The sequence below is a fragment of the Solilutibacter silvestris genome, from assembly GCF_002895945.1.
GTDB classification, from domain to species: domain Bacteria; phylum Pseudomonadota; class Gammaproteobacteria; order Xanthomonadales; family Xanthomonadaceae; genus Solilutibacter; species Solilutibacter silvestris.
Window position 1 is genome coordinate 1 of record NZ_NPZB01000001.1, and the last position, 57671, is coordinate 57671.

The window sequence follows — 57671 nt, forward strand, 5'->3', positions numbered from 1 at the left end:
CGCGATCGAGCACCTGCTTGACTGCTTCGGCCTTGAACTCATCCGTATATCGCTTGCTGCTCATCAACACCTCTGCCGTTGCCATGAATTATGGCTCCTGGGTGTCTACGAAAGGCTGGGCGGTCCACTTTCCTCTAGAATAACTACACAATTCGTTTCAGGTCAATGCACTTGAATGAAGGCGTACTTCGCTCGCACCATGCGGTGGCTTTTTTAGGATGTCGCGCTCCTCGGTCATGCGCCACAGCTCGGTTTGCAGTTTGCGGTTATCAGCCAGTACTCGGCATCGCCTTGTTGTGCCTGCGGGACCTTCCGCTGCTCGTGTATACACGCATAAAGCGGGTCGGTACTGACTCCTAACCAGCTCGCCACGTCGCGCACAGACCGACTCTGTTCCGCCACTTGCTTGGCCACCACGACCTTGCCTCAATCCGGATACTGCTTGCCACTCATACACGCATCCGTCGTTGTTGTATTGTACGACTTGGAAATGGCTACTCAAGCCCGGGCGATTCAATCACTTCTACAGTCACACACACAAATCGCATCATCAGATGCCGATAAAGCCGGGTTTGACCCGGACTTGTTCTTGGGAATATGCCGCCAAGAAAGCCTCGGCGACATGATTGACTGCCTCTGCGCTCGGATGTCGCTCGTCACTTTGCCAAAGCGAAATTCCCATTGGATTGGTCTGGAAAAACTCATACGCAGGGAAATAGGAGATGTGCGTGTCTTCCTTCGTCTCGTCGAGAAGAATGAACATCGCAGCAAGTAACGTCGATTTTGATCGACTGTTTGCTACTTGCGGATGATAGCCATCGTCGGCGTGTTTGAGAGGCGTTGGCGAGACGCTAAACACGATAGGGGTGTTAGGTGGCTTATGCGCACGGATCAGTCCAACGACCTGCCGCATATCCTCAACACACTCGTCGACCGTCAGGAAACGATTCACAATATGCATGTCAGACGATTTGCCCAAGATCTCTGCACCCAGATAGGGCGCACGATTCAATGTGATTATTTCACCACTGATCTGCGCCTCCCAGATGTCGGAAAGGCCTAGCGTGATAAAGAACGCATCCGCCTTTTCAAAGGCTCGCATAGAGTCCGTGGCTGTTCTCAACTTTGTTTCGACCAACTCTTCGGCGCTCTGGGCATCGACGCAATGGCGCAATGGATCGTCGTAGGCTTGGCTACCATCAGCCTTGCGAACCCGCCAGTCGATACTGGGCGCTGGTAGTCCCACCGCACGACGCAGTTCATAGAGTATGGTGCGACTATTGTAATGGACGCCCCAGGAGACATCTGGAAGATCGAACCCCTGAAACTTTAGCCACAGATTAATATTCACAGCAAAACAACTGCCGATGGAATACGCGCAGGTCGCCCTTGTTAAGAACTTGATCGGGTTGACAGGACGAACCAACGGACTATCCGCTCGGTGCCATTTGTGACCTGCCTGCGGCGTTACCAATTGCCAGTACACAGCACTTTCTCCTGTTCTTTGCCATCTTGGAGCGACAGGTTATGGGCGTGGTTTCACCCAGCATATTTGAACCTACGAAGCCATGCCCTCACTCACGGGCGAACCGTCGGTCCTCGCACAGTTCATGATTGTTTCGCCATCAAACAACGAGCGGATACCGTGGCACAATTCCTTTCCAAGCGAGTGAAGCTCTTTGCAATGCAAGTGCTTGACGAACGAACCACCAGGCGTGCGATTGGCATCGAACAGTACGACTTCATCGTCCTTCAGCACATAGTCGAACTTGCCAAATTCGAAGCCAAGATTCTTCCGTATGGTTCGTAATGCCGGCGGGACGGGCACCTCTTCCAACTTAACTGTATTCGATACTTTGATGATGGGCTGGGTCGACGTAAGCCGATAACTGATCTCCCGATCGCCGCAAAACCAGTAGTACCGAACGGCATAGTTCGTCCCTACTCGTTCAGGCAAAAAGCGTTCCACAACCAAGTTCTTATTACTAAATATGCTTCTGGGGACATTGCCAAGCGATGAGAATACTCGGTATTCGCTGGTCTTAAGTTCCCGTATACATCTCCAAGGCACTTCCCCCGTAATCAGCTTGCTAAGCTTCCCAACGGCGTTGTTGACCCTCTCTCCGAGGATCGCATGTTGCCCAGATCGAAGACGCAATTCGGGCATACCGCCGAAGTTCCGGTCGGTCTTGACGATCACCGGACCGCAATAGGGCGAGTCCCTACTCAAGAGATTCGTACTGATCTTGGATTTTGATATGTCAACTACCGATGCATTGATGGTCCGCGGAAATCTCTGCATGAAGGCAAAGTATTCGCGCGGAACGACAGTCATGTCCAAGTGCGGGATCAACAGATCGGCAGATAGATACCTGTCGACACCTCGAAGGACTTGCACGTCATATCCCATACTTCGCCATTCGGCCATAAGCAGACCGAGCAGGTAGGTCTGCGGGTCGGGCGCGAGCTCATGAATCAGTATGGCGATTCTTTCCATATCCAGATACGTTCTCTTGCTGGGTGACTTGCGCCGGATGGCCCCGCGCATCCGGTTCAATTAATAGCTTCGTGATTCGAATCCGACGCCACCTGTTCGATCGTGACCTCCTCGTATCGCTGGCTCATTTGCCAGGCGACGAACGGCGCAACCGCCCAAGCGCAGATGACTGCAACGATTAGTGGATTCCAACTTGCCGACCAGATGTGCACCCATACTGCAAGCAGTAGTGCAGCAGCTGGGGAGATCCACATGTATCGCACATAGCCCATTACGCCAAGATCATCGGCGTCGTATTCACTAGAGGGCACCCACTCCAGTCCACGACGCTTGGAACCGGCGATGCGATAGATCGCTCTGCAGGCGGCATCTACATTGCGCGCGCCCTCGAATGGGGCAAACGCGACTGTTATGAAGGCGTAGACAGCGCAATCCTTATAAGTGCGGAATGAGGTCTGTGCTCCTTGGACTTTCTTCACGATGACGACCACGACAATCGGAATAAGCACCGACGCCAGCGATACAATAGCGCTGCGATACGTCCGGTCTGTCATTACGCAGAGGAACTGGAGCAGCGCGATGGATGCTGGGAATAGGCTGGCAAGTATGCATTTTAATATCTTCCAGCGGGACAACAAACTGAAAGTGTTTTTTCGCCGTCCGGTAGCAGACGGTACCGATGGAAAGAGCCAGGTCCCGTTCTGCCAGTCGCCCCGCATCCAGCGGTGGTGGCGCCTGGACGCTGCGTGGTAGGTGGGCGGAACAGTTTCGTACAAGATGACATTGCCCGCCCATCCGGCGCGAGCGAAGCATCCCTCGACGACGTCGTGGCTCAGCAGGTGGTTTTCCGGAATCATGCCCCGCAACGACATGTCGAAGGCAGCCACCTCGTAGATGCCTACGCCCGTGAAACATCCCTCTCCGAAGAAGTCCTGAAAGATGTCGAAATGAAGCTTCTTCGGATCGGTCCCGCGCTGTCTAACCCAGAAGCGCTCGAACCAGGATGCGGCACCGGTCGGTATGCTCGCCATCATCCTGGGTTGCAGGATGCCATGACCGGATACAACGCTCGTACCATCCATCCTTGGTTCATTGGCGGGGTGCGCCAAGATAGAAATTAGCTGAAGGGCAGCTCCGGGGGGCAGACGGGTGTCATTATCCAAAGTAATGACGTACTTTGCTCTTCTTAATGCACAGATGTCGCCTTCAACAACAGGGAAGTGCGACGCGTTTCCGCGTAGGATGAAATCGTTAAGGTCCTCTAGCTTTCCACGCTTGCGTTCGTATCCCATCCATACAGAATCATAGGCATTCCATCGCCTCCCACGATGAAGCAGGAAGAAGGGACGGCGATTCGCCGATCCATATGTTTCGTTCAGCTCACTGATCCGATGTTGGATCTGCGACAGTTGCTCGTCATCGGTGGGCAAATGTTCTGTAGGTGCGTCGCCCCAATCAGTCAGCACACCGAAGAAGACGTTTGGATCATCGTTGGCCAAGAAATGGTCACGGATACGATCCGCGAGTGCATCGATCTTCTGACTGTCTAGAATAAGATCAGGAATTACTACCAAGGTCGTATTTTCAGCAGCAACATTGTCTGCATCGATAGCCGACAGGGGCAGCGAGCGAACGAAAAGTCGTATTACGCTATTCGTGACAGAAAATACGGGATGAGCGATAAGCGGCACAAGGCAAACCACCATCAAAGCTACTACTAAAACGCCACTATCATAGGCACCGAAGTACAGGAGCAAGATGACGATTATGGCAGCCACCACCAAACCGACAAAACTTAGATAAAGACGGGTTAATCCCGTCGTCGTAAAGCGATCACTCAGTTTTTTCATTGTGACGTTCCTTCTACCGAATGGATCTCGACTCCACGCATGACGAATCGGAGCACCTCTGGGCCACGACCCGTGACTATACCCGCATCCGTAGTTGGTATACTTACCATGTGATGCATTGAAACGAAAGGTGGCCTACACACATCAATCCCCTCCTTGTCTTGTCGAACTGTCCGTCCTAAAGACCGACCGTATAGAACGAATGGATCAAGGCTTCAATCAAGCAGGGCGTTGTCCAGCTCGCTCACCAACTTTACATAGTCTGGAAACGGATGGATCCGCTTCAAGTCATGTTCCAGAAGAAGTCCAGCCGCGTCCTGAGATACTTCACGAAATCCTGCAAACTTGTATGTCACATACATCTGCCGGTTGCGGTCAGTATGAACAAAAGAGGCACGCAATCGCACGCCTGCATTGGCTGACTTGCGAAGCAGGTGACCGAGCAGCACCGTTCCCACACCCCGAGTCATCACCCGACAAGACATGATCAAGAGCCGTATTGTCCAGATTGTGGCACTGGTCTCGACCAGAGCCAACCCAATGATCCCGCTGCTGCCATAGCGATCCTCGAGTTTCGCAACTAACAACAGATGATCCGGAGAGCGAGCCAGGTCCTCGAGTTCCTCATAGGAATAGGTGAGACCAGTCGTGTTGAGCTGATTGGTCCTCAGTGTGAGCTCCTCCGCACGCTGCAGGTCGCCGTCGGCGGCTGGCAGGATTGACATTCGCATGCCCAGCGTCGACAAGAACGCGCCGCGGGATCCCGTGAAGCTCTTCTCTGCCTCGACCCGAGCTATATCTGTGCGATACATCAAGCGGCGCATGCGAGCCTCATCCGTGACGACATCGAGCCGGAATTCCGCACGATCGAGCAACCCCGGGATTTCCGTGGCATCAATAACGTTTACCTGAGGCAGGTAGAACGCAACCTCGTCCCGCTCGGCGGCCTGATCGTCTATAAAAGCTACTGTATCGAGTCCAATGCCAAGCCTCTCGGCAATTGTACGCACCGCGTCGGCCTTGCCCGCCCATGAGATTTGAGGATGGAGGAAGAATTCCGCCAAACCGAAAGCCTCGACCACAGGCCACGCGGCGGCGTAATCGTTCTTACTCGCCACGGACTGAAGGATGCCTCTTTCATCCAGTTGTCTGACTACTTCGGCGACGCCTTTCTTGAGTTCACGCGCCTCTCCATTCAGGAGCTTGCCTTGCCAGAGGGTATCATCAAGGTCCCAGACTAGACACTTGATCGTCTTTTGGGCGTGCCGATCTTCTGCACCGCCGTTAAGATCAGAAATCGACATGGGGCGACTGGAGTGCATAGGATGCAAGTCCGACCTGATGTATTTCCCGCGTGCCCTCGATAATCTCGAGGACCGTAGCATCACGCAGGTATCGTTCGACAGAGTAGCCGATGCTGTAGCCATTAGCGCCGTGTAACCTCACCGCGTCGTTGGCCACCCGGACAGCGGCCTGCGCCGCATGGTATTTCGCCAGCGTCGTTTCCATGACGGCGCGTGGATCACCTTCCATCCGGAAAAATGCACTGCGACAGCAGAGGGCACGTGCCGTGGTATGAGCCAGCAGCATGTCGGTTAGCTGTCGCCTGACAAGTTGAAACTCTGCGAGGGAGTGCCCCGCCTGTTTCCGATGCACGGCATAGGAAAGACAAGCGTCTAGGCATGCCCAAACGACACCGGCTGCGCCCCATGCGATTGAGAACCGTCCTTGGTCTAGCGCTGCGTTCGCGACGAAGGCTATGCCCGCCCCTACCGGACCTATTCGCTGGGACATGGGTATCTCAACGTCCTCGAAACACAGACGCGCAAGCATGGCGCCCCGTACCCCCAAGACTTCCATCATCGGTTCCGTTGTGAATCCGGGATGGCCGCGTTCAACCACAAGCGCGATAGGCCTGCCGCCATCCTGAGCAAAGATGAGGAAGAGATCTGCTACGAGACCTGCAGTGATCCAGACCTTGGTGCCGTTAACCCGATAGTGCGATCTCTGGTCCTGGGCGTCGGTGGCAATGGAATTCCCCGCGCTACCCACCTCCTCCTCCGTCAGGGCGAAGGCGATGATCTTCCTGCCCGAGCAGATGTCGGGAAGCCATCGCGCTTTCTGTTCGGGGGTACCAAAACGGACCAATGCATGCGCAGCCATGTTATGAGCCGTCATGAAGCTGCGCACGGACGAACACGCCTTACCAATCTCTTCGGTTACCACACCATAGGCCAGCGCATCCATATTGCCCGCCCCCCACTCTGCTGGTAGTGCAGCACTCAACCAGCCGTTGGAGCGCAAAGTGCCTAGTAGCTCAGCAGACATAACTCGCTGACGATCGATGTCGCCCGCGACAGGAACGATATGTTCTGCGGCGAAACGTTTCGCCCTTTCCTTAGCATCCTGCTGGGCGTCGGTAAGGCGCAGGTCCACTATGCCGCGACACTCCCAAGTTTTCGGGTGACGAACGAATCCATTGCATCGACCGACAAGAAGTTGTCAAGATCGAGATCCTCGTTATCCACCGTCACCTTGAACTCGTTCTGGATAAAGTCGACGAGTTGCAGGGCGAAAAGAGAATTCACCAGCCCTGTGCTGAAGATATCTTCGTCGTCGGCCATCGACTGACCGATGTTCCTTTTCAAATATTCCCTTATCCGCAGTCTATGGTCCATGGATAGCTTCGCCCTCTTGGCCGTAGTCGAAAAATCCCACTCCGGATTTCCGCCCGAGTCTGTTGTCGCTCACCATGCGGCGAAGCAGTGGACGGGGCTCGAACTTCGCATCATTGAAACTGTCCCGCAGCACCTCGAGCGTGCGCATGATGGTGTCAAGCCCGATCAGATCGGCGGTTGCCAGAGGACCCATCTTGTGGGCGAAACAATTCACAAAGATTGCATCTACATTGGTGGCACTCGCCGTATCGTCCTCCAGCACGGCGATGGCCTCGTTGATCATGAGCATCATCACACGGTTAGACACGAATCCCGGCTTGTCACGAACCACTATGGCTCGGCTGCCTAGCTGCGCCAGCATATCGTTCGCGGCATCCACCGCGAACTGTGAGGTGACATCACTGACGACCACCTCGACATGGCGCCTGAGCGGCACGGGATTCATGAAATGCATGCCGATAATGTGGGGATGCCTCGTTGCGACCTTCGCGACCCGTGCGATACAAATTGCAGATGTGTTTACGACGAAGACGCACTCTGGATAGCACACCTCATCCAATGAACGGTACACATCTTCCTTGACCCCCCAGTCCTCGGTAGTATTCTCGATGACGAAGCCAATCTCGGCCAATTCGCCATGGTCAGTCGTCCCACGGATCCGTGAGAGGATCTCGCCATGATCGGCCTTACGAAGCGCCGGGCAACTGAATGCGGCAAATCGCAACCCGTCGGCAATAGACTTTCGGGCGCTGTCGAGCGCTGCCCGGTTGGTATCAATGAGCACGACATCATGTCCCGTCTGCGCGAGGGCCTGTGCGACGCTCCTTCCGATGACTCCGGCGCCGACCACGCCGATCTTCTCAAACCTCATAGCTATGCTTGTCCTTTGCGAAAATCGACGATGGCATAGTTGCTGGATTCATCCATAACACTCCTGCACGGCCCTTCAATCTGATCGTCCACCAACCGGCGACCGAAATTCCGATGGAGGCAGGCCAGAGAACACGAATTTCGTAGCGTCAATAGAGACGACCATGTTTCCGACATCTCGATCGATGTTTGATTCTGGCATAATTCATAATTACTCGTGATTGTTGCTTACCTTGGTTGGCAACGCAACCGACATAGGCATTGGAGGGGCGCCGCCCGAGACACTTCCCTTCTCCACCGGATCCCCCCAGACTCTTCCACGACTGCAGACGGCCAACTCCGGCCTTGTTTGGGCGAAGCCGACATGCTAAATCGTCAACACCATTATTGTATTGCCTATCAGTCCATCAGTTAGCTAACCAATAGCCCAATGCATTTCCCAAATTCAATGTGCCCTATGCGTCGGATTTGATTGCTGCTGCTCCCTTGGGAATCCCTGTTGCATGCTTAGATCATTAAAAATAACTTTTCATAGGGCCTTGCCGCCGGCAGTGGCTTTAACATTGTCGGGCTTGATCCTAGGCGGATGCGGACGGAACGTCGGCAGCGCGCAGACTGCAATAGTGGCCGACAAAGCCGCTGTCGCCGACGGAAGTGACGATAAGGTTAAGGAGCCGGTTACCGTCGTAGCTGCGATTCAGGAAAAAGTGCCTATCTACTTAACTGCATTGGGAACGGTCACAGCCTACAGTACGGTCACTGTCAACCCACAGGTTGGTGGGGAGTTGCTCAGCGTAAATTTCCACGAAGGGCAGCAGGTGCGCAAGGGAGACTTATTAGCGGAAATTGATTCGCGTACACTGCGGGCGCAATACGATCAGGTGCTGGCCATTCGGCAGCAGAATCAGTCCCTGCTGTCTACAGCACAATCGAACTACAGAAGAGCTAATTCTCCTGAGTACCGCCAGTATGTGGCGAAAAGCGATCTGACGAACTTACACAATCAAGTGGCGCAATACACCGCCGCCGTTGCAGCAGCACAGGCGAACATAGATCAGGGCAAGGTGCAATTGGGCTATACCCGGATCACCGCACCGATCAACGGCATAACCGGGATTCGAGGCGTAGACGCAGGCAATGTAGTTAGCACATCCAGTCAGATTGTCACGATTACGCAAGTACAACCAATCTACGTGACATTTAGTTTGCCGGAACAATATCTTGATCGAGTACGGACAGCCAAAAAGAAATCACCATTGCCAACAGCTGCATTAGATCGCAATAACGCGCACGTGATCGATCCTAGCGGAGATCTGCAGGTCATTGATAACCAGATCAGCGCAGGTAATGGGACATTCCGCCTACGCGCGCAGTTCCTAAATGCTGATGAGGCGTTGTGGCCTGGGCAGTTCGTCAATGTTCGACTGAAAATCGGTGAATTACCTGATGCTGTGGTAGTACCTTCTACGGCTATTTTCAGAGGTAAAGCTGGGGACTCTGTGTACGTCATGAAGGCGGACAACACGGTTACTCTGCGCGAAGTTACCCAAGGAGAAGAAGTGGATGATAGCCGCGTAGTGATCTCCAGTGGCCTGCGCGTGGGTGAGAAGGTGATAACTGAAGGTCAGTTTCGGCTCTCAGAAGGCACAAAGGTTAATCCTAAATTACTGTACCGTATGCCACCAGCATCCACGTCTGACACGCAACTTAAACCGGGACAACAATAGACATAATGACCTACGCATTTAATTTGTATCCAGTTATGCGGTGAGGGCTACGGGATGGTATCGGGCTCCTGCCAAGTTGGGCGAACGCTGGCCCGGGTCTTGTAGCTATGCACGCTGTGCGGCCGCTGTTCGTTGTAGAACTGCCGCCAACGTTCGATCAGCGCCTTGGCTTCGGCGCGGCTGCGGAACCACTCGCGGTTTGAGCAGCTCATCACGCAGCTTGCCGTTGAAGCTTTCGACGAAGCGGTTCTGCCAGAGACTGCCCGGTGCGATGAACGCAGGGCCGATCGCGACATCGCGCAGCCAGCACATCACCTTGGCTGCGGTGAACGCGAAACCATTGTCCGTGCGCACGAACGCAGGCTTGCCAAGAGGCACATCAACCGCGACAGGCTGCCAGAACGCCGCCGCCGCGGCCAAGACGCGGAATGTTCAGGCCGAGTGCACGCGTAGCCGCATGGGAACCCCGCTCAACGCCAGCCACGCCGCCATGCGTCGATACCCGAAACGCGGCACTGGACCGGCCAGTTTTTCGTAGACATTGAAGGACTGCTTCGGGTCGGTTTCCGCCGGTCGGCACCGATCCGCAATTGATCAAACTGGCCCGCGGTCTAGCCATAGTCGATCGGTCGTGTGATGCATTCGACCCGGCACATGCAACTATCCGCTGACGTCTTTCGCGCTGAGCTTGGGAAGCCTAAAGAACAAAGTAAGGGCAATGGAGAGGATGTCGTTGAAAGAATGTTGGGTTGCAGCAAAGAGGCCTCTCCTAGATTTTTCTGGCCAGATGAAGAAGCTAGTTCCGAACACATAGAATGCCCAAACAGTGCTAAAGAATTGAATTGGTCAGGGTATACGCTAATCCCCACAAAGTGCAGATACGACCGCAGTCGTGCTTGCTTTTAATGCAAAGCAGAGCTGGTCCCGGAAATCTGAACAGTCCGATAAGTAGATTGCCAGCTCAGTGAGGCGATGATATCGCGATTAACTTAGTTGCTAGGTGCACTTCGCCCTCGTGATTTCTTTGGTGGCGATGTCGGGTGTCAGGAACAACAAGCTGGAGGATTTTGGCTCGGCCGTCCAAACTCCGGTCACAGCGTGTTGATAACAGAATTCTCGGACAGAACGTCCGAAATGGCGCTGAATCTTATTCAGAGAATCCTTACCGGGTCTGACTCTACGCCAGTGATCGAAAAAAGGACGTTCGCCGTCCGGATCATACGCTTTGTCTCCGGTCCTGCATGCCTTCAGTAGTGTGAGAATTTGCTCATCTGTAACTGAGCAATTATCGAGCTCATTGCTGGATGCTGCTTGGGCCAGTGCTTGCTTGAGCTGCCTGAAGAATGCTGCATTAGATCGTTCTCCTTCTGGCCCAACCAGTACATCGCCGATGACCCGATAGGCCTCCGAAGGAATTCTTTCAGAAACGCGACCGTTGGATACATCACATTGCCAGCCGACATTCTTTTTTGGGATCCCAACAAGCAGAGTCAAAGGTCGACCGAAAAATATACCGCGGACATCCAGCTTGGAGTAGGTAAAATGGAAAAGAAGAGATGCATTACGTTGCCCATGTGCGCGCTTTTCCAACGCTGGAAGGATATCTTCGATGTTCTCCATAAGGCCCCTCTGTTCCATTGGCGCATTTTGTGATATTGCGTGATACTAAAGCAAAGAAGCTATAAATTCAGGAATGGCAACGGTAGCTTAAGCTTCAAGTAGTGCTAGCGACGACCGCAATCCGCACGAGCTTTTCAGGATGACCCAACTCCCCAAGAACACTACGCAGAGCGCTGATTTGAGCCGATGTCGTTGCTAACCGCATTTATATTCAAGTGATCTTTCAATTCAAAAAAACCGTTGGTAAAAACTTAGCTTCCGGCCTCCTTTAGCAGTCGGGAAGGTGGGATCCCAAGGCCAACTGCAATTTTCTCCAATGTGACCAAAGTCAAATTTCTTCTACCTCGTTCGATGGTGCCGTAATAGGCTCGGTGCATTTCGATATGATCAGCGAAGTCTTCTTGGCTGATCCCCATCGCCTCGCGCCTCGCCCGAATGGCGACCCCAATTCTGGATTGCAAAGTGTCGGTGCCCATGACGTGAAGCGTCACCGACCCCTACCTTTATGGCTACTACCATAAACATAGGCTATATTTATATCTCTTTTCGATCGGTCGAGCCATGTCCCTGTATTTGGTAATGCCAGGGGTGGAAATGTCTCTTGAGGTCTTCGTTCCTCTTCAGGTCGAGGAAGCTTTCGCGATCCAGTGGGAGAGACTCAAAACCTCCAAGGAAAGAGAGAAATTCGCCAACCGCGTGGCACAACAACTCCAATTGGTCCTTCCACAATGCGTTGACTGGGACATCCGAGAGCCCACCCAAGCACAACTGACCTATGCACAGCTCATTGCGCAGCAACTGGGGATTCCATTGCCCTCGGAGGCCAGAAAATTTCGATACCACACGGCGATGTTCTTAGAGACCTACTCGGAACAGGTCAAGCCAAAGCGGAGTCAGGATCCATCAGCGGAGAAGGTAGCAACAGGCGGTCAGCGATCAGCACTCGAATTTGTCCTCCGGACACGGCGACAGAATGATCCATCTCAGGACGCGCCTCCAACTCTTACTGAGCAACCAAAACCCACTGAGTAAAAGACAAAAAATGGACGAAGCATCCCTAGAAGCATTAATGGAAGAAGCAAGGATTTCACACGATGCTGAGGCGAGATTCTTCCAGGTGCTTCTCAATTCTGTTGTCTATGTTCACGCGCCTCTCTCCGATGACCATCCTCGGTTACGCCTGCTCACCTTTCCTCACCCGAATGGCTTCATGGCATTGCCGTTTTTCACATCTCTAAGAAAAGCTCAAGTTGCTGCTGGAACTGCCGCGCGTATCCTCGCCACGACTGGCCGGGAACTATTTGCTGGCTCGAACGGTGCGACCTTCATGGTGAACCCCAACGATGGGGGTGCTGTCATTTATCCGGAAGAGATTCAGTCACTTTTAGATACCGGATTTGTGTCGCGTGTGGAAAAGTCCTGCGTTGAATCCGAGCGGCAGGTATACGTCTCTTCACCAGCTGATGTTCCCGAGTGGTTCATCGATGCCCTTCGTGCCACATGCACTGCGCTTGAAATGATCAAATCTGGCTTTCTCTTGGAAGTCGGAGAAACCCCAAATGAAACATCCAGAGGCTTGGTCATCATACTAGGTGTCTCTCCTGATAACGCTGAGCGCGCAGCACGAGCGATTGCGCTTTGCCTTCAACGTGGAGGCAAACTGGATTCGTTCAATCGCCCTTTAGACATTACAACGTTCGATCCTGCGGGTAACCCGCCAGAATGGATGGGGGCTGATGGACTCAGGTTCTATCCAACACTAAGCTGATATTCCTACTCTCAAAATGCAGAGCCATGTACAAAGGTTCAGCCGACGAAGTTTGGCCAAGACCATCACCGAAGCTATTTCTTCGGAGCGCTCGTCACCTCCTCCAACATCTCTGCCAATAGTTCAGCTGACACGGTTTTATTGAAGATCACAGAATCCGCGCTCCCGTGTTGCCTTTTCCCCACCACCGAAAGATCTCCTACGCCTCGTGTCCGCATGTCAAGTTCCGCAAGTCGCAGTCCGTCATTGGTTGATGCAATTGCTTGAAGTCGAGTCATCGCCGTTTCACCAATAGGTCGTGGAAGATAAAGGAAGCACCACCCGTCTCCACCGTGACGACTTAACCGGCCACGAAGCTGATGCGTCTGTGCTACACCAAATCGCTCTGCATGCAGCAATACAAGCACGCGCAAACCTCTTATGTTTACTCCGGTTTCAACAATGGTAGTGCTTATGATTATTTGGGCACGCCCCGCATCCACATCCGCCAAGGCACGTCGGTTTTCCTCTTGGTCTGCCCCGCTGTGCGCGACGCGCACTTTCCCCGGGAATAGTGCTTCCCACTTTTCAGCTACCTCTTGCACGGAGGGAAGCGGGTAAATGTCCTCTTGCTCCTCCTCTGACGGTTCCTTTCGTGGACAGACAATGAGAAGGCGACAATCCGGATCACGAAGAAGATCTTTCACTTCTTGAACCATGACCCTTGCCTCGTCCCTCTGCACGATTCGGGTTCTTATATTTCGTGGAGAATGATATTTCGTCAGACGAATCACATTGACAGATCCGTACATCAACATGGCTTGGGTCCGTGGAATAGGCGTTGCGCTTACTTCGATAATGTGTGTGCGTTGATCGACCAACGCTCTGCGCTGCTCAACAGAGAATCGATGCTGTTCGTCCGTGACAAACAAATCGATGGGCCCGATCTCGCGGAACAACAGTGCCGTTGTTCCCACCAAGACACGTTCCCCGGAAATGTCACGGTCAAGATTCTTATTGACCCAGACCGGACTCAAATCTGGCCAGAGATCGCGAATCTCTTTGAATGCTTGCTCGGCTAGACGCTCGTGCGGGAGTAACACCGCGCATCGCCCGCCCGCTCGCGCCACATAGGCCACAGCCGACTGATAGACAATGCTCTTGCCCACCCCGACATCCGCATTAATCAGGCTCACCGATGTTCTAGGGGTTTGCAGCATACTCACAAGGTGATGAATGCCGGCTTCTTGCTCGTCCGTCAGCACGAAAGGTATCGATTCCAATAGCGCTTCCCAGCCCTCACACAGCAATGGGGGACGGGAAACCTCGGGTAGTGCGCAAGTCTCCTTGAGGTCTTGCACCGAGATAAGTGCCGCCACTCGCGCGAGGATTGCGTGTGCCTCCTCGGCCTCCTCCAGATCAGCTGGACTGTGCACCCGCTCGAGTACTTGTTCTAGCGTCCATTCAGTGCACCGCACGAGTTGACGCAAGCGCGCCCCTTGCACGATTGATCCAACTCGTTCTCTCAGGAATGTCGCTGCTATCGGGATTGATTGCTCAAGCCGTTCTGCAATCAGTCTGCGCACAGCGTCTGATCCCAGCACACCGGTACGACCCGGATACGTCGGTAGTAGCCGACCCACTTCGCTAGCTTCGAGCAAGGTTGGCCCATTCAGGAATGGCTTCCCTCCAACGATTACGACAGTTCCCGCCAGACACAGCTCGTCGTGCGTCCGGGCCTTCGCCTCGAATCCTCGGGGATCACCGAAGAAACTGAATTTGAATCGTTGCCCACGCTCATCGAGGAGCGAAGCACGAGACAACGGTGATCTTTTCGCGCCGCGACGTGAACTCTTCCATTCGGTAAACAGGTCGTTGCCAAATCGTCCAACCACGACAATCCGTTGGCCCTCAACAAACCGTTCAGAAAAGTCCCTAACGACTGTTCGGCAGTCCAAATAACCCGTAGGAAGGTACAGAGGGACTTGCCAAGGCTCGCTCAACCCTAACGACTTGAGTTTGCCTAAACTCAGCATGGGATGGCCCTTGACGTGGTCAGGGCCTTGTGTCGACCGCGACGCGCATGACAAACTAACTCATTAACCTCAAAATCCGAAGGGAATCTCCGATTTTGACAAGATTTGCGGCGAGGGCAAGTTTCTAGGGAAACGATCACGGTGGTGGCGACCAGCAGGTCGGTCTTGCCGGCCTTGAAATCGAGCATCGCGGCCTGTTTGTCGCGCGCGTTCATGCGCCCGTGTACCAGCCCGACCCGCAATTTCGGAAGTTGCGCGACCAACGCCTCGTAGGTGCCCTGCGCGGCCTGCGCGATCACTTCGTCGGAGTCGTCGATCAAGGTGCAGACCCAATAGGCCTGGCGACCTTCGGCACAGGCGGCGCGGATGCGTTCGACCAGATCGGGACGGCGTTCCGAGGTCAGCACGATGGTCTGCACCGGCGTGCGCCCGGGCGGCAGTTCGTCGATCACCGAGACATCGAGGTCGGCGTAGGCCGCCATCGCCAAGGTGCGCGGAATCGGCGTCGCGGTCATCACCAACTGGTGCGGTACACGCTTATGAGAAGCCGGCGACGACGCATCATCCACGCCTGCCCGTCCTTTGTCGCGTAATGCCAGGCGTTGCTGCACGCCGAAGCGATGCTGTTCGTCGACGATGGCCAGCGCGAGATCGTGGAAGGCGATGCCTTCCTGCATCAAGGCGTGCGTGCCGACCACCAGCTGCGCCGCGCCGTTGGCGATGGTGTCCAGCGTCGCTGCGCGCGCCTTGCCGCCGACTTTTCCCGCCAGCCAAGCAACGCGGATGTCGAGTGGTTCCAGCCAGCCACGCAAGGTGTCGTAGTGCTGTTCGGCGAGCAATTCTGTCGGCGCCATCAGCGCGGCCTGGCGCCCCGCTTCGATCGCCAGCAATGCCGCCAACGCCGCCACCACGGTCTTGCCGCTGCCGACATCGCCCTGTACCAGTCGCAGCATCGGATGCGGATGGGCGAGATCGTCGCGCACTTCGTCGAAGACGCGTTCCTGCGCCGCGGTCAGCGCGAACGGCAACGCTGCGCGCAGGCGTTCGGCCAATCGCGACGATTTCCCCAGTGGAATCGCGCCATGTTTTTGCATGGCGATGCGTTGGCGGCGCAGGCTGAGGTGGTGCGCCAGCATTTCCTCCAGCGCCAGCCGTCGTTGCGCGGGATGATGGCCGGATTGCAGGGCATCGAGATCGGCATCGGCGGGCGGACGATGCAAGGTCAACAAGGCATCGCGCAATCCCGGCAGATGCAGCGCCCGCGCCAATTCCGCCGGCAGCAGTTCGAGTTCGGCATCATCAGGCAGGCGCTTCAACGCTTCGCCGATCAATCGTCGCAACGCCGCCGGCGTGACGCCTTCGAGTTGCGGATAGACCGGGTCGAGGCGATCACTCAATGTCGCGTCTTCATCGCCAAGGATGCGGTAACTGGGATGCACCATCTCCAGTCCGAGCTGGCCCGGGCGTGGTGTGCCGAAGACGCGCACACGCGTGCCCGGCAGGAACTGGTTGGCCTGTTGCGAACGAAAGTGGAAGAAGCGCATCACCAGCGTGCCGCGCGAGTCGTCGGTCAGCGCGACCTTCAGTTGCGGGCGATAACGGAACCCGCGTTCGACGGCTTGCACGGTTCCTTCCACTTGCGCGGCGACGCCCGGTTGCAGCGCGCGGATCGGCGTTAGTCGCGTGCGGTCCTCATAGCCACGCGGCAGCCAGAACCACAGGTCCTGCAGCGTTTCCAGCCCGCGTTCGGCCAGTTTCGCCGACATCTGCGGGCCGACGCCAGGCAACGTGGCGATGGCGGCATTGCCGGCCGCCGCCAATGCCGGCGCGGGTTTGCCTGCTCGCGCCATTGGTCCTTATTCGAGCACGAGGATGGCGTCGACCTCGAACTGCGCGCCTTTCGGCAAGCCGGAGACTTCGATGGTGGAACGCGCCGGATACGGTGCGTCGAAGAATTCCGCCATCACCGCGTTGACCGTGGCGAAGTTGGAGAGGTCGACGAGGTAGAGGCCGAGCCGCGCGATCTGGCGCAGTTCGCCGCCGCTGGCCTCGCACACTGCCTTGAGGTTGTCGAAGGCGCGACGCACCTGCGCGGCGAAATCGCCGTCGACGATGTCGCCCGTTGCCGGGTCGAGCGGGATCTGGCCGGAGAGGAACACGGTGCCGCCGCAGCGCATCGCCTGCGAATACGGGCCGATGGCGGCGGGCGCACGATCGGTATGGATTTGGACGCGACTCATGGCGGCTCCGGGCTTGGTGGATGCACCTAGTGTAACGAGCGACCGGTGCGGGCTCGCCTCAGATCCGTTCGACGTTGTGCACGGCGGCGACGCGGCGCAGGCGGCGGCGGACTTCCTCGAGGTGGTCCATGGTGTGCACCTCGATGTAGAAGCGCACGGTGGCGACGCTGTTGTCGCGGTCGAGGTAATCGACGCGGTCGATGTTGGATGCCGCTTCGGCGATCGCCGAGGCCATCTGCGCCAATACACCGGGGCGGTTGTCCGCTTCGACGCGGATGCCGACGAGATAGTCGCCGGTCACGTTGGGATCCCAGCCCATCTCGACGCAACGCTCGGGCGAGCGCCGGTATTCGCTGACGTTGCGGCAATCCGAACGATGCACCGCGATGCCCTTGCCGGTGGTGTGGTAGCCCATGATCGAGTCGTACGGGATCGGCATGCAGCACTGCGCGAAACTGATCACGCCACCTTCGTTGCCGGAGACCAGGATGCGATCGCGCGCACGCACGGCGTGGGTATCGTGGCCGTCGCGATCGGGCGTGGTGGAAAGGTGCTGCGCCACCTGGCTGGGAATGCGGTTGCCGAGCGCAATGTCTTCCAGCAACGATTCCAGGCGCGGATAGCGGTGGTCGGAGAGATAGCGCTTGAGCTGCGCGGCGGGCAGGCGTTCGATCGAACTGTCGAGTCTTTCCAGCGCGGCTTCCAGCATGCGATGGCCGAGCTGCACCGCCTCCTCGTGCCCGACCTGTTTCAGCCGCTGGCGGATCGCCGCACGCGCCTTGCCGGTGGTGACGTAGTCCAGCCACTGCGGTTGCGGCGCCGCCGATTTCGCGGTGACGATCTCCACCGTCTGGCCGCTGGTGAGGCGCGTGCGCAACGGCACCAGCCGTCCGTCCACGCGCGCGGTCACCGCGTTGTTGCCGACGTCGGTATGCACGGCGTAGGCGAAATCGAGCGCGGTCGCGCTGCGCGGCAGGGCGAGGATGCGACCCTTCGGCGTGAACACGTAGACCTCGTCCGGGTACAGCTCGACCTTGACGTTCTCGAGGAATTCCAGCGAATTGCCGGTGGCCTTCTGCGATTCCACCACGCCGGCGATCCACGCATTGGCGCGATTGAGCGCGCTGCTGGAATCGCCACCCTGCTTGTAGGTCCAGTGCGCGGCGATGCCGCGTTCCGCCACCAGATCCATGTCCTGGGTGCGGATCTGCACTTCGATCGGCGCGCCGTATGGCCCGAACAACACCGTGTGCAGCGACTGGTAGCCGTTGGCCTTGGGGATGGCGATGAAATCGCGGAAGCGCCCGTCGAGCGGCTTGAAGGTGGCGTGCGCCACGCCCAGCGCGTGGTAGCAATCGGGCACGGTATCGACGATGACGCGGAAGCCGAACACGTCCATCACCTGTTCCAGCGATTTCCGTTCGGCGCGCATCTTGGTGTAGATGCTCCACGGCGATTTCACCCGGCTCACCAGGCGATGCTTCAATCCTTCCTTGGTCAGTCGTTGCGCCAGTTGCGCCTCGACCTGTATCACCGCCTCGCGGCGCACCGCCGGCTGCTGGCGGATGCGTTTTTCCAGCGCGGCATAACGCCACGGGTGCAGCGCCTTGAAGGCAAGATCCTGCAATTCGGCCTTGACCAGGTTCATGCCCAGGCGCTGCGCGATCGGTGCGTAGACCTCGAGCGTTTCGCGGGCGATGCGTTCGCGCGCCTCGCGCGATTGCGAACCGAGCGTGCGCATGTTGTGCAGGCGATCGGCCAGCTTGATCAGGATGACGCGCAGGTCGCGCGACATCGCCAGCATCATCTTGCGGAAACTCTCGGCCGCGGCTTCCTGTCGATCGCGGAACTTGAGCTTGTCCAGCTTGGTGACGCCTTCCACCAGTTCGGCCACGGTTTCGCCGAACTGCGCGGCGAGATCATCGCGATCGAGCGGGGTGTCCTCGATGGTGTCGTGGAGGATCGCCGCGATCAGCGTTTCCGCGTCCAGCCCGAGTTCGGCCAGCACCCGCGCCACCGCCACCGGATGGGTGATGTAGGGTTCGCCGGATTTGCGCGTCTGCCCGGCATGCGCGGCCGCGCCGATCCGCCATGCCTTGTGCAACTGGCTGCGGTCGTGGTCATCGAGATAGCTCGCGGCGGCATCGAGCGCACGCATGTCTTCCGGCAGATCGGACGGTTGCGGAGCGGGCGATTGCAGCGATTGCGGCGCCATGGCCCGAGCCTACACTGCCGCGACGCGGGCGAAAATGCCTGCCAGCGCACCGATCCGGCATCTGCAAACGCGCGCTCCAATGCAAAAGGCCCCGCGTTGCGGGGCCTTCGAGGCGTGACTGGATGCCGGGCGGATCAGTCGTCGCCCTTGGACATGTCGTCGTCGCCAACCACTTCGGCGGCGGCCCATTCCATCGCTTCGCGCTCGGCGCGCGCCTTCTCGGACTTCTCGACGGTGTCGATGAAGGCGGAGTCGACCTTGCGGGCGGCGATTTCACGCAGGGCCAGCACGGTCGGCTTGTCGTCCAGCTCGCGATTGTCGAGCTTGGGTTCGACGCCCTTGGCCAACTGGCGGGCGCGCTTGGCGGCCATCACGACCAGTTCGAAACGGTTGTCGACCACATCCATGCAGTCTTCGACAGTGATACGCGCCATGGCTTTGCGGCGGCAGACGCCGCCCTCCGGAATCGGGGTAGACCGGGAAGTATGGCTGGTCAGCCGTTATCGGTCAATAACTGGGTGATCAGGCGGGCGTGGCGGGCGATCTGGGCCTCGCGGCGCAGGCGGCTGGCGGTGATGATGCTGGCGAGGTCCTCGGTCGCGACCGCGAAATCCTCGTTGACGATCACGTAGTCGAACTCGCCGTAATGGCTCATCTCTTCGCGCGCGGCGGCGAGGCGGCGGGCGATGGTTTCCTCGCTGTCCTGGGCGCGGCGGCGCATGCGATCCTCCAGCGCCTGGCGCGAGGGCGGCAGGATGAAGATGCTCACCGCGTCCGGCACCTTCTCGCGCACCTGGCGCGCGCCCTGCCAGTCGATCTCCAGCAGCACGTCGCGGCCCAAGGCCAGCTGCGGTTCCACCGACTGCCGCGCGGTGCCCTTCCAGTCGCCGTGGACGCGCGCGTATTCGAAGAAGTCGCCGGCACCGATCATGCGCTGGAATTCGCCGTCATCGACGAAGTGGTAGTGCTCGGCATGGCGCTCGCCGGGACGCGGCCCGCGCGAGGTGAACGAGATCGACAGGCTGATGGTCGGATCGCGTGCCAGCACGGCGTTCACCAGGCTGGATTTCCCTGCGCCGGAGGGCGCCGCGACCATGTAGAGGGTTCCGCGCATGTGGGATCGACGGGTGGATGGACAGGGATCGTACCGCGTTTGCGGTGGTGGCCTATTCGATGTTCTGGACCTGCTCCCGCACCTGGTCGATCAGCACCTTGAGTTCGATGGCGGCATTGGTGCTGCGCAGGTCCACCGATTTCGAGCCGAGTGTGTTGGCTTCGCGGTTGAATTCCTGCATCAGGAAATCGAGGCGACGGCCCATCGGCTCGTGCTGGCCGAGCGCACGACGCAATTCCTGCAGGTGGGCGTCGAGGCGATCGAGCTCCTCGTCGACATCGATCTTCTGCAGGGCCAGCACCAGTTCCTGCTCGATCCGGCCCGGCTCCAGCGTCGTGCCCGGCACACTGAATTCGGCCATGCGCTTCTGCAGCTTGTCGCGCTGGGCATGGCGCAACGTCGGCAGCAACGCGCGTACCTCCGCCACCTGCACGGCGATGGCATCGGCGCGATCGCGGATCACCTCGGCCAGTTTCGCGCCTTCGCGTTCGCGCGCGGCGACGAATTCGTCCACCACCGCGGACAGCAATTTCAGCGCCTGTTGGTGCAGGTGTTCGGCATCGACATCGCGACGCCGCACCACGCCTGGCCACGCCAGCACGTCGGTGATGTCGGTGGATGCATTGGGGAAGCGTGTCGACAAGCTTTGTGCGAGCTCCGACAGGCGCGCGACCACGCCATCATCGATCGCCAGGGCGTCGCCACCTTCGTTGCTGCGCAGGCGAAACGAGAGTTCGAGCTTGCCGCGCGAGACTTTCGCCGCGACGCGTTCGCGCAACTGAGGCTCCAGCACGCGCAGCTCGTCGGGCAGGCGCACGCCGAGTTCGAGGAAACGATGGTTGACCGCGCGCAATTCGCAGGCGAGCGTACCGATCTCGGTCGGCGCTTCGGCGGAAGCGAATGCGGTCATGCTGCGAATCGGCATCGAGAATCCTATATCAGCTGGGAAATATGGGGTGAATGGTAAACTCGCGCGCCGTTCCGCAGGAAATCCCGGAAAATGAGCGTCCTTGAGCGCCCCAGCGGCCGCGCCGCCGACCAACTGCGCACGGTCAGCCTGACTCGCCATTACACGCGCCACGCCGAAGGTTCGGTACTGGTGGCCTTCGGCGATACACAAGTGCTGTGCACCGCCAGCGTCGAAGCCAAGGCACCGGCATTCCTGCGCGGCAAGGGCGAAGGCTGGGTCACGGCGGAATACGGCATGCTGCCGCGCGCCACCCACACCCGCAGCGATCGCGAAGCCTCGCGTGGCAAGCAAGGCGGCCGCACCCTGGAAATCCAGCGCCTGATCGGCCGTGCGCTGCGCGCCTGCGTCGATCGCAAGGCGCTCGGCGAACACACCATCACCCTCGACTGCGACGTATTGCAGGCCGATGGCGGCACCCGCACCGCTGCGATCACCGGTGCCTACGTGGCGCTGGCCGATGCGGTGAACGGCATGCTGGCCAAGCGCATGATCGCGCGCAATCCGCTGCATGGCGCGGTCGCGGCGATCTCGGTCGGCATCTGGCGCGGCGTTCCGGTGCTCGATCTCGACTACGCCGAAGACAGCACCTGCGACACTGACATGAACCTGGTGATGAACGACGGCGGCGGTTTCATCGAACTGCAAGGCACCGCCGAGGGCCACGCCTTCCGTCGCGATGAACTCGATGCCTTGCTGGCCTTGGGCGAAGCCGGCTGCAGGCAGTTGTTCGCAGCGCAACAGGCGGCGCTGGCGCAGTCGTGAAACTGGTGCTGGCCAGCGGCAACGCCGGCAAGCTGGCGGAATTCCGCGAGTTGTTCGCGGGCACGGGATTCGATTTCCATCCGCAATCGGAATTCGCCATCGATGATGTCGAGGAAACCGGACTCACCTTCGTCGAAAACGCATTGATCAAGGCGCGTCATGCCGCGCGCATCAGCGGATTGCCGGCGCTCGGCGACGACTCCGGACTGTGCGTGGATGCACTGGACGGTGCGCCCGGACTGTATTCGGCACGCTACGCCGGCAGCCACGGCGACAGTGCCGCGAACATCGAGAAGTTGCTGCGCGAGATCCACGGAGTCCCCGACGATCAACGCACGGCGCGCTTCGTCTGCGTGCTGGCATTGCTGCGCCATGCCGACGATCCGCAACCGATCATCGCGCAGGGCACCTGGGAAGGCCGCATCCTCGACGCACCGCGCGGCGACAACGGTTTCGGTTACGACCCGGTGTTCGTGGTCCCGGGACTCGGATTGAGTGCGGCGGAACTGGATTCCGCCGCCAAACATCGCCTGAGCCATCGCGGACAGGCAATGGCGCGATTGCACGAGCTGTTGCAACCACAATGAACGCGCAAGAGCTGACGCTCACGCCACCGCCGTTGTCGCTTTACGTCCACCTGCCGTGGTGCGTGCGCAAATGCCCGTACTGCGATTTCAATTCGCATGGCTTGCGCGGCGACGCCCCCTACGATGACTACATCGACGCACTGATCCGCGACCTCGAACACGACCTGCCGCTGGTGTGGGGGCGCGTGGTGCATTCGGTGTTTTTCGGCGGCGGCACGCCCAGCCTGTTTTCGCCGGAACGGATCGATCGCTTCCTGCAACAGGCCAGCGCGCGCCTGACCATCGCGCCCGGCGCCGAGATCACCCTGGAAACCAATCCGGGCACGGTCGAACACGGGCCGTTCGCGGGCTATCGTGCGGCCGGCATCAATCGCCTCAGCTTCGGCGTGCAGAGTTTCGACGATGGCTGCCTGCAGCGACTCGGACGCATCCATTCCAGTGGCGATGCCGAGCGCGCGGTGAAGGCGGCGCAGGACGCCGGCCTCGACAACCTCAACCTCGACTTGATGTATGCGCTGCCGCAACAGACACTGGCGATGGCCGAACACGACGTCGAACGCGCCATCGCACTGTCGCCCGCGCATCTCAGCCATTACCAGCTGACGCTGGAACCGAACACCTTGTTCGCGGCGAAACCGCCGCAGTGCATTCCCGACGACGATCTCGCCTGGGACATGCAGGAGCGTTGCCAGGCGTTGATGGCGGACGGCGGATTCGCGCAATACGAAGTCAGCGCCTACGCCAGGCCGGATCGCCAGTGCGCGCACAACCTCAACTACTGGACCTTCGGCGACTACCTCGGCATCGGCGCGGGCGCGCACGGCAAGCTCACGCTGGGCGCCGAACAACGCATCCTGCGGCGCTGGAAGCTGAAGCATCCCGATGCCTACCTGCGCGATGCCGGCGACGCGGCAGCCATCGGTGGCGACGAGGACATCGTGTCGGCGCGGCGTCCATTCGACTTCATGCTCAATGCGCTGCGGCTCAACGCCGGTTTCAGCCTGAAACTGTATGAGCAACGCACCGGCCTGGAGGCTGCGACGATCGGCCGCGAATTGGCGATCGCAGCAGAGCGCGGCTGGTTGGATGTCCGGGATGCCCATGTCATCCCGACAGAGTTGGGACGGCGGTTCACAAATGACGTGATTGCGCTGTTTTTGTGAAGCCCGGCACTGATTTCCGTGAAATAACCGCTAACATCACCGCAAGTAATATCCAGGTGCAGGATCGCGCCAAGGGAAGAACTATGGATGGTCTCGGATTCGGGCAACCTCGTGCGTTGCCGCCCCGCGTGCAGAACGCGATCTCGAAAGTCATGGCCGCATGTGCCGATGGGCTCGCCCATCCGGTGCGACAGGCGCTGGCCAGCCTGCGCGATGAAATGCCATTGATGATCGGCAACCCGTCGTTAGCGACGCAGGACATCATCCTGTTCTCGCACTGCAAGCACCTGTCGATCAAATCAGGCGAAGTGCTGCCGGCGCTGCTGGAGCAGATCGAACACGAACTGGCGACCATCCGCGACCGCGAGCAAGGGCCGCAGCAGGTGGACTTGTGGTCTTCCTCCGCACACTGGACTCTGGCGGACGCCGGGGAGAACGTCGCGCCGCCGCAGGCCGAAGGCATCGGCCAGGTGACGAACCAGTGCAAGTTGCCGCTGTACCTGCTTGGCCAACGCTTCGGCGTACTGGCTGGCACGCCCGCCTTCGATGCCGACAGCATCCCGGTCGGTCCACGCCGGATGATCCAGGCCATCGATCGCGCATCGCACCATGTCTTCGGCGAGGGTTTCCCGCACCGCCTGCTGACGGAAGCGCTGGCGAACGCGCTGTTCCATGACTATCCGGCGCTGGTGGGCCGCATCAACAAGGAACTGGAAAGCGCCAGCATCCTGCCCGGGCTCACCTTCATTCCATCGCTGAAGCGCGCAACATCGTCGCGTGCGCCGACCGAAGCACATGGCGAAGCCGAACAGGCCGGATACGCGTCGGGCCAGTCGGCGACACCGGCCGTGCCTCATCGACAGGTCGCTGCCAACGCCGATGTTGGCTGGTTCGATCAACCCGAGGCACGCAGCGCGGACGCCCGCGAGCGTTTCGTCGGCGCAGTCTCGTCTCCCGGTTTCGCACATGCGCGCACCCTGCTGGCGAAGGCGAAAGGGCGCGGTCCGCAGCAGGCAAACGCTGGCGCATCGAACGCGGTGGCGCTGCCGCCGCACATCGTCGCCGAACTGCTCGACTCGCTGTCTTCGCGTGATGGCAATGGCCGCCAACTCGGCATCCGCCACCTGCACGACGAGCTGAAGGCGCGCGCGAAATCGCTGCCCGGCGGCTCGGCGCAGCTGTCGCAGCAGCAGACCGATTCGATCGAACTGCTGGGCATGCTGTATGAAACCCTGTTCCGCGAGATGCGCACGCAATCCGGCGCGCTCGACCTGCTCAAGCGCCTGCAGATCCCGTTGATGCGGATGGCGTTGTCGGGACAGGAATTCTTCGAGTTGCCGACGCATCCCGGTCGCCAGATCATGAGCCGCGTGGCGGAATCGGGCGCCGCGATCGCCGGCGAGGCCGACAACGATCCGCAGTTCGACGCGGCGCTGACCCATGCGGTCAAGCGTGTGGAGGAGGAATACCGCGGCGATGGCACGGTGCTCGAACACATCCACGAGGAGCTCGCCGGCGCCCATCAGGCGCACGCGCAACGCAGCGAAGCCGCGGAGCGCCACCAGATCGAGGCGGCGCGCGGCCACGAACGCATCGCCGTCGCGCGCGAAGCGGCGAAGTCGCTGATCGACCAGAAGCTGGCCGGCATCACGCTGCGCCCGCAGATCGAACTGCTGATCCGCACCGCTTGGCAGGACGCACTCGCCTTCATCCGCATGCGCCACGATGAACATTCCGATCTCTGGAAACGCCACGAACGCCTGAGCGGACGCATGCTCGAAATCGTCACCGCGGCGGACGCGGTACAGGACGTCGACCTGCAGGAATCGATCGGCGAAATCCTCAAGCGCACCGGGTATCACGCCGAAGAAGCGGGTGAAGTCGCGCATGTATTGAGTCGCAGCGCGGCCATGCCACGCACCGGGTCGCGGATGTCGATGACGGAACTGGTGACGATGATGCGGGCGCGACCGCGCTTCGGCGAATCGTCACAAGCGCAACAGTTGGCGGCGGAACTGCCACAACCACGCAACACGCGCGAAGAGGAATGCTATCGCCACGTCTGCACCCTGCCATTCGGCTGCTGGCTGGATTTCACCATCAACCAGCAGGGCGACGTGCGCAGGCGCCGCCTGTCCTGGTACAGCCGGATCACCGGACATGCCTTGCTGGTGAATCGTCGCGGCGTACGCGTCGCCGACATGCAGCTGGATCAACTGGCGCGATTGCTGGCATCGGGACAGATGCACGTCGCCCGCAAACACGAGATGAGCCTGCTCGACCGCGCCTGGACCACCACGCTCGGCACGCTTGAAAGCCTTGGCCGGCTCTTCTCCGGACAAATGCAGGCCGTGGCATGAGCGTGGAAAACCGCTACACCGCGCGCCGCGACGTGCACGCGACGATCCCCGTGGTCGACGCCCTGACCGGCGCCATCGTCGGCCGCGTCGGCAACCTGTGCGCGACCGGCCTCCAGATCGTGCGCGGTGGCGGCACCGCCGCAGGCGGACTGCACACCGGCGCCCTCTACCAGTGGACGTTCGCCCTGCCCGGCGAGCTCGGCGGTGGCCAGATCGAATGCGGCGTCGAAGTGATGTGGAGCGGTCGCGATACCGCACAGGGCCGCGATCTGGTCGGCGCGCGCTTCATCCTGATCGATCCCGCCACCATGGAGCAGATCGCGGCCTGGTGCGGCGCGGGAGAACATGCTCCGGCGAGCGCCAACCACGCGACGAACGCACACGCCCGCTGAACACGCCCGCCGAATCTGCGTTGGGCGACAATGGGGCCGTCTCCGCCAGGATCCGACCATGTCCGAGCCGTCCCTTGCTGGCCTCTACGCCGACCATCTCGACACCGTCAAACGCCACGCCGACGCTGCGTTGCAGCGCGGTGGCCACGACCAGTTGGTGGTCCCCAGCGGCACCCTGCACTACCAAGTATTCGATGATCGCGACTATCCCTACGCGGTGAATCCGCAGTTCAAGCATTGGCTGCCGGTCACGCGCGCGCCGGGCAGCTGGCTGGTCTATACGCCGGGACAGAAGCCAAAACTGATCTTCCTGCAACCGCGCGATTACTGGCACGTGGTGCCGCAGGCGCCAAGCGGCTACTGGGTCGATCATTTCGACATCATCACCATCCGCACGCCGGACGAAGCGAAACAGCATCTGTCGGCGACCGCACGTGCGGCCATCCTCGGCGAAGCGCAGAGCGCGCTCGGCAACACCTTCGTCCCCAACAATCCCGCGGACGTGGTGCAGTACCTGGAGTACCACCGCGGCTACAAGACCGCATATGAAATCGCGATGATGTGCGAGGCCACCCGCCGCGGCGTGCGCGGCCATCGTGCGGCGGAACGCGCCTTCCGCGCCGGCGCCAGCGAATTCGGCATCCACCTTTCCTATTGCCAGGCCGCCGGCCAGGATGCGCTCGAACTGCCGTACCAGAACATCGTGGCGTTGAACGAGCACGGCGCGGTGCTGCACTACACCGGGCTCGATCGCGTGCCGCCCAAGCCGTATCGCAGTTTGTTGATCGATGCCGGTGCCAGCCACGCCGGTTACGCCTGCGACATCACCCGCACGTATTCGGCGCAGCACGACGATTTCGCGGCGATGATCGAACGCGTCGATGCCGCCCAGCAAGCGATGTGCGCGCAGGTGCGCCCGGGCGTCGATTACCGCCAGATCCACCTCGATGCGCATCTTGCGTTGTCGGGCGTGCTCAAGGACTTCGGCGTGATCACGGTGTCGCCCGAGGAAGCGGTGGCGAGCGGCGTCAGCAACGCCTTCTTCCCGCACGGCATCGGCCACGGCATCGGCCTGCAGGTGCATGATGTCGCCGGTTTCGCCGAAAGCGACCGCGGTGGCACCCTGCCCAAGCCAGACGGTCATCCCTATCTGCGCCTGACGCGCCCGCTGGCGGCGGGCATGGTGGTGACGATCGAGCCCGGCCTCTATTTCATCGACATGCTGCTGGACGAACTGAAAGCGAAGGGCCTGGAACGCAGCGTCGACTGGAACGCGGTGGAACGCTTCAAGCCGTATGGCGGCATCCGCATCGAGGACGACGTCGCCTGCACCAATGATGCCCCGATCAATCTGACCCGCGAGGTCTGGAAGGAGATCGCATGAACAAGATTCCATTGATGATGATGGCGCTGTCGGCGCTGGCGCTGTCCGCCTGCAAGCAACAGCCGGCCCCGGTCGACCCGGTCGCGAACGATGGCTGCCTGCACTATTCGCCGGCGCAGAGCGTCCTGGTCGGCAAGGCCTATACCAAGGACGTCACCGCGCCCGGCAAGATGACGCGCAAGGCGCTGCTGTTGAAGCTGGATGCGCCGACCTGCGTGTCACCGCTGGCGAGCAGCCACGCCGACTTCAAGCGCGTCGACAGCATCCAGGACATCGAACTGGTGGCACAAAGCGACATCGTCGACGTGTTCAAGCTCGACGGTTATCGCGTGCGCGCCAAGGGGGCACTCGCCACCGAACAGGGCGATGGTGCGGCGGCGCCGGTCGGCCTGACGTTGCTGACGATCGGGCCAGCGGATCCGAACCAGTAGGGACGAGCCCGATCAATCCGGCTGCGTGACTTTGTTCGCGGCCGCGGCGCTCGTGCGCAGCAAACCTTCTCCTGCAAAGAGCGCCAGCGCGACCCAGATCAGTACGAACCCGATCAGGCGAGCGCTGTCGAAGGCTTCGTGGAAGACGAACACACCGAGCAGGAACTGCAGGGTCGGGGCGATGTACTGCATCAAACCGATGCTGGTCAACGACACCCGCCGCACCGCATAGGCGAAGCCGACCAGCGGCAGCGCAGTGACGATGCCGGACACCACCAACAGACCGCAGATCCAGGCGCCCTGGTCGAAGCCACTGCCGCCATGGCCGGTCTGCCAGGCCAGCATGAACAGCGCCGGCAGCAACAGATAGGCGCCTTCCACGCCCAGGCCGGTCACCGAATCCACCGCTGCCAGCTTGCGGATCAACCCGTACAACGCGAATGAAACAGCCAGTGCCAGCGCGATCCAAGGCAGGCGCCCGTAATCGAACGTCAGCCACAGCACGCCCGCGCCGGCAATCGCCACCGACAGCCATTGCAGCGGGCGCAGTCGCTCGCGCAGGAAGACGACGCCGATCAACACGTTGAGCAACGGGTTGATGAAATAGCCCAACGCGGTTTCCACCACGTGGCCGGCGTTCACCGCCCAGATGTACAGACCCCAGTTGAACGCGATCAACGCGCCACTGGTGGCCAGCATCACCCGCAGTCGCGGCTGCACCAGCACGTTGCGCAGCCAGCCACGGCCATCGCGCCAGATCAGGAATGCACCGACGAACAATGCGCTCCAGACGATGCGCTGGAGGACGATGGCCAGCGATGGCACCGACTTCAACGCATGCCAGTACAGCGGCATCACGCCCCACAGCACGAAGCTGGCAGCGGCCATCCACGTGCCGCGCGATACTTCGCGATCAGCGTTGTCGTTCATCGCTTCGCCTGTGTGGACTTGCTACGAGCGGCTTTGCCCAGCGTCATCGCCAGCACGGCCAGCACGATGATCGCCATCGGGATCAGGTCGCCGGCACTGAAGCGCTCGTGCACCAGCAGCGCGCCCAGCACCACCGCGATGACCGGATTGACATAGGCATAACTGCCCGCCAATGCCGGACGTACGTGGTGCAGCAACCAGACATAGGCGCTGAAGCCGATCAGCGATCCCATCACCACCAGATACGCCGCGGCGGCGATCGCATGGTGCGTCGGCATCGGCATGCGCTCGCCGCGCACGAGCGCGACCACGCTCATCGCCACGCCTGCACACAGCATTTGCGCGGCCGAGGTCATGAACGGCGACGGCAGGTCGCGGCCGCGACTCCAGATCGATCCGAACGACCACGCCAGTGGCGCGATCAGCAACGCGATCAATCCCGCCGGCGACGCGCGCAGGCTGCTGCCGGCGTTCAACCAGATCACGCCGATGAAACCGATCATCACCCCGATCCATTCCAGCCGCGTCGCACGATCGCCCTTCATCCATGCGAACAACGCGATCCAGATCGGCGCCGACGCCACCGCGACCGCCGCAAGGCCCGACGACACGCTCTGTTCCGCATAGTTGACGAAGCCGTTGCCGAACAACAGCAACAGCAGGCCCATCACCGCCGAATTCGCCCACTGTTTGCGCGTCGGCGTCGCTTCGCCGCGCCAGCGCAGGAAGACGAACATGATGCTGCCGGCGATCAGGAAGCGGATGGCGCCGAGCCAGAACGGCGTGAAGCCACCCTCCAGCGCCAGCTTGATCGCCAGATACGTCGAACCCCAGATGACGTAGACCGCCGCCAACGCGAGAACGACCGCAGTTCGGCTGGGTGGATGTGCAGTTGGATGGGTACTCATGACTGCACAAGGCTAACGTGGCGACCCGAAGGTCGCCAGAATTTTCTTGCGGTCGAATCGATCAGCGCACCCAGGTCACCGCATTGCCCGATTGCGGCAACACTTGGCTGGCGAGGCGCGAATCGTGCGCGAGCAGGCCCATCGCGTCGGTAAGAATCGCGGCCGATTCGCGCAACAGCGGATCGGGACGATTCTCGGCCAGCTTCTCGCGCGCGGCTTCCTTGGCGATGTCGCGTTCGCTGCCCGCCAAACCGTCGTCGGTGGCGTCATCGGCCAGCGGATCGAGCGGCAAGCCAAGACGCTTGCGTTCGGCCTGGCGTGTTTTCAGCTTGGTCTCGTTCTTCTCGCGTTCGGCGCGGCGCTCGCCCTCGTTCATCGAGAGATAGTGCTTGGCCTTCAGCGCCTTGAACTCGGCGAGATCTTCCAGCAACCACTGGTATTCGCGATCGCTCTTGATGCGCGCCTCGTGGCTGGCATCGAGCTGCGGCAGGATCGATCCGAACACGCCGTATTGCTGGTGCGGCGCAGCCGGGATGCTTGACCACGGCAGCGCGTTGTCGTACATGCTTTCGCCGAAGTTGCTGGCATCCACCGTCACCGGGAAATGGATGTCCGGTTCGACACCCTTGTTCTGCGTGCTCGAACCCGACGGCCGGAAGAACTGCGCGATCGTCATCTTGACCTGGCCGAACTGGGTCTTTCGCGTGCTGGGGAAGCGATCGAGATCGACCAGGTTCTGCACCGTGCCCTTGCCGAAGGTGGTTTCGCCGATGATCAAGCCACGACCGTAATCCTGGATCGCGCCGGCCACGATCTCCGATGCCGACGCGGTGCCGCGATTGACCAGCACCGCGAGCGGGCCCGCCCAGGTGACGCCGGCATCATCATCGCCATCCACTTCGACGCGGCCACCCGACTGGCGGATCTGCACCACCGGGCCGGTATCGACGAACAGGCCGGTGATGCGCACCGCCTCGCCCAGCGAACCACCACCGTTGTTGCGCATGTCCAGCACCACGCCATCGACGTTCTGCGCCTTGAAGCCGGTGAGCAGGCGGGCGACGTCGCGCGATGCCGAAGCGTAGTCATTGCCGCTGCGACGCGCGCTGAAATCCTCGTAGAAACTCGGCAGCTTGATCACGCCGACCTTGCGCGCCGGCATGCCATTGGCGGCCGGCAGGTTGATGACTTCGCCCTTGGCGGCATCTTCGGTGAGCTTGACGATATCGCGCGTCAGCGCGATCACCCGCGGCTTGCTGTCGACCGGCGCGTTCGGCGGCACGATGCCGAGGCGCACGCGCGTGCCCTTGGCGCCACGGATCTTCTCGACCACATCGTCGATGCGCCAGCCGATCACGTCTTCCATCGCGCCGGAAGCGCCCTGCCCGACCGCGACGACGCGATCACCGGGCCGCAGCAGTTTGCTGATCGCCGCCGGGCCGCCCGGCACCAGTTCGCGCACGATGACGACATCATCCTGCTTCTGCAGTTGCGCACCGATGCCCTGCAACGACAGCGACATCTGCTGGTTGAAGCGTTCGGCCGCGCGCGGGTTGAAATAATCTGTATGCGGATCGGTGGCGTTGGTGTAGGCGTTCATCGTCAACTGGAACACGTCTTCCGAGTCCAGCTCGTCGACATTCTTGATCGCGTTGGCGTAGCGCTTGTCGAGGGTCTTGCGGATGTCGTCGGGCTGCTTGCCCGCCAGCTTCAGGCGCAGCCAGTCGTTGCGCACCGATTGCTTCCACAGCTGGTCGAGCGTGGCCTTGTCGGCCCACGCCGCTTTCTCGCGATCGTATTCGAAGCGATCGTTGCCGGTGAACGTGAAGATGTCCTGGTTGAGCAGCGCGCGCTGCGCCGCGATGCGTTCACGCGCATGCTTGCGATAGGTCTCGAAGATCGCGAACGGCACCTTCATGTCGCCATTGCTGAACGCCGCATCGAAGCCGGCGCGTTGCGCTTCGAATCCCGCCACTTCGTCAGCGGTGAAATACATCTTGTTGCCGTCGAGCGCGTCGAAATACTTCTTGAAGATTTCCTTCGAGAGGGCATCGTTGAGCGGCTGCGCACGATAGGCGTAGCGGCTGTTCGACAACAGGCCGTAGACCAGTCGCGCGGTGACCGTCTGGTCGGCGTTCTGGGCCAGCGGGCCGTGTGCCGCCGCTGCGGTTGGCGGATGCCGGGTGACCACCGCCGCGCCCAGCGCGAGCGGAATCGCCAAAGCCAGGGCCAGCACTGCACTGCGTCGCTTCATGGAATCCTCGAGAATCTGTATTGATGCTTGGACACGCCGGATGCGTGAACGTTCACTCTGCCATATTCAGGGTGCCGGGCGCGCGACGCCAGCGCCATAAGTACTGGCCGGAAACGCCCGTTCAGCCAGCGTGGCGGCCGGCTTCGGCGGCCTGGCGATCGGCGTGGTAGCTGGAGCGCACCATCGGCCCGGAGGCGACGTGCTCGAAGCCCAGCGCCATGCCGTAGTCCTCGAATGCCTTGAACTCCTCGGGCGTCCAGTAGCGCAGTACCGGATGATGCGCCGGTGACGGCTGCAGGTACTGGCCGATGGTGATCATGTCGACGTCGTGCGCACGCAGATCGCGCAGGGTGGCTTCGACCTGTTCCTGCGTCTCGCCGAGGCCGAGCATGATTCCCGACTTGGTGGCGACCTCCGGATGCTGCGCCTTGAAGCGCTTGAGCAATTCCAGCGACCACGCGTAGTCGGCGCCCGGACGCACGTTGCGATAGAGATCGGGCACGGTTTCGATGTTGTGGTTGAACACGTCCGGCGGATCCTGCGCCAGAATCTCGAGCGCGCGCTCCATGCGGCCCTTGCCGCGGAAATCGGGCGTCAGGATTTCGATGCGGATACCCGGCGCCGCCGCACGCGTTTCGCGGATGCAGTCGACGAAGTGCTGGGCGCCGCCATCGCGGAGATCGTCGCGATCGACACTGGTGATGACGACGTACTTCAAGCCCATGTCCGCGACCGTGGTGGCGAGGCGACGCGGCTCATCGAGATCGAGCGGCTTGGGGCGGCCATGCGCGACATCGCAGAAACTGCAACGGCGCGTGCACACCTCGCCCATGATCATGAAGGTCGCGGTGCCGTGGCTGAAACATTCGTGGATGTTCGGGCAGCTGGCGTCCTCGCACACGGTGACGAGGCGGTTCTCGCGCAGTTTCGACTTGAGTTGCTGCACGGCGTTGCCGGCCGGCAAGCGCACGCGGATCCATGCCGGCTTGCGCAACACCGGGGCATCCTGGAACTGCACCGGGGAACGGCCGATCTTGTGGCCGGCAAGCTGCTTGGCGCCCGGCTCCAAAACCCCATGGCCGAGCGTGCCGCCTTCGACGACGGCCAGCGGGATGCTGCGGGATTCGGTACTGCGCGGTTCGCTCATGTCGCCATTATCGCGCAGCCAGCTGCGGCGGCGCATCCGGCTGCATCCGCAGCCCGAATTGGCGGGCGAGTTCCGCCACCAGCACCGGCTTGACCGCGGCCATGCCGCCTGGTCCGCCAAGATCGTCCAGCGCCACCACCTGCAGACCGGCATAACCGCAGGGATTGATGCGCGCGAACGGCGGCGTGCTCTCCCCGGTGATGTTGAAGGCCAGTCCGTGGAAGGTGCAGCCACGACGCACGCGGATGCCGAGCGCAGCGATCTTGGCGTCATTGACGTAGACGCCGGGCGCGCCATCGCGGCGCAGGCCAAGGATGTTCCATTCGCCCAAGGTGTCGATGATCGCTTGTTCAATGCGATGCACGTACTCGCGCACGCCGATGCCGAGGCGCTTCAGGTCGAGCAGCGGATAGGCGACGATCTGGCCGGGACCGTGATAGGTCACCTGGCCGCCACGATCGACCGGAATCACCGGAATGTCGCCGGGCGCCAGCACGTGTTCGGGCTTGCCGGCCTGGCCGAGGGTGAACACCGGATCGTGTTCGACCAGCCACAACTCATCAGTCGTGTCGGCATCGCGCGCATCGGTGAATGCCTGCATCGCGTGCCACACCGGCTCATACGTCTGGCGACCGAGATCACGGACGATGCAATCCCGACTGTTCATTGCGCAGTGTTCATCGCGAAACGGACGTCAGATGGTCCACTTCACTTCCGGATGACCACGCAGCGCCGCATGCGCGGCATCGTACTGTTCGCGTGACGCCGCCTTGAAGCTGAGCTTGATCGACACGTACTTGCCGCCGGAGGAATCGCGGGTGGCGACGGTTTCGCGCAACACTTCGATGCCGGCGTCTTCCAGCAAGCCGGGAATCACCGCTTCGAGTCCGGCAGCGGCCGGCCCCATCGCGGTGATTTCGAACACGCCGGGAAACTGGAAGCCGTGTTCGGGATTGTCGGATTTGATTTCCATCAGCGCGACTTCCACCACAGCATCAGACTATCCCACAGGCGGCGGAAGAAGCCGCCCTGATCGACCGCATCGATCGCGACCAGCGGTGCCTCGGCGATCGGCTTGCCATCCAGCGACAACTTGATGGTGCCCACGCGCTGGCCCTTGGCGATCGGCGCGATCAGGTTCTGCGGCACCTCCATCGACGACTTCAGCGCTTCGAAACGACCGCGCGGCACCGTCACCAGCAGTGGTTCGGCGACGCCCAGACGCACTTGCGGGCTGGCACCCTTCCACACCTTCTGCACGCTCACCTGTGCGTTGGCGTCATACAACTTGTGGGTTTCGTAGAAGCGGAAGCCCCAGTTGAGCAGGGCCTGCACGTCGTCGGCGCGTTGCTTCTCGCTGGTATCGCCCAGCACGACGGCGATCAGGCGCTGGTCGCCGCGCTGCGCCGACGCCATCAGGCAGTAACCGGCATTGGAGGTATGGCCGGTCTTGATGCCGTCGACCGAGGAATCGCGCCACAGCAGCAGGTTGCGGTTGGGCTGGGTGATCGGACCGACGGTGAACTCGCGGATCTTGTTCAGCGCATAGGCCTGCGGATAGTCGTGGATCAGCGCGCGGCCGAGCAGCGCCAGATCGTGCGCGGTGGACAGATGTCCCTGCGCGGAAAGACCGGTGGGATCGACGAAGTGGCTGTTCTTCATGCCGATCTTGGCGGCATAACTGTTCATCAACTGGGCGAAGGCTTCCTCGCTGCCGGCGACGTGTTCGGCCAGCGCGATCGCGGCGTCGTTGCCGGATTGCACCACCATGCCCGTTTCCATCTGCTCCAGCGGCGCCGACTTGTTGACTTCGAAGCCGCTGTAGCTGCCATCGGTACCGGCGCCACCGGTCTTCCAGGCGTGCTCGGTCATCATCACCTGGTCGCTGGCCTTGACCTTGCCCTTGGCGATTTCGGCGGCGATGACGTAACTGGTCATCACCTTGGTGATGCTGGCCGGTTCCAGCTGGGTATCGATGTTCTGGCCCGCCAGCACCTGGCCGGTGGCGTAGTCCATCACCACCCAGGCCTTGGACACCGCGGGCGCGGGCGCGGACGGGATCGGCAGCTCGCCGGTGGCAACGGCGGCCGGGGCCGTGGCCGCCGGTGCAGGCGCGGGGGTCTGCGCGAAGGCCAGCCCGAAGGCGGCGGTGAGGACGGCAACGGAAAGAACGGCAACGGGTCTGGAGGTCATGTGCTGGGATCTGGGGAAGCGGGAGAATGCGGCCGCGATTGGCGGCAGCGCAGGCGACAAGTTTAGTCGCGGACGGGATTCGGTGTCCCGAATCCGAGGCCGGAGATGCGCGCGGACAGCGTCGGGACTTCGGCGCTGTTCATCGCCACCACGCGCAGGCGCCAGAAACGCCGGCCATTGGCCCAGCCCTCGACGATGCGGGCATTGCTGACGCCAGCGTGCTGGACGATGTCCAACGCATGTTCGGCGTTCTGCTGGCTGGAGAATGCGGCGACCTGCAGGGTGAGTCCGGCGGCAGTCGTGGTGGATGTGCTGGGGCTGGAAGTCACGATTGGCGGAGCCGGTGCGCGTGCCACGGACATCGTGGCGGTGGCTGCGGAAGCGACCGGCTTGGGTGATGGTGGAGCCGTCGCGGGCGACGATGCGGACGTGGTCGCGACCTGGGTCACCGGCGATGGCGTCACCGCAGGCAACACCGTCAGCGCCGCGTCGGGCTTGCCGGGTTTTCCGGTGGCGACGTGCAGGCCGCGCGCTTTCATCCACGCATCGAACTCGGTGGAGGTCATCACCTTGCCGTTCTGCATCATGTCGAAGCGATAGTCCTCCGCCACCGCTGGCGAACTGGCCAGCGCGACGCCTGCGGGCACCTTGCCATCGGCAACCTGCTGCGCCAGTTGCGACTTGGCCGCAGGATCGGTTTTCGCCGCGGCGGCGAGTTCGATCGCGTCATTGGTCTCGCGGCTTTCCTCGGGCGTCAGCGCGTCGACGCGCACGTGGGCCGTGCCCTTCTCGCGATAGCCGAGCTTCACCGCCGCGGCGTAGCTGAGATCGATCAGCCGGTTGGAATGGAACGGCCCGCGATCGTTGATGCGCACCACCACCGACTTGCCGTTGTCGAGATTGGTGACGCGCGCAAAGCTGGGGAGCGGCAAGGTGCGATGCGCCGCAGTGAAGGCGTACATGTCGTACACCTCTTCGTTGGAGGTGCGGCGGCCATGGAACTTGTTGCCGTAATACGACGCGGTCCCGGTTTCGGAATAACCGCGCGAATCGTCGAGCACGCTGTAGTTCTTGCCGAGCACCGCATAGGACTTGTTGCCGCGTTTCGACCGCGGTTCCGCCTTGACGGTCGGCTCCGGGATGCGGTTCACGTCGGGAATCTCGCCGGGCACGCTGTCGCGGATGTCGGGACGATAGATGTCGCCAACCATCTGCCCGCGCTTGCTGGCGTCTTCCTGCGCCGGCGCATAGGGCGATGCCGAGGGATTCGTGGCGGTTGCGGTTGTTGCGCGCGGTGTGGCTTTCGGAATGGTGGTCGCGCGTGTTGTCGCGGGTTGCGATTTCGGCGGCGCGGAACTGCACGCGGCCAGCGCCACCGGCAACGCGATGGCGAGCGCGACGCGCTTCATGCGCCAGGCACCGGATGGCCAGCGATCATTTGCGACAACTGGTACACGGCGGTCGAATACAGCGGCGACTTGTTGTACTTGGTGATCGCCACGAAGTTGGGAAACACCATCCAGTATTCGGGACCGTTGGCGCCATCCAGCGTGATGATGTTGGCCGGCAACTCCGCCGCGACCTGTTGCAACGGCCGATAGCCCATCTTCGCAAGGTCAGCCTGCGGCAACATCGCTTCGCTGCGGTTGTCGGGATTGATCGCCTGCGCACCGGCATCGCGCGTCGCGCGCACCATCACCGGCTGGCCGCGTTGCCACTGGCCGCGACCGACGAAATAGTTGGCGATCGACGGCAACACGTCGGCGAGATCGCCGAACAGATCGCGCTTGCCATCGCCATCGCCATCGACCGCGTATTGGCGATAGCTCGACGGCATGAACTGGCCCCAGCCCATCGCGCCGGCGTAACTGCCGCGCAACTGGCTGATGTCGAGGCGCGCTTCCTTCTCCATCGCGAATGCCTGCGCCAGCTCGTCGCGGAAGAAGGCCTCGCGCATGTTCTCGCGCTCGATCTTGTCCGGCGCATTGGTGCGCGGATAGCGGAAACCGAGCGTGTACAGCGCATCCACCACCGGATACTTGCCCATGTTGGCGCCGTAGCCGGTTTCGACGCCAATGATCGCGACGATGATCTCCGCCGGCACGCCGTACTTCGTTTCGACCGCCTGAAGTTCATTGCGATGTTTGGCGATGAAGGCCTTGCCGCCATCGATGCGCGCGCCATTGAGGAAGAGCGGGCGATATTCGCTCCACGCCTTGCCTTCGGCCGGGCGCGACATCGCGGCGATGATCGGCGCGCGGATCTGCGCGCTGGCGAGAATCGACTCGACGCGCTGCGGATCGACGCCGTATTTGGCGGCAGCGTCGCGGGCGAAATCGTGGCGCGCGGTGACGAGATCAGGGACCGGGCCGGTCGGACGCGCGGGCGTCGCCATTGGCGGCACGGGTGTCGGTGCGGGAGCGGGAGATGGCGGAACCGGCACGGGCCGGGGCGGCGGCGGCGACTGCGTGGCGCAAGCGGCCAACAGCAGCGATACCGCAGCGAGAGTCAGGTGGCGTCGGGTCATCGTCGCGGAGGGTAGCACGCACCCCGTGGATGATCCTGACTGCAGCACTCAGGTTCGCCGTGGCGAATGCGCGCGCACCGACATCACCAGGCCCATGCCCGCCAGCAGCACCACTGCCGACGTGCCGCCATACGACAGCAGCGGCATCGGCACGCCGACCACCGGCAACATGCCCGAGATCATTCCGCCGTTGACCATCACGTAGACGAACAGTGCCAGGCCCAGCGTGCCGGCCAGCAGGCGCGAATAGGAATCGCGCGCTTCCATCGCGATCCACAGGCAGCGTCCGATCACGAACAGGTAGGCGGCGAACATCAGCGCCACGCCGAGCCAGCCGAATTCCTCGCTCAATACCGAGAACAGGAAGTCGGTGGTGTGTTCCGGCAAATAGTTGAGATGCGATTGCGTGCCCTGTTGCCAGCCCTGCCCGGACCAGCCGCCGGAGCCGATCGCGATCTTCGACTGTGTGATGTTCCAGCCCGCGCCGAGCTTGTCCGAATCGGGATTGACGAAAATCAGGATGCGGTCCTTCTGGTATGGCTTCAGGAACCAGAACCATGCCGCCGGCGCCGCCACCGCCACCGACGTGAACGCGCCGATGAACCACCACCATGACAGTCCGGCGAGGAACATGGTGAACACCGCGCCGCAGGTGATCAGCATCGAGGTGCCGAAATCCGGTTGCTTGAGGATCAGCAGGATTGGTACTGCGGCGATCGCGCCGCAGATCGCGATTGTCCGCACATTGGGTGGCAATACGGAATTGTGCAGATACCATGCCAGCATCATCGGCAGGCTGAGCTTGATCAATTCCGATGGCTGGAAATAGAAGATGCCGAGATTGATCCACAGGTTTCCGTGGTGACCACGGCCGAGCACCAGCACCGCCAGCAGCGGCACGATCGTCAGCAGGTAGACATAGGGCGAAGCCGCGCGCAATCGCGGCGGCGCGACGCGCGACAGCAACCACATCAGGCCGAGGCCGATCACGAAGCGCGAGCCCTGCCCCATCACCATGTGCAGGCTGCCGTTGCTGGCGCTGTAAAGCGTCACCAGTCCACTGGCCATCAGCAGCAGCAATGCGCACAACAGCGGCAAGTCGATGGTGCGCAACAGGCGCTCGACCCAGTTGGTGATGAGCCTCAGCAACGGATTCATGGCGTCTGCCCCGGCGTATCAGTCGGCGTGTTGTCATCGCCGGCACCGGGATCCTCGGACGGCAGCATGTCGGTGCTGCGATCCTGCAGCGCATCGATGGTGCCCGGCACCAGGAACGACTCGGTGCCGATCGCGCCGCTTTCGGCATCGGCGAACATCGGATCGCGGCCATCGGCGAGCATGTCCTTGCCGTCCTTGCCCGCACTCGGCATCTTGCCGGTGATCCACGCATCCATGATCTTGCGCGCAATCGGCGCCGCGGTATCGGCACCATAGCCACCACCTTCGACGGCCACCGCCACGGCGATCGTCGGATTGTCGGCGGGCGCGTAGGCTTCGAACAGCGCGCGATGGCGCAGGTTCATCGGCAGGTTGCGCGGATTGACCGCCGCGGCGCTGCGTCGGCTTGCCACCTGCGCGGTACCAGTCTTGCTGGCGATGATGTAGGTCAAGCCAGCGCGAATGTTGGTCGCGGTGCCGGCGCCATGCACGGTGCCGATCATGCCTTCGCGGATCACTTGCAGATGCGCGGGACTGTCGCTGATGCGCCTCGGCTCGGACTGCGGCAACTCGCCCCACGATCCGCCAAAGCCGGTGCGCGCCGCTTCAACCAGGTGCGGTCGCCGCAACAGCCCGCCATTGCCCAGTGCGGCGACGCCCTGCGCCAATTGCAACGGCGTGACTTTCCAGAAGCCCTGGCCGATGCCGCTGATCACCGTGTCACCGATATACCAGCGCGATTCGCTGGCGCCTTTGATGTGCGTGCGCTTCCACTCCGGCGAGGGCAGGATGCCGCCGATCTCGCCGTACATGTCGATGCCGGTGGGCGAGCCGAAGCCGTATTTGCCGAGATATTGGTCGAAGCGCGCCATGCCCAGATCAAGCGCGAGCTTGTAGTAATAGGTGTTGACCGAGGCATAGATCGACTTGCGCATGTCGGTCCAGCCGTGGCCGCCGCGATGCGAATCGCCGTAGCCGCGCTTCTGCCCGGGGATGTAGAACATGCCTGTCGACAGCACCTTGTCCTCCGGCGTGCGCAGGCCACTCTCGAGACCGGCGAGGGCGAGGAACGGCTTCACCGTCGAACCTGGCGCGACGCCACCCAGCACGATGCGGTTGAACTGCGGGCGCGAGGGATTCTCGTTCAACGCGGCGTAGTCATCGTGCGAGATGCCGTTGACGAACAAGTTGGCGTCGTACGACGGCAGGCTGACCATCGCGAGGATGCCGCCGGTGCGCGGATCGATGGCCACCGCCGTGCCTTCGAGGTTGCCGAATGCCTCCACCATCGCCCGCTGCAGATCGAGGTCGATGGTCAGACGCAGGTCGTCGCCCGGTTTTGCCGGCACCACGCCGAGCGTGCGCAGCGCGCGTCCGTTGACGTTGGTCTCGATGCGTTCATAGCCGACCTTGCCGCGCAGTACCTCTTCGTAATAACGCTCCAGCCCGGTCTTGCCGACGTGGCTGAAGGCGGCATCGAGCGACACCATCTTCTCCTTGTCGCGCGCATCGACGCGGCCGACGTAACCGATGATGTGGGTGAACAGATCCTTGTACGGATAGACGCGACCGAAGTACGGGACGATCTCCACACCCGGGAACTGCCAGCGGTCCACCGAGAAACGCGCGATTTCCTCGTCGGTCAATTTCGCCTTCAACGTCACCGGCGCATGCGGGCGACTGGCATCACGCGCACGATCGAAGGCTTCGATGTCTTCCGGCTTCAGCTCGATCCGCGTCGACAACTGCTGGACCAGCGTCGCCATGTCGTCGACCTGGTCGGGTGTCACGTCGAGGCGGAACTGCGGGACGTTGTCAGCAAGGATGCGACCCTTGCGATCGTAGATCAGGCCACGCCCGGGCACGATCGGCCGCGGCTTGATCTGGTTGGATTCGGCGAGCGCCGAGTACATGCGGTGCTGTAGCACCTGCATGTGGAAATACCAGCCAGCCAGCACCAGCAAGCCCGCCACCACCGCCGCGAACGCGATGAACGCACGCCGCCGGAACTGCTCGACCTCGAGCGCCTGGTTCTTGATTGCGCTGCGTCGCAACGCCATCAGCGCCGTCCGCGGTCCAGCGTCGCCAGCAGTGCGTACACCGGCCCCCACAGCACCGCGCCGACCGCAGCCGCGCCCAGCGTGGCGATCGGCAATTGCGGCTGGCCGAGGAAGGCATGGACGATCGCGGTGACGATCCAGTCATTCACCAGCAGTGCGGCGATCGCCAGCACCTGTTGCCAGATCGGATAGAAGCGCAGGCGCGAACGGAAGCGATCCAGCAGGAACGCGATCACCACCAGTCGCAACGCGTATTCGCCCAGCAAGGTGCCTTGCACCACGTCCAGCAAGAGGCCGATGAGGAAGGCGACGCCGAGGCCGCTGTCATCGCCATGTTCCAGCACCCAATAGGCGAGCACCAGCGCCATCCAGAACGGCCGGAACGGCACGATCGCATCCGGCAACGGCAGCAATGCCAGCAACATCGCGACGACGATGCTGGCGACCTGCAGCAGACGCGTGCGCCGCCGCATCATGGCTTTTCCTCCACGGGTTCCATGTTGCTATGCCTGGCCTTGACCTTGTCGTGCGCAGGCTTGGCATCGCGTCCCGGCAATTCCACCGGCTTGAACACCGGAGCGGTGGGCAGCGTGCGCAGCAGCAGCACTTCATGGCCGCGATCGGGTTGCGCGGCGGGCGTGAGCTCGGCTTCGAGGAATGCGCGACTGTCGTCCAGCTTCAATTTGGCAATGGTGCCGACCGGGAAGCCGGCGGGGAATCGCCCACCCAGTCCCGAGGTCTGCACGCGATCGCCGACCTTGATGTCGGCGGAACGCGGGATGTAACCCAGCACCAGGCGATTGCCGCGCCCGTAGACGATCAGGCGGATGCCGGTCCGCACCACTTCCACCGGGATGGCGTGGTCGGGGTCGGTGATCAGCAGCACCGTCGAGGTGATCGGCTGCACCGAGGTGACCTGGCCAAGGATGCCGCCGCCATCAATCACCACCTGCCCGACATGCACGCCCTGGTTGGAGCCGGCATCCAGCATCAGCCGCTGGTGGGTGGGGTCGAGGTCGATATCGAGGATCGGCGCCAGTTGCACGTCGAGCCGTCCACGTTGCGCCGCGCCGAGCAGGCCGCGCAGGCGCTCGTTCTCGGCCTGTTCGGCCTGCAGTCGCGCCATCCGCGCACCGGCCACCGCGACCGCGTTGCGCAACGCGGCGTTGTCCTGGATCAATTGCGAACGGCTCACCGCGTTGTTGCGCATCTCCACGCCGATGCGGCCGGGCAGTCCCGCCAGTTTCCACACCGGCTGCGCCACCAGTTCCAGCGAGGCATGGACGCGCTGCATCACGCCGCCGTGGCGATCGAACGCCATCAGCACGATGCAGGCCGCGAGATAAGCGAGCAAGCGCAACGTCTCCGCGATGCTCTCGGTGCGGGGCGCTGCGGGACCGGGATAGGAGGACACGATGGGAGGGGCGCGTCAGTTGGGCAGTGGGCGCCCCGCGGGGGAGGCGATGGAGGCGCCGCGAACGACGCCCGATGAAGCATTCGGTCAGCTGGTGAAAAACTCGTTGCCGTGGGCGTCGAGTAATTCCAGCGCACGGCCACCGCCACGCGCCACGCAGGTCAGCGGATCATCCGCCACCTGCACGTGCAGACCGGTCTCCTCGCTCAACAAACGGTCGATATCGCGCAACAGCGCACCACCGCCGGTCAGCACGATGCCGCGCTCGGCGACGTCCGCGCACAGTTCCGGCGGCGTCTGTTCCAGCGCCTGCTTCACCCCGGCGACGATCTGCGACAAGGGCTCGCGCAGCGCTTCCAGCACTTCGTTGGAACTGATGGTGATCACCTTGGGCACGCCCTCGGCGAGGTTGCGCCCGGAGATTTCCATCGAACGGTTGTGTTCCTGCGGATAGGCGCAGCCGATCTCGATCTTGATGCGCTCGGCCGTGGCCTCGCCGATCAGCATGCCGTGGTGGCGACGCACGTAGTTGATGATGGCTTCGTCGAAGCGGTCGCCGCCGACGCGGATCGATTGGGCGTAAACGATGCCGTTGAGGGCGATCACCGCGACTTCCGAGGTGCCGCCGCCGATATCGATCACCATCGAGCCGCGCGCTTCGGTCACCGGCAGGCCGGCGCCGATCGCCGCCGCCATCGGTTCCTCGATCAGCGAGACGTCACGGGCACCGGCTTCCAGCGCCGATTCCTTGATCGCGCGCTGTTCCACCTGGGTCGAGCCGCAGGGCACGCAGATCAGCACGCGCGGGCTGGGACGCAGGAAGCGCGACTTGTGGACCTTGCGGATGAAGTGCTTGAGCATCTCTTCGGTATAGGTGAAGTCGGCGATCACGCCGTCCTTCATCGGCCGGATGGTGGTCAGGTTGCCGGGGGTGCGGCCCAGCATCTGCTTGGCATCGCTGCCCACGGCCGCCACCGAGCGGACGTGGCCGGAGGTCCGGTCCTGGCGCACGGCCACCACCGATGGCTCGTTCAGCACGATTCCCTGCCCGCGGACGTAAATCAGGGTGTTGGCTGTCCCCAGATCGATGGAGAGGTCATTGGAGAACATGCCGCGGAGCTTTTTGAACATCGAATCTGGGCCTGGAGAGGGGGTCGGGGGAAGTCGACTAGACTAGCAAAAAAGCGCTCTTCCGGTGTTCCCGGAACGTTATCCGGCGGCGTCTTGTTGGCCCTTGCACCCGTGCCGGGTTACTCTTTCCCGGTTTGCCGCAACCAACCAACCCGATATGTCCGCTCTGATTTGTGGTTCCCTCGCCTACGACACCATCATGGTGTTCCCGGACCAGTTCAAGAACCACATCCTTCCGGACAAGGTTCATATCCTCAATGTCTCGTTCTTGGTGCCGCGCATGCGCCGCGAATTCGGCGGCTGTGCCGGCAACATCGCCTACAACCTGAAGTTGCTCGGCTGCACGTCGATTCCGATGGCGACGGTCGGCCAGGATTTCGCGCCCTATCGCGAACACTTCACCAAACTCGGCATCCCGCTCGACCATGTGCGCGAATTGCCGGAAGCGTGGACGCCGCAGGCCTTCATCACCACCGACCACGACAACAACCAGATCACCGCGTTCCATCCCGGCGCGATGATGGAAAGCCACCTGAACCACGTACACGATGTTGCCGATATCACCATCGGCATCGTCGCGCCCGATGGCTACGAAGGCATGCTGCAGAACGCGCGAGAGTTCGCCGCCGCCGGCATCCCCTTCATCTTCGACCCGGGCCAGGCGATGCCGTTGTTCAACGGCGACGAGTTCCGCCAGTTCATCGAACAGGCCGACTACGTCATCACCAATGATTACGAATCGAACCTGCTGCAGGAACGCACCGGCTGGGGCGAGGCGGAAATCGCCGGCAAGGTCAAGGCCTTCATCATCACGCGCGGACCGAAGGGCTGCGACATCCTCGTCGACGGACAAACCATCCATGTGCCGCAGGCGCAGGAACAGGCGGTGGTCGATCCGACCGGTTGCGGCGATGCATTCCGCGCCGGAATGATCTATGGCATCGAGAACGGCCACGACTGGTTGACGATCGGCCGCATCGGCAACCTGATGGGCGCGCTGAAGGTGAGCCACCACGGCACCCAGAACCAGCGCTTCACCTTCGACGAATTCAACGCCGAATTCGCCCGGCAGTTCGGCCACACGCTGTAAACAGCATCGCGTCGGAGCGCGTTATTGCGCGCTCCACGCCTTCGGCATGCGCGCCGGATCAAGGCCGCCGACTTCGAATTCCGCGGTCTGCTTCGGGCCACCCTTCACCGGGATCTCGATCGTCAATGCCTTGTGGTGCTGGATCGCTTTCCACAGCGCGCGATCCGGATTGATGAACATCGAGATCGCCTCCTTGGTGTCGGGGCGCAGGCCGTCGAGCATCTTCGTCGCGCCGTCGACCGTCACCTTGACCTTGCAGCCCTTGTAGCAATCGATGTCGCCGCGCGACAGCACGATATAGGTACTGCGCTTCCATTCCGGATGATCGCGGAAGATCAGTTGCACATGCGAGACGCCGCCATCGAGCGTGATCTCGTTCTTCGAAATCAACGCCGCACTGATCTGCTGGCCACGGCCTTCGGGATTGGTCTGGTAATCCCACAGCGACTTCAGGCGATCCTCTTCGCGACGGATGTCCGACTTCGCCTTGACCTCGTCGTAATGCGCCATCGCCTTCGCTTCGGCCTGCGTGCCGGCGTATTCCTGATGCAACTCGTCGATCTTGAGGCGCGCGCGACCCCAGTCGCCAGCCGTGTAGGCACTGTCGAAATCGGCCAGCACCGGCGCGGCATCCTGCTCGCGCGCGGCGGCCTGCGCCTTGGCATCAACCTGCACGCCGCCCTGCCCGCACGCCGAGAGCGCGAGGGCAAGCGCGACGATCATTGGCGAGTGACGACGCATCGTCACTTCGCCGCCGGTTGCGCCGCGGGCGCCGCCTTCTCCGCCTTGTCGATCACGTCCTGCACGCTGCCGGTGGTGATCGGGTGGTATGACGGCTTGGCCTGCGCGAACACCTGCTTGGCGAACGCCAATCCATCCGGCGTCTTCACCAATTCGACGTAGGTCGGCATGATCAGCTTGCGGCGACCAACACGTTCGATGAACTTGCCGAGTTCGGGCCGCGCCTGCACATAATCGCTGCGCACGGTGAGCGGATACCAGCGCATCGCGATCTCGCCATTCGGCGTGCCGGTGAAGTGATAGGCGGCATCGAGTGTCTTCAGTTGCTCGATCGGCAGCGTCTGCGGCAAGCCTTCGAGGAAATGTTCCCATTCCTGCGTGCTGTACTTCGCGGTCACCGCCTTGTCCGGCAAGCTGGCACCGGCCAGCCATGCCTTGAGCGATGCATCCACCGCATCGAACTTCTTGGAATCGGTCTTCGGCGCGTCGGCGGGAACGCCGGGTTCGTACACCCACTTCTCGACTTCGGCCATGCTGACCTTGCCGGGATACTTGTCGATCAGGTTGGCCTTGAGGTAATCGAGCATCTGCCTGGTGGTGATGCTCTGGAACGCGAAGTGATCGAAATATCCCTTCAGGAATGGGTCGAACACGTCGCGGCCGTACTTCTGTTCCAGCCATTGCCAGAACCACGCGCCCTTGGTGTAGACGGTCGCGCTCGACGAACCATCGGGATCGGCCAGCGTGCCCGGCTTCAGCGACAGCAACTGCAACTTGGGATCGAGCGTCTTGTATTCCTCGGCCAGTTCGCCGCGATCGATCGCGTTCTCCATGTCCTTGGCGTCGAGGCCATACAGCGCTTCGGTGATGCGACTCTGCACGTAGGTGGTGGTGCCTTCATTCAACCACGCGTCCTTGTCGGTGGCGAAGGTGACGAGGTTGCCCGACCAGCTGTGCGCGAGTTCATGCGCGACCAGCGACACCAGCGACTTGTCGCCGACGATCACCGTCGGCGTGGCGAAGGTGAGCCGCGGATTCTCCATGCCGCCATAGGGGAACGACGGCGGCAGCACCAGCAAGTCATAGCGATCCCAGCGATACGGGCCGTACAACTTTTCGGCGGTATCGATCATCTTGCCGGTGTCTTCGAATTCCTTTTCGGCCTTGCCGACCATCGACGGTTCCGCCCACACGCCACTGCGGCCGTTGATCGGCTTGAACACCAAGTCGCCCGCAGCGATTGCCAGCAGGTACGACGGGATCTTCTGCGGCATCTTGAAGGTGTAATCGCCAGTGCGCTTGGCATCGGGCTTGTTGTCGGCGCTCATCAGCACCATCACGTTTTTCGGCGCGGTGACGTGCGCGGTGTAGGTGAAACGGATCTGCGGCGTGTCCTGCAACGGCACCCAGCTGCGTGCGTGGATCTGCTGCGACTGGCTGAACATGAAGGGCGTCTTCTTGCCTTCGGTCATCGCCGGATCGAGCCACTGCAGGCCGGAGGCGTTCGGCGACGTCACGTAGGTCACGCGCACCTTGGCGGGACGATCCGGCGTATCGATGGTGAGTTTGTTGCCAAGAATCTTGTCGGCCGGCGCCAACGCGAACTTCAGTTCCTTCCACTGGCCATCGGCGGCCTGCCCTTCGGCCTTCTGGATGGTGATGTCGCGGGTGTCGAGGACCAGCTGCGTCGCCGACTTGTCGAGCCAGTCCAGCGTATAGGTCGCGGTGCCGGCGATCGTCTTCTTGTCGAAGTCGAGCGCGAGGTCGAGCGCCAGATCAGTGGTGCGGACCTTGTCGGGCTGCGAGTAGGAATGTTCGTCCACCACCGCCTCCTTGGTCTGGGTCGCGGGCGCACTGGTCGCGGCGGTCGCAGGTGGCGGCGCCGAGGCCTGCGGTGCGGGCGCCTGCGGGCAGCCGGCGAGGCCGAGGGTGATGGAAGCGGCGAGCAGCGTCTTGCGCATGGGAGGCTCCGGACGGCGGAAACCTCCGAGTTTAACGCTCCCGCGGACTAGACCTTGTAGCCGGTATGAATGGCGACGATGCCACCCGACAGGTTGCGGTAGTCGCAGCGCGCGAACCCGGCCGCCTGCATCATCTCCTTGAGCGCATCCTGCGCCGGATGCTTGCGGATCGATTCGGCGAGGTACTGGTAGCTGTCGCCATCCTGCGCGAACAACTTGCCGAGCTTGGGCAGGATGTTGAAGCTGTGGAAATCGTAGATCGGCTTGAACCAGTCGGCGGTGACCTGCGAGAACTCGAGCACGCGCGCCTGGCCGCCGATCTTCAGCACGCGATGCATCTCGCGCAGCGCGGCATCCTTGTCGGTGACGTTGCGCAGGCCAAAGGCAATGGTGACGAGATCGAAGCTGGCATCGGGGAACGGCAGTGCTTCGGCATTGCATTGCACGTACTCGAAACCGTTGACGTTGCCGCGGTCGGTCATGCGGTCGCGCCCGACTTTCAGCATCGCGCCGTTGATGTCGCCCAGCACGATCTCGCCGGAGTCGCCGACGCGACCGCGCAGCAAGGCGGCGATGTCGCCGGTGCCGCCGGCAAGGTCGAGCACGCGATCGCCACGCGACACCGAGGAGGTCGCGACGAAGTAGTGCTTCCACACCCGATGCACGCCCAGCGACATCAGGTCGTTCATCAGGTCGTACTTGCCGGCCACCGAGGTGAACACCTCGCCCACCAGTTTCTGCTTGTCGCCCACCGGAACGTCGCGATAGCCGAAGTGGGTGGTGCCGGGTTTGTTGCTGGAATCGTTCATGGGGGGATTATCGCATCGCGGCGCGCGAAGACATGTCATCACCCCTTGTTTGTGCGTCGCAGCATCGCATGTTTGGATCGATGCTAACCTCGCCCTGCCTGTGCCTGCGGCGGCGTGGTCCGTGCAGCCCACAGGCACCTCATCCTGCCCTGATGACGACGACAATCATGACGAAGCAACAAACCCGCTGGTCGCAATTCGGCGTACTCATCATCGTGTTCTTCTTCTGGGGCTTCGTCGCCGCCAGCAACGACATCCTGATCCCGGTGTTCAAGCAGGCGTTCCACTTGAGCCAGGCGGAAAGCCAGTGGGTGTCGAACGCCTTCTATATCGCTTATGCCGTCGGCTCAGCGATCTACTTCCTGTATTCCAAGATCTCGGGCAGCGACGTGCTGAACCGGATCGGCTACAAGAACGGCATCTGCCTCGGCCTGGTGATCTCGGCACTGGGCACACTGTTGTTCATCCCGGCCGCCAACCTCGGCTCCTTCCCGCTGATGCTCTCCGGCCTGTTCGTGGTGGCGCTGGGCTTCTCCCTGCAGCAGATCGCCGCCAACCCGCTGGCGATCATGATGGGCGATCCCAGCACCGGCGCGCAGCGCCTCAACATGGCCGGCGGCGTCAACAATTTCGGCACCACCATCGGCCCGCTGCTGGTCAGCTACGCCATCTTCGGCAGTGCCACCGCCAGCAATGCCACGGCCGACATCGGCAACGTCAAGACCCCGTACCTGTTCCTGGGCGCGGCTTTCCTCATCGTCGCCGCAATCCTCAAGTTCTCGTCGGTGCCGAACAGGCTCGACCTCGACAAGGTCGCGGAAGAGGAAGCCGAGGACGCCAGCAAGCTGATCCACCGTCCCTCCGTCTTCGCCTACCCGCAGCTGGTGCTGGGCATGCTGGCGATCTTCCTGTACGTCGGCGTCGAAGTCTCCACCGCCGGTAACCTGCCGGCCTACCTCAAGCAGAATCTCGGCGTGCCCACCGCACAGGTGGCGCCTTTCATCTCGCTGTTCTGGGCCAGCTTGATGATGGGCCGCTGGACCGGCATCCCCGGCGTAATGGGCGTACAGCCCGGCCTGCAGAAGGCGCTGATCCTAGTATTCCCGTTCCTGGCATTCGCGGTCTATCTGGCGGTCAATGCCGTTGCCAAGCACGACACTTCGCAGTTCCATCTCTACGTGGTACCGATCGCGATCATGGCCGTCACCGCACTGGCCAGCCACGGCAACCCGGCGCGGATGCTGAAGTACTTCGCGATACTGGGCATGACCGCGCTGGCCGTGGGCATGCTCACCTCCGGCCTGCTGAGCGCCCTCGCCTTCGTCTGCGGCGGACTGGCCTGCAGCGTGATGTGGCCATGCATCTTCACCCTCGCCATCACCGGCCTCGGCAGGCATACCGGCACCGGTTCCAGCTTCCTGATCATGATGATCATGGGTGGCGGCCTGGTCAGCATGTTCCAGGGCTGGCTGTCCGAGCACATCGGCATCCAGCTGAGCTATCTGGTGGGCTTCTGCTGCTTCGCCTACCTGGGCTTCTATTCCTGGTTCGCCGCAAGGCAGATCAAGGCCCAGGGCATCGATCTGGAGAAGGTCGCCACTGGCGGCGGCGGTCACTGATTGCGGGAGTTGTTGCCGTGAAAAAGCCGCCCGATGGGCGGCTTTTTTGTCACGTCTTGGTCGATGGCCACGCGATCTGCACCTTGCGATGCGTCATCACGCAATCGCGCAGATACAGATTGATGAGGCTCTGATAAGGGACACCGGCATCATTGGCCATGCCCTTGAAGTACTCGACGACGTCCTCCGAGAGACGCATGGAGACAGGCTTCTTGAGCTTCGCCGCGTAAGGATTCTTCCGCGACTTCATTTTGGAAAAATCGTACTCGGCTTTCATCGGTCAACCTCCAGAGTAATGGCGGGTTTCGGATTTGGTGGCTTTTCTGGCGGAAATGATCCGAACGACATCTTCGCCTTCCCGTTCGCAGTGGCAAACGACCAGCAAATTGGCTTCGCTGCTCATGCCGAGCATGATGAAACGATCTTCCTGTCCGGAATGGGCATCATCAAAAAACTGGACAGCAAACTCGTCATAGAAGACGGTTTTTGCTTCCTCGAAAGAAACGCCGTGTTTCTTCAGGTTGGCAGTTGCCTTGCCCGGATCCCACTCGAATCTCATCCATACATTGTATGGATCACCTTGAGAAAGTCAACCCGAGGCGTGCCCAAGGCCGCTCAGGACTTCGCCGAGACTCCCGTCAGCGCGGCGACCAGTTCCCGCACCAGCTTGCGCTGCGGCGATGACAGGGTGAGATAGCCGTCGACCATCACCCGGTCCTGCGGACCCAGCCCGGCTGACCAGTCCTGCCTGGCTTCACCAGTGCGACTCGGCGTGCCGTACTGCAACGTCTGCGGATCGACACCGACGATGCTCGCCAGCGTGCGGATCTTGTCCTGCCGCGGCATCACCCGGCCGTTGAGCCACTGCGAGATCGCCTGCGCGGTGACCGGCGTGCCGCCATAGCGGGAATTGAAACGCTTCTCCACCACGGCGGCACTGGCCTCGATGCCAGCCTCCCGCAAGGCCGTCCGGAGCCGTTTCGCAAATTCCGCTTTCTCGTCCTTCATGGATCAGGACGTTAGGTGGCATCCCGCCCGCACATGGAAAGTTTTGCTTTCCATTTGATGAAAGATTTGCTTTCATTGAAAGGGTCATCGTCTGCCCTCCGGGTTCATGCCCAAGTCCCTGCTCGAACAACTGCCGGAGATCGTCAGGGAAGGCCATCGGCAGACCGGGCGCATGCGGATGGAGCGGCGCTAGATGCCGCTGCTGTCCTGGTTCAATCGCGACGAGGACCTGACGCGCGCGGCGCGGGTGAAGTACCGTCTGCTGGAACCGGTAGCGAGCCTGTCGCATGGCGAACCCGATTCGCCCAACATGCTGATCGAGGGCGACAATCTTGATGCACTGAAAGCGCTACTACCCTATTACGCCGGGCAGGTGAAATGCATTTTCATCGACCCGCCCTACAACACCGGCAGTGCGTTCGAGCATTACGACGACAACATCGAGCATTCGCAGTGGCTGTCGATGATGTATCCGCGGCTGGAGTTGTTGCGGGAGCTGTTGTCACAGGACGGATCGATCTGGATCACGCTGGATGACAACGAGGCGCATTACTTCAAGGTGATTTGCGACGAGGTTTTCGGGCGGAAGAATTTCATAACAACGGCATTGTGGCGCAAGAACTACGCACCGAAAAGTACTGCAAAACACCTATCAGTTGACCACGACCATATCTTTATCTATGCAAAAGATGAGGCCGAGTGGCAGCCGAACCTCATGCCGCGCACGGAGAAACAAAACAAAGCATACAAAAACGTGGATAACGATCCTCGTGGCCCGTGGCGTCCGAACAACCTCGCGGCGCGCAATTTCTATAGCAAAGGGACGTACCCGATCACATGTCCCAGTGGCCGCGTGATTACCGGGCCACCGAAAGGTTCCTATTGGCGGGTGAGCGAGGAGAAATTCCGCGCGCTGGATGCAGATGGCCGCATATGGTGGGGGCAGAACGGCAATAACGTACCCGCACCGAAAATATTCCTGACCGAAGTGAAGCAAGGCGTAACGCCACAAACATGGTGGTCCTATGAGGAAGTCGGACATACGCAGGACGCCAAGAAGGAAATCGTCACGCTATTTGGCGATGATGTTTTCGGAACACCAAAACCGGAACGATTACTAGAACGCATCTTGCATCTCGCCACCAATTCCGGCGACCTGGTCCTCGACAGCTTCCTCGGTTCCGGCACCACCGCAGCCGTCGCCCACAAGATGGGCCGGCGCTGGATCGGCATCGAAATGGGCGATCACGCGCGCACGCATTGCCAACCACGGCTGGTCAAAGTCGTCAACGGCGAACAGGGCGGCATCTCCGAAGCGGTCGGCTGGGCCGGTGGCGGCGGTTTCCGTTTCTTCAAACTCGGCAAGCCGGTGTTCGATGAAGACGGCCACATCGACGACAGCATCCGCTTTGAGCATCTGGCCGCGCATGTCTGGTTCGCGGAAACCGGCACGCCGCGCTCGACCCGCGCGAAGAAGGAACCGTTCCTCGGCGATCACGGCGGCGTCGGCTATTACCTGCTGTTCAATGGCATCCTCGGCGACGAACGCAAGTCCGGCGGCAACGTGCTGACCCGGCGCATGCTGCGTTCGCTGCCGAAGTTCGATGGCCCCAAGGTGATCTACGGCGAAGCCTGCGACCTGCCGGCGGAGCAGTTGTGCGAACTCGGCGTCACCTTCCGCCAGACGCCCTACGACATCAAGGCCCGCTGACATGGCGCTCGATCTCAAGCTTTATCAGCGCCGCGCCCTCGCCTCGCTGGAACGATTTTTCGATGCAACGCAATTGAGGGGGCCAGCCGAGGCGTTCGCAGCCAGCGTGGACAAGGGCCTGGTCGACCAGTACAAGCCGATGCCGGGATTGCCGGACGTACCCTATGCATGCCTGCGTATCCCGACCGGTGGCGGCAAGACGGTGATGGGTGCGCACATCATCCAGTTGGCGGGTCGCGCATTGCTGGATCGCGAATTCCCGCTGGTGATGTGGATGGTGCCGACCACCCAGATCAAGACGCAGACGCTGGATGCATTCCGCGATCCGCGCCATCCCTATCGGCAGGAACTGGATGATGCCTTCGGCGGACAGGTGGCGATTTTCGACGTCGCCGATTTCGCGCAGATTCGCCCCGCGGATCTCGGCACCAAGGTGAGCGTCGTCATCTCCACCGTTGCCGCATTGCGGGTCACCGACAAGGAAGGGCGCAAGGTCTACGAGCATCACGAGGATCTGGAAGCGCATTTCAGCGGTAGCGCGAAGGATCTCGACTACCTCGATCGCGACGCGAAAACAGGCAAGGCACTGGCATCGTTCGCCAACCTGCTGAAGCTGCACGGCCCGCTGGTGATCATGGACGAGGCGCACAACGCGACCACGAGATTGTCGTACACGGTGTACGAACGCCTGGGGCCGCGTGCGGTGGTCGAGTTGACCGCCACGCCGGATATCGCGAGTTCCAACGTGCTGGTGAGCGTCTCCGCCTTCGAGCTGAAGGCCGAGAACATGATCAAGTTCCCCGTGGTGCTGAAGGAGCACAACGGGCAATGGCAGACGGCGGTGAGCAGCGCGGTGGCGCGGCGCAAATCGCTGGCGAAAACCGCGCTGGACGAACCGGACTACATTCGCCCCATCCTGCTGGTGCAGGCCGAAAACGCGCGCGGCGCGGCGACCGTTGAAGAAGTGAAGCGCCATCTGCTTGAGGTCGATGGAATCAGGGCGGATGCTATCGCCATCGCCACCGGCGGCCAGCGCGAGATCGATGGGGTCGACCTGTTCGCGAAGGATTGCCTGATCGAGATCATCATCACCAAGCAGGCGTTGAAAGAAGGTTGGGACTGTTCCTTCGCCTATGTGTTCTGTTCGGTAGCGCAGGTGCGCAGCGACAAGGACATCCAGCAATTGCTCGGTCGCGTGCTGCGCATGCCCTACGCAACGCGACGTCGGCAGGAGGCGATGAACAAGGCATATGCGCATGTCGTCACCGAACGCTTCGGATTAGCCGCGGGTGAATTGACGCAATCGCTGGTCAACATCGGATTCAATCCGATGGAAGCTGCCGCCGCGATCCGCGACGACCGTTCGAATCGTCCCGAATTGCCGCTGTCCGGCGGCGAGACGAATGCGCCAATGCTTCCGACCACGCATATCGAAGTGACGAAAGCACCCAAGCTGGATGACGTGCCCGAACGCGACCAGCCCCGCGTCGTGTTCACCCCGAATGTGGACGGGAACGGCGGCATCATCGCCATCACCGATGACATCGACCCGGCAACGGTGGAGGCCATCGTTGCGGCCGTGCCCACGCGCGAACGTGCAGCCGTGGCGGTGAAGATCGAACAACACCAGATGGTCACCGCCGCCGCCAAGGCACCCAGCGAGCGTGGCATGGAGTTCCGCGTGCCGCGCCTGTGCATGGTGGAGCAAGACGAACTGGAACTGGTCGACCGCGGCGTGGTCTCCGCCGAATTCCGGTGGAATTTGCTGGCAACGGCGCCTGATCTGGCGAGCTTCCACTTCAACGACGACAGCATGACTTTCGAGGTCGATCTCGATGGCGCGATGGTGAGCTATCACCAGGTCAAGGACGATGCCGCGACCTATCTGCCCGGCTTTGCGCAGGATCGCAGCGAGTCCGACCTGATCGGTTGGCTCGATCATGAAATCCGCGAGCCGTCGATCAAGCAACCCGTGCTGCGTGAATGGTTGCGTCGTGCAGTCGATGGCCTGTTGCGCGAGCGCGGCTTCTCGTTGGCGCAATTGTTGAAGGCACAGTTCATCCTGCGCCGCAAGCTGTCCGAACAATTGCAGATTGCGAAGGAGCGTGCACATGCAGACGGTTTCCAGCAGGCGTTGTTTCATGATGGCCTCGAACTGGTCAGCAGCGACGCACCGGGCCACGCCTTCATCTATCCCGCAGACATGGCGCTGTACCCGGCGCATTGGTATTACCGGGGCGCGTATCGCTTCCGCAAACACTATTACCCGATACCCGGCGATCTCGACTGGAAGACTCACGGTGGCAAGGTCGGCGAAGAATTCGAGTGCGCGCAGCAGATCGACATGCTCGACGAGGTCGAATTCTGGGTGCGCAATCTCGTCCATGCATCGCAATTCTGGATGCCGACGGCACGGCAACGCACCTATCCCGATTTCGTGGCAAAACTGAAGGACGGGCGCCTGCTAGTCGTCGAATACAAGGGCGGCGATCGCTTCAGCAGTGATCAGGAAAAGGAAAAGCGCATGGTTGGCGAGCTGTGGGCGAAACGCAGCAACGGCAAAGGCTTGTATCTGATGACGCAGAAGGTCGACGAGAAAGGCCGCAGTATGCGTGAACAATTACTCGCTGCTATTGCCGGCGAACAGTAACCAACCTCACAGCCCCTTCGCACCGTATTAACACCCGCGGAGAACAATCCGGGAGCCGGGACCATCCCAGGCCGCCGACGCCATGGCCAGTCGGCCCATGGCAATTCGCGAAGGATCGCACGCATGGAGGCTCACCTCATGAAATTCTCGTATCGCGCCACGCTGCTAGCGTTGGCGCTCGTCGGCGTTGCCGCACCAATCAACGCCACCCCACCGGCCGAACACATGGCGATGCATGCCAATGCACTGCAGTGGGGCGATGCACCGCCGGGATTGCCCAAGGGCGCAAAGCTCGCCGTCCTGTCCGGCAATCCGGGCGCCGATGGCCTGTTCACGATTCGCCTGAAGATGCCACCGGGCTATCGCATTCCGCGTCACACCCATCCCACCGACGAGGCGGTGACGGTGATCCAGGGCCATCTCGACTATTCGATGGGCGATGCTGCGAGCGCGCACGCCGGGATGCTCGGCGCGAATGATTTCGTCAACATGCCGGCAGGAATGCAGCACGCCGTTTCCAGCAAGGGCGGCGCCATTGTCCAGGTGCAGGCGATGGGCCCATTCCAGATCAACTACGTGAATCCGGCTGATGATCCGCGCGGCATGGAACACAAGATGAAGTAACGGATCGCTCGGGCAGCGGCGTCGCGATGACGCCGCTGTTCTTTCTTACAGGATGTAGCGCGACAGATCCTGATCCTTCACCAGCTCGCCGATGTGGCCATCGACATAGGCGCGATCGATCACCAGCGTGCCACCGCGATCCGGCGCCTCGAAACTCAGCGATTCCAGCAAACGTTCCAGCACGGTGTGCAAGCGCCGCGCGCCGATGTTTTCCTGGCGATCGTTCACTTCCGCGGCGATCTCGGCGAGGCGATCGACAGCATCGTCGCCAAAGCTGAGTTCAAGTCCTTCCGTCTTCATCAGCTCGACGTACTGTTTCGTCAACGCGGCTTTCGGCTCGGTGAGGATGCGGACGAAATCGCCCTTGCCGAGCGCGCCCAGTTCGACGCGGATCGGGAAGCGACCCTGCATTTCCGGAATCAGATCGCTGGGCTTGGCGAGGTGAAACGCACCGCTGGCGATGAACAGGATGTGGTCGGTGCGCACCGGGCCGTACTTGGTGCTGACCGTCGAACCTTCGACCAGAGGGAGAAGATCACGCTGCACGCCTTCGCGGCTGACATCGGCGCCATGGCCTTCACTGCGCTTGGCGACCTTGTCGATCTCGTCGATGAAGACGATGCCGTGTTGCTCGCAAGCCTCGATCGCGGCTTCGCGCACTTCGTCCTCGTTGACCAGCTTGGCGGCTTCCTCGTCCTGCAAGGCGACGCGCGCGGCCTTCACCGTCAGCGTTTTCTTGTGGGTCTTGCCGCCGGAGAGTTGCGAGAACATCGAGCGCAATTGCTGGCTCATTTCCTCCATGCCCGGCGGCGCCATGATGTCGACACCGACGTTGACGGTGGTTTCGATTTCGATCTGGCGTTCGTCCAGTTCACCGCTGCGCAATTGCTGACGCAACTTGCGGCGCGTGTCGGATTCCACCGCCGAAGGTTCGTTGCGCACGTCCGCGGCATTGAAGCCGAAACCGCTCGGTGCGTGCTCGCGTTGCGGAAGCAGGGCATCGAGGACGCGGTCTTCGGCACGTTCTTCGGCCTGGGTGCGCACGCGTTGCTTGGCCTGCTCGCGATAGAGCTTGACCGCGGTATCGGCGAGA

Annotated in this window: 51 protein-coding genes and 2 pseudogenes (1 of these 53 running past the window's edge); 15 read left to right on the top strand and 38 right to left on the bottom strand. The window is 61.5% G+C overall.

Features of this window, described 5'->3' with window-relative positions; all coding sequences use genetic code 11:
- Window positions 1-550 precede the first annotated feature (550 nt).
- The 7 genes from Lysil_RS00005 to Lysil_RS00040 form a co-directional block, all read right to left on the bottom strand.
- A complete protein-coding gene (locus Lysil_RS00005; protein ID WP_103073558.1) occupies window positions 551-1486 on the bottom strand; it encodes a GSCFA domain-containing protein in 936 nt (311 codons plus the stop codon).
- Between the two features lie 72 nt (window positions 1487-1558).
- Window positions 1559-2557: a hypothetical protein gene (locus Lysil_RS00010; RefSeq protein ID WP_129588320.1), complete on the bottom strand. Its 999-nt coding sequence runs from the start codon at window positions 2555-2557 to the stop codon at window positions 1559-1561.
- Window positions 2554-4347 carry a hypothetical protein gene (locus Lysil_RS00015; protein WP_129588321.1) on the bottom strand — a complete coding sequence of 598 codons (1794 nt, stop codon included), beginning with the start codon at window positions 4345-4347 and terminating at the stop codon, window positions 2554-2556. Before Lysil_RS00015 ends, Lysil_RS00010 begins: the two co-directional genes overlap by 4 nt.
- 215 nt (window positions 4348-4562) lie before the next feature.
- Complete coding sequence (locus Lysil_RS00025; protein WP_103073562.1) at window positions 4563-5651, bottom strand: HAD-IIIC family phosphatase; 1089 nt, start codon at window positions 5649-5651, stop codon at window positions 4563-4565.
- Window positions 5638-6783 (bottom strand): acyl-CoA dehydrogenase family protein, encoded by a 1146-nt coding sequence (locus tag Lysil_RS00030; RefSeq protein ID WP_103073563.1) that lies wholly within the window; start codon window positions 6781-6783, stop codon window positions 5638-5640. Before Lysil_RS00030 ends, Lysil_RS00025 begins: the two co-directional genes overlap by 14 nt.
- Window positions 6783-6971, bottom strand: coding sequence for a hypothetical protein (locus Lysil_RS00035; RefSeq protein WP_205756836.1), 189 nt, complete (start codon window positions 6969-6971; stop codon window positions 6783-6785). The genes Lysil_RS00030 and Lysil_RS00035 overlap by 1 nt, the downstream gene beginning before the upstream one ends.
- A 43-nt stretch (window positions 6972-7014) precedes the next feature.
- Window positions 7015-7896, bottom strand: a complete 882-nt coding sequence (locus Lysil_RS00040) for a 3-hydroxyacyl-CoA dehydrogenase family protein (protein WP_103073565.1) — start codon at window positions 7894-7896, stop codon at window positions 7015-7017.
- Between the two features lie 502 nt (window positions 7897-8398).
- Here Lysil_RS00040 and Lysil_RS00045 point away from each other — a divergent pair.
- Entirely contained in the window at window positions 8399-9622 is a 1224-nt protein-coding gene (locus tag Lysil_RS00045; protein WP_103073566.1) for an efflux RND transporter periplasmic adaptor subunit, read from the top strand.
- A 47-nt stretch (window positions 9623-9669) separates the two neighbouring features.
- Here Lysil_RS00045 and Lysil_RS13675 read toward each other — a convergent pair.
- The 3 genes and pseudogenes from Lysil_RS13675 to Lysil_RS00060 form a co-directional block, all read right to left on the bottom strand.
- A pseudogene (locus Lysil_RS13675) lies at window positions 9670-9991 on the bottom strand (integrase core domain-containing protein); the annotation flags it as partial.
- Window positions 9992-10618: 627 nt separating this feature from the next.
- Window positions 10619-11242, bottom strand: a complete 624-nt coding sequence (locus Lysil_RS13095; protein WP_129588322.1) for a hypothetical protein — start codon at window positions 11240-11242, stop codon at window positions 10619-10621.
- Window positions 11243-11493: 251 nt separating this feature from the next.
- On the bottom strand, window positions 11494-11718 hold the full coding sequence (locus Lysil_RS00060; protein WP_103073568.1) for a helix-turn-helix domain-containing protein: 225 nt from the start codon (window positions 11716-11718) through the stop codon (window positions 11494-11496).
- Between the two features lie 85 nt (window positions 11719-11803).
- Between Lysil_RS00060 and Lysil_RS13320 the strand changes: the two genes are divergently transcribed.
- Together Lysil_RS13320 and Lysil_RS00070 are read left to right on the top strand one after the other, a co-directional pair.
- The gene (locus tag Lysil_RS13320) at window positions 11804-12274 is read left to right on the top strand and encodes a hypothetical protein (protein WP_165782323.1); all 471 of its coding nucleotides are present in this window, start codon (window positions 11804-11806) and stop codon (window positions 12272-12274) included.
- Between the two features lie 10 nt (window positions 12275-12284).
- Entirely contained in the window at window positions 12285-13010 is a 726-nt protein-coding gene (locus Lysil_RS00070) for an SseB family protein (RefSeq protein WP_165782324.1), read from the top strand.
- 74 nt (window positions 13011-13084) lie between these two features.
- Here the strand turns inward: Lysil_RS00070 and Lysil_RS13325 are convergent, their stop codons facing one another.
- The 7 genes and pseudogenes from Lysil_RS13325 to Lysil_RS00105 all read right to left on the bottom strand — a co-directional run bounded on the left by Lysil_RS13325 (window position 13085) and on the right by Lysil_RS00105 (window position 21504).
- The gene (locus tag Lysil_RS13325) at window positions 13085-14254 is read right to left on the bottom strand and encodes a DEAD/DEAH box helicase (protein ID WP_165782325.1); all 1170 of its coding nucleotides are present in this window, start codon (window positions 14252-14254) and stop codon (window positions 13085-13087) included.
- A 905-nt stretch (window positions 14255-15159) separates the two neighbouring features.
- Window positions 15160-16875 (bottom strand): annotated as a pseudogene (locus Lysil_RS00080) (ATP-dependent DNA helicase RecG); the annotation flags it as partial.
- Between the two features lie 6 nt (window positions 16876-16881).
- Window positions 16882-17265 carry a RidA family protein gene (locus tag Lysil_RS00085; protein ID WP_103073573.1) on the bottom strand — a complete coding sequence of 128 codons (384 nt, stop codon included), beginning with the start codon at window positions 17263-17265 and terminating at the stop codon, window positions 16882-16884.
- 58 nt (window positions 17266-17323) lie between these two features.
- Window positions 17324-19423, bottom strand: a complete 2100-nt coding sequence (locus Lysil_RS00090; RefSeq protein WP_425477139.1) for a RelA/SpoT family protein — start codon at window positions 19421-19423, stop codon at window positions 17324-17326.
- A gap of 191 nt (window positions 19424-19614) precedes the next feature.
- Window positions 19615-19914, bottom strand: coding sequence for a DNA-directed RNA polymerase subunit omega (gene rpoZ, locus Lysil_RS00095; protein ID WP_103073575.1), 300 nt, complete (start codon window positions 19912-19914; stop codon window positions 19615-19617).
- 59 nt (window positions 19915-19973) lie between these two features.
- Window positions 19974-20594, bottom strand: a complete 621-nt coding sequence (gmk, locus tag Lysil_RS00100) for a guanylate kinase (RefSeq protein ID WP_103073576.1) — start codon at window positions 20592-20594, stop codon at window positions 19974-19976.
- Between the two features lie 52 nt (window positions 20595-20646).
- Window positions 20647-21504, bottom strand: a complete 858-nt coding sequence (locus tag Lysil_RS00105; RefSeq protein WP_103074881.1) for a YicC/YloC family endoribonuclease — start codon at window positions 21502-21504, stop codon at window positions 20647-20649.
- Between the two features lie 90 nt (window positions 21505-21594).
- Between Lysil_RS00105 and rph the strand changes: the two genes are divergently transcribed.
- The 7 genes from rph (at window position 21595) to Lysil_RS00140 (ending at window position 28643) form a co-directional block, all read left to right on the top strand.
- Window positions 21595-22326, top strand: coding sequence for a ribonuclease PH (gene rph, locus Lysil_RS00110; protein ID WP_103073577.1), 732 nt, complete (start codon window positions 21595-21597; stop codon window positions 22324-22326).
- Window positions 22323-22913 carry an RdgB/HAM1 family non-canonical purine NTP pyrophosphatase gene (gene rdgB, locus Lysil_RS00115; protein WP_103073578.1) on the top strand — a complete coding sequence of 197 codons (591 nt, stop codon included), beginning with the start codon at window positions 22323-22325 and terminating at the stop codon, window positions 22911-22913. The genes rph and rdgB overlap by 4 nt, the downstream gene beginning before the upstream one ends.
- A complete protein-coding gene (hemW, locus tag Lysil_RS00120) occupies window positions 22910-24076 on the top strand; it encodes a radical SAM family heme chaperone HemW (protein ID WP_103073579.1) in 1167 nt (388 codons plus the stop codon). The genes rdgB and hemW overlap by 4 nt, the downstream gene beginning before the upstream one ends.
- An 83-nt stretch (window positions 24077-24159) precedes the next feature.
- A complete protein-coding gene (locus tag Lysil_RS00125) occupies window positions 24160-26436 on the top strand; it encodes a DUF1631 family protein (RefSeq protein WP_103073580.1) in 2277 nt (758 codons plus the stop codon).
- On the top strand, window positions 26433-26828 hold the full coding sequence (locus tag Lysil_RS00130) for a PilZ domain-containing protein (protein ID WP_103073581.1): 396 nt from the start codon (window positions 26433-26435) through the stop codon (window positions 26826-26828). Before Lysil_RS00125 ends, Lysil_RS00130 begins: the two co-directional genes overlap by 4 nt.
- A 58-nt stretch (window positions 26829-26886) precedes the next feature.
- Window positions 26887-28212, top strand: a complete 1326-nt coding sequence (gene pepQ / locus Lysil_RS00135; RefSeq protein WP_103073582.1) for a Xaa-Pro dipeptidase — start codon at window positions 26887-26889, stop codon at window positions 28210-28212.
- On the top strand, window positions 28209-28643 hold the full coding sequence (locus tag Lysil_RS00140) for a hypothetical protein (protein ID WP_103073583.1): 435 nt from the start codon (window positions 28209-28211) through the stop codon (window positions 28641-28643). Before pepQ ends, Lysil_RS00140 begins: the two co-directional genes overlap by 4 nt.
- 12 nt (window positions 28644-28655) lie before the next feature.
- Here the strand turns inward: Lysil_RS00140 and rarD are convergent, their stop codons facing one another.
- The 14 genes from rarD to Lysil_RS00210 form a co-directional block, all read right to left on the bottom strand.
- Window positions 28656-29573 (bottom strand): EamA family transporter RarD, encoded by a 918-nt coding sequence (rarD, locus tag Lysil_RS00145; protein ID WP_103073584.1) that lies wholly within the window; start codon window positions 29571-29573, stop codon window positions 28656-28658.
- Window positions 29570-30481, bottom strand: coding sequence for a drug/metabolite exporter YedA (gene yedA / locus Lysil_RS00150; RefSeq protein ID WP_103073585.1), 912 nt, complete (start codon window positions 30479-30481; stop codon window positions 29570-29572). Before yedA ends, rarD begins: the two co-directional genes overlap by 4 nt.
- 61 nt (window positions 30482-30542) lie before the next feature.
- On the bottom strand, window positions 30543-32735 hold the full coding sequence (locus tag Lysil_RS00155) for a carboxy terminal-processing peptidase (protein ID WP_103073586.1): 2193 nt from the start codon (window positions 32733-32735) through the stop codon (window positions 30543-30545).
- A 121-nt stretch (window positions 32736-32856) separates the two neighbouring features.
- The gene (lipA, locus tag Lysil_RS00160; protein WP_103074882.1) at window positions 32857-33882 is read right to left on the bottom strand and encodes a lipoyl synthase; all 1026 of its coding nucleotides are present in this window, start codon (window positions 33880-33882) and stop codon (window positions 32857-32859) included.
- 7 nt (window positions 33883-33889) lie between these two features.
- Window positions 33890-34549, bottom strand: coding sequence for a lipoyl(octanoyl) transferase LipB (lipB, locus tag Lysil_RS00165; protein WP_103073587.1), 660 nt, complete (start codon window positions 34547-34549; stop codon window positions 33890-33892).
- Window positions 34550-34576: 27 nt separating this feature from the next.
- The gene (locus tag Lysil_RS00170) at window positions 34577-34855 is read right to left on the bottom strand and encodes a DUF493 family protein (RefSeq protein WP_103074883.1); all 279 of its coding nucleotides are present in this window, start codon (window positions 34853-34855) and stop codon (window positions 34577-34579) included.
- Window positions 34855-36075 carry a D-alanyl-D-alanine carboxypeptidase family protein gene (locus Lysil_RS00175; protein ID WP_103073588.1) on the bottom strand — a complete coding sequence of 407 codons (1221 nt, stop codon included), beginning with the start codon at window positions 36073-36075 and terminating at the stop codon, window positions 34855-34857. Before Lysil_RS00175 ends, Lysil_RS00170 begins: the two co-directional genes overlap by 1 nt.
- Window positions 36076-36137: 62 nt before the next feature.
- The gene (locus tag Lysil_RS00180) at window positions 36138-37484 is read right to left on the bottom strand and encodes a septal ring lytic transglycosylase RlpA family protein (protein ID WP_103073589.1); all 1347 of its coding nucleotides are present in this window, start codon (window positions 37482-37484) and stop codon (window positions 36138-36140) included.
- Window positions 37481-38602, bottom strand: a complete 1122-nt coding sequence (gene mltB, locus Lysil_RS00185) for a lytic murein transglycosylase B (RefSeq protein ID WP_103073590.1) — start codon at window positions 38600-38602, stop codon at window positions 37481-37483. The genes Lysil_RS00180 and mltB overlap by 4 nt, the downstream gene beginning before the upstream one ends.
- Before the next feature lie 48 nt (window positions 38603-38650).
- Window positions 38651-39760 carry a rod shape-determining protein RodA gene (rodA, locus tag Lysil_RS00190; protein ID WP_103073591.1) on the bottom strand — a complete coding sequence of 370 codons (1110 nt, stop codon included), beginning with the start codon at window positions 39758-39760 and terminating at the stop codon, window positions 38651-38653.
- Window positions 39757-41820 carry a penicillin-binding protein 2 gene (gene mrdA, locus Lysil_RS00195; RefSeq protein ID WP_103073592.1) on the bottom strand — a complete coding sequence of 688 codons (2064 nt, stop codon included), beginning with the start codon at window positions 41818-41820 and terminating at the stop codon, window positions 39757-39759. The genes rodA and mrdA overlap by 4 nt, the downstream gene beginning before the upstream one ends.
- Window positions 41820-42296: a rod shape-determining protein MreD gene (mreD, locus tag Lysil_RS00200; protein ID WP_103073593.1), complete on the bottom strand. Its 477-nt coding sequence runs from the start codon at window positions 42294-42296 to the stop codon at window positions 41820-41822. The genes mrdA and mreD overlap by 1 nt, the downstream gene beginning before the upstream one ends.
- A complete protein-coding gene (gene mreC, locus Lysil_RS00205) occupies window positions 42293-43234 on the bottom strand; it encodes a rod shape-determining protein MreC (protein ID WP_338064156.1) in 942 nt (313 codons plus the stop codon). Before mreC ends, mreD begins: the two co-directional genes overlap by 4 nt.
- Window positions 43235-43321: 87 nt before the next feature.
- Window positions 43322-44365 (bottom strand): rod shape-determining protein, encoded by a 1044-nt coding sequence (locus tag Lysil_RS00210; RefSeq protein ID WP_103073595.1) that lies wholly within the window; start codon window positions 44363-44365, stop codon window positions 43322-43324.
- Between the two features lie 157 nt (window positions 44366-44522).
- Here Lysil_RS00210 and Lysil_RS00215 point away from each other — a divergent pair, with 157 nt between their 5' ends.
- Window positions 44523-45455 carry a carbohydrate kinase family protein gene (locus tag Lysil_RS00215; RefSeq protein ID WP_103073596.1) on the top strand — a complete coding sequence of 311 codons (933 nt, stop codon included), beginning with the start codon at window positions 44523-44525 and terminating at the stop codon, window positions 45453-45455.
- Between the two features lie 21 nt (window positions 45456-45476).
- Here the strand turns inward: Lysil_RS00215 and Lysil_RS00220 are convergent, their stop codons facing one another.
- From Lysil_RS00220 to ubiE, 3 genes are read right to left on the bottom strand one after another with little or no spacing between them, the layout of a single operon-like run.
- Entirely contained in the window at window positions 45477-46196 is a 720-nt protein-coding gene (locus tag Lysil_RS00220) for a hypothetical protein (RefSeq protein ID WP_129588323.1), read from the bottom strand.
- Window positions 46197-46198: 2 nt separating this feature from the next.
- A complete protein-coding gene (locus tag Lysil_RS00225) occupies window positions 46199-48157 on the bottom strand; it encodes a M1 family metallopeptidase (protein WP_103073598.1) in 1959 nt (652 codons plus the stop codon).
- Window positions 48158-48204: 47 nt separating this feature from the next.
- Window positions 48205-48966: a bifunctional demethylmenaquinone methyltransferase/2-methoxy-6-polyprenyl-1,4-benzoquinol methylase UbiE gene (ubiE, locus tag Lysil_RS00230; RefSeq protein ID WP_103073599.1), complete on the bottom strand. Its 762-nt coding sequence runs from the start codon at window positions 48964-48966 to the stop codon at window positions 48205-48207.
- Window positions 48967-49133: 167 nt separating this feature from the next.
- Between ubiE and Lysil_RS00235 the strand changes: the two genes are divergently transcribed.
- The gene (locus Lysil_RS00235; RefSeq protein WP_103073600.1) at window positions 49134-50585 is read left to right on the top strand and encodes an MFS transporter; all 1452 of its coding nucleotides are present in this window, start codon (window positions 49134-49136) and stop codon (window positions 50583-50585) included.
- Window positions 50586-50634: 49 nt separating this feature from the next.
- On the opposite strand, the gene Lysil_RS00240 is transcribed toward Lysil_RS00235, so the two are convergent.
- The 3 genes from Lysil_RS00240 to Lysil_RS00250 are packed head-to-tail and all read right to left on the bottom strand — an operon-like array spanning window position 50635 to window position 51593.
- The gene (locus Lysil_RS00240; protein WP_103073601.1) at window positions 50635-50862 is read right to left on the bottom strand and encodes a CopG family antitoxin; all 228 of its coding nucleotides are present in this window, start codon (window positions 50860-50862) and stop codon (window positions 50635-50637) included.
- A gap of 3 nt (window positions 50863-50865) precedes the next feature.
- Entirely contained in the window at window positions 50866-51144 is a 279-nt protein-coding gene (locus Lysil_RS00245; RefSeq protein WP_103073602.1) for a BrnT family toxin, read from the bottom strand.
- Between the two features lie 56 nt (window positions 51145-51200).
- Window positions 51201-51593, bottom strand: coding sequence for a transcriptional regulator (locus Lysil_RS00250; protein ID WP_103073603.1), 393 nt, complete (start codon window positions 51591-51593; stop codon window positions 51201-51203).
- Window positions 51594-51786: 193 nt separating this feature from the next.
- On the opposite strand from Lysil_RS00250, the gene Lysil_RS00255 reads away from it, so the two are divergent.
- The 3 genes from Lysil_RS00255 to Lysil_RS00265 all read left to right on the top strand — a co-directional run bounded on the left by Lysil_RS00255 (window position 51787) and on the right by Lysil_RS00265 (window position 56578).
- Window positions 51787-53304, top strand: a complete 1518-nt coding sequence (locus Lysil_RS00255; protein WP_103073604.1) for a site-specific DNA-methyltransferase — start codon at window positions 51787-51789, stop codon at window positions 53302-53304.
- A gap of 1 nt (window position 53305) precedes the next feature.
- Entirely contained in the window at window positions 53306-55954 is a 2649-nt protein-coding gene (locus Lysil_RS00260) for a DEAD/DEAH box helicase (protein ID WP_103073605.1), read from the top strand.
- Between the two features lie 138 nt (window positions 55955-56092).
- Window positions 56093-56578, top strand: a complete 486-nt coding sequence (locus Lysil_RS00265; RefSeq protein WP_103073606.1) for a cupin domain-containing protein — start codon at window positions 56093-56095, stop codon at window positions 56576-56578.
- 45 nt (window positions 56579-56623) lie between these two features.
- Here Lysil_RS00265 and hslU read toward each other — a convergent pair whose 3' ends face one another.
- Window positions 56624-57671 carry the 3' portion of an ATP-dependent protease ATPase subunit HslU gene (gene hslU, locus Lysil_RS00270; RefSeq protein WP_103073607.1) on the bottom strand. Its footprint extends 314 nt past the window's final position, so the window shows 1048 of its 1362 coding nt (coding positions 315-1362); its start codon lies off the right edge, out of view — the gene reads right to left on this strand; it ends in the stop codon at window positions 56624-56626.

What these genes read in the sequence shown, in the direction of transcription:
- Lysil_RS00085 (WP_103073573.1), bottom strand. Translation starts at nt 17,265, where the DNA reads ATGAGTCGCGTCCAAATCCATACCGATCGTGCGCCCGCCGCCATCGGC.
- mreD (WP_103073593.1), bottom strand. Translation starts at nt 42,296, where the DNA reads ATGATGCGGCGGCGCACGCGTCTGCTGCAGGTCGCCAGCATCGTCGTC.
- Lysil_RS00025 (WP_103073562.1), bottom strand. Translation starts at nt 5,651, where the DNA reads ATGTCGATTTCTGATCTTAACGGCGGTGCAGAAGATCGGCACGCCCAA.
- Lysil_RS00105 (WP_103074881.1), bottom strand. Translation starts at nt 21,504, where the DNA reads ATGACCGCATTCGCTTCCGCCGAAGCGCCGACCGAGATCGGTACGCTC.
- mrdA (WP_103073592.1), bottom strand. Translation starts at nt 41,820, where the DNA reads ATGGCGTTGCGACGCAGCGCAATCAAGAACCAGGCGCTCGAGGTCGAG.
- pepQ (WP_103073582.1), top strand. Translation starts at nt 26,887, where the DNA reads ATGTCCGAGCCGTCCCTTGCTGGCCTCTACGCCGACCATCTCGACACC.
- Lysil_RS13320 (WP_165782323.1), top strand. Translation starts at nt 11,804, where the DNA reads ATGTCCCTGTATTTGGTAATGCCAGGGGTGGAAATGTCTCTTGAGGTC.
- Lysil_RS00265 (WP_103073606.1), top strand. Translation starts at nt 56,093, where the DNA reads ATGAAATTCTCGTATCGCGCCACGCTGCTAGCGTTGGCGCTCGTCGGC.
- Lysil_RS00130 (WP_103073581.1), top strand. Translation starts at nt 26,433, where the DNA reads ATGAGCGTGGAAAACCGCTACACCGCGCGCCGCGACGTGCACGCGACG.
- Lysil_RS00060 (WP_103073568.1), bottom strand. Translation starts at nt 11,718, where the DNA reads ATGGGCACCGACACTTTGCAATCCAGAATTGGGGTCGCCATTCGGGCG.
- hemW (WP_103073579.1), top strand. Translation starts at nt 22,910, where the DNA reads ATGAACGCGCAAGAGCTGACGCTCACGCCACCGCCGTTGTCGCTTTAC.
- Lysil_RS00235 (WP_103073600.1), top strand. Translation starts at nt 49,134, where the DNA reads ATGACGAAGCAACAAACCCGCTGGTCGCAATTCGGCGTACTCATCATC.
- Lysil_RS00125 (WP_103073580.1), top strand. Translation starts at nt 24,160, where the DNA reads ATGGATGGTCTCGGATTCGGGCAACCTCGTGCGTTGCCGCCCCGCGTG.
- Lysil_RS00210 (WP_103073595.1), bottom strand. Translation starts at nt 44,365, where the DNA reads ATGTTCAAAAAGCTCCGCGGCATGTTCTCCAATGACCTCTCCATCGAT.
- Lysil_RS00140 (WP_103073583.1), top strand. Translation starts at nt 28,209, where the DNA reads ATGAACAAGATTCCATTGATGATGATGGCGCTGTCGGCGCTGGCGCTG.
- Lysil_RS00225 (WP_103073598.1), bottom strand. Translation starts at nt 48,157, where the DNA reads ATGCGCAAGACGCTGCTCGCCGCTTCCATCACCCTCGGCCTCGCCGGC.
- Lysil_RS00175 (WP_103073588.1), bottom strand. Translation starts at nt 36,075, where the DNA reads ATGACCTCCAGACCCGTTGCCGTTCTTTCCGTTGCCGTCCTCACCGCC.
- Lysil_RS00015 (WP_129588321.1), bottom strand. Translation starts at nt 4,347, where the DNA reads ATGAAAAAACTGAGTGATCGCTTTACGACGACGGGATTAACCCGTCTT.
- Lysil_RS00155 (WP_103073586.1), bottom strand. Translation starts at nt 32,735, where the DNA reads ATGAAGCGACGCAGTGCAGTGCTGGCCCTGGCTTTGGCGATTCCGCTC.
- rarD (WP_103073584.1), bottom strand. Translation starts at nt 29,573, where the DNA reads ATGAACGACAACGCTGATCGCGAAGTATCGCGCGGCACGTGGATGGCC.
- ubiE (WP_103073599.1), bottom strand. Translation starts at nt 48,966, where the DNA reads ATGAACGATTCCAGCAACAAACCCGGCACCACCCACTTCGGCTATCGC.
- Lysil_RS00255 (WP_103073604.1), top strand. Translation starts at nt 51,787, where the DNA reads ATGCCGCTGCTGTCCTGGTTCAATCGCGACGAGGACCTGACGCGCGCG.
- Lysil_RS00040 (WP_103073565.1), bottom strand. Translation starts at nt 7,896, where the DNA reads ATGAGGTTTGAGAAGATCGGCGTGGTCGGCGCCGGAGTCATCGGAAGG.
- rpoZ (WP_103073575.1), bottom strand. Translation starts at nt 19,914, where the DNA reads ATGGCGCGTATCACTGTCGAAGACTGCATGGATGTGGTCGACAACCGT.
- Lysil_RS00070 (WP_165782324.1), top strand. Translation starts at nt 12,285, where the DNA reads ATGGACGAAGCATCCCTAGAAGCATTAATGGAAGAAGCAAGGATTTCA.
- Lysil_RS00250 (WP_103073603.1), bottom strand. Translation starts at nt 51,593, where the DNA reads ATGAAGGACGAGAAAGCGGAATTTGCGAAACGGCTCCGGACGGCCTTG.
- lipB (WP_103073587.1), bottom strand. Translation starts at nt 34,549, where the DNA reads ATGAACAGTCGGGATTGCATCGTCCGTGATCTCGGTCGCCAGACGTAT.
- gmk (WP_103073576.1), bottom strand. Translation starts at nt 20,594, where the DNA reads ATGCGCGGAACCCTCTACATGGTCGCGGCGCCCTCCGGCGCAGGGAAA.
- Lysil_RS00240 (WP_103073601.1), bottom strand. Translation starts at nt 50,862, where the DNA reads ATGAAAGCCGAGTACGATTTTTCCAAAATGAAGTCGCGGAAGAATCCT.
- Lysil_RS00035 (WP_205756836.1), bottom strand. Translation starts at nt 6,971, where the DNA reads ATGGCCGACGACGAAGATATCTTCAGCACAGGGCTGGTGAATTCTCTT.
- mltB (WP_103073590.1), bottom strand. Translation starts at nt 38,602, where the DNA reads ATGACCCGACGCCACCTGACTCTCGCTGCGGTATCGCTGCTGTTGGCC.
- Lysil_RS00045 (WP_103073566.1), top strand. Translation starts at nt 8,399, where the DNA reads ATGCTTAGATCATTAAAAATAACTTTTCATAGGGCCTTGCCGCCGGCA.
- yedA (WP_103073585.1), bottom strand. Translation starts at nt 30,481, where the DNA reads ATGAGTACCCATCCAACTGCACATCCACCCAGCCGAACTGCGGTCGTT.
- Lysil_RS00260 (WP_103073605.1), top strand. Translation starts at nt 53,306, where the DNA reads ATGGCGCTCGATCTCAAGCTTTATCAGCGCCGCGCCCTCGCCTCGCTG.
- Lysil_RS00170 (WP_103074883.1), bottom strand. Translation starts at nt 34,855, where the DNA reads ATGGAAATCAAATCCGACAATCCCGAACACGGCTTCCAGTTTCCCGGC.
- rodA (WP_103073591.1), bottom strand. Translation starts at nt 39,760, where the DNA reads ATGAATCCGTTGCTGAGGCTCATCACCAACTGGGTCGAGCGCCTGTTG.
- Lysil_RS00215 (WP_103073596.1), top strand. Translation starts at nt 44,523, where the DNA reads ATGTCCGCTCTGATTTGTGGTTCCCTCGCCTACGACACCATCATGGTG.
- rph (WP_103073577.1), top strand. Translation starts at nt 21,595, where the DNA reads ATGAGCGTCCTTGAGCGCCCCAGCGGCCGCGCCGCCGACCAACTGCGC.
- Lysil_RS00090 (WP_425477139.1), bottom strand. Translation starts at nt 19,423, where the DNA reads ATGCGTGCGCTCGATGCCGCCGCGAGCTATCTCGATGACCACGACCGC.
- lipA (WP_103074882.1), bottom strand. Translation starts at nt 33,882, where the DNA reads ATGAGCGAACCGCGCAGTACCGAATCCCGCAGCATCCCGCTGGCCGTC.
- Lysil_RS00180 (WP_103073589.1), bottom strand. Translation starts at nt 37,484, where the DNA reads ATGAAGCGCGTCGCGCTCGCCATCGCGTTGCCGGTGGCGCTGGCCGCG.
- Lysil_RS13095 (WP_129588322.1), bottom strand. Translation starts at nt 11,242, where the DNA reads ATGGAGAACATCGAAGATATCCTTCCAGCGTTGGAAAAGCGCGCACAT.
- Lysil_RS00245 (WP_103073602.1), bottom strand. Translation starts at nt 51,144, where the DNA reads ATGAGATTCGAGTGGGATCCGGGCAAGGCAACTGCCAACCTGAAGAAA.
- Lysil_RS00220 (WP_129588323.1), bottom strand. Translation starts at nt 46,196, where the DNA reads ATGCGTCGTCACTCGCCAATGATCGTCGCGCTTGCCCTCGCGCTCTCG.